The following is a 41,820-nucleotide window of genomic DNA, read 5'->3' as shown; positions in this document are numbered from 1 at the left end:
GAATTTTTTATGTAAGGTGCGCTTATTCTTTATTTGAGCCTCTTCGCCCCGCTCCCCACCCTTCTATGGAAGGGACCTACGGTCCCTTAGACTCTGGTGGAGGGAGGGCTTCGCCATGCTGCTACTTGTATAGATATTGGCAGATCCTCCATCCAAATAATAATCTCAATGCTTCATAAAAAGGTAAATCTAAAAAGAATGTAAAGTTCTTTTGGTACTTAGTTTTAAGATCTATTATCGCTTTGTTTAGGTTGTCATAATAGTTGGGGCCTTTTAAATTGATTTTGATTCCTGTTTTGTGTTGTGTAAATAAATCTCCTATTACTTTTTTAGAAGTGGTTTCTGTTGATGATAAAAATATTAGTGGAACATTGTTGAAAAACTGTTCGATTTTTTTAGCATACGAGTTGAATTGCTGTATATCTTTTTCTTGGAAGTATTTGTATAATAATATTTCATAAAGTTCGGAATCTTCGGCTTTGTAAGGTTTAGGATTACCAGTTTGAAATAGTATTCTTTCATAAAAAGGACAATAACTAGGCGGTTCTACTTTTTCAGAGCTCGATAAAGTTTTGATGCAGTTTATACATGGAGTTTTATCTTCTTTCAATAGAGCAAATGTAGAAAAGGCTTTTTCCGAATCTGAAATAAATAGACTTACATAATAGTTGATCAAATTTACAACCCTTTTTGCTTTCCCTTCAAGGTAAGCTTTTGATAAAAAGGATAAAGATTTTTGAAAGTCTTTTTCGTAAGCACTCAAACCCATGTTTATAAACGAATAATCTAATAGGGAATTAGCCACTTTGATCATTTGGTAGGCGTTAAAAAAATCTTTTCTTTTTAGAAATAATAGACTGAGAGTTAAATATACTAAACCATTTTTTGGGTGTGTATTGATTAATTCAGTAAAATATTTATTTGCGTCCTCGTCATCGCGTATGATTTTCAAAAAACCCATGTTTATCTTAGAGTCTAAGTCACTTTTTCTTTCAAAAAATTTTTCGGCCTTTTGAAAATCATTTCTGAATAGGTGCATCATGCCAAATTGATTTGAATATTCTTGAAGAGATTTGTGACTTAACCTGATTTCAAAAAAATTCGACAATTTCTCGTTCGATAGATCTATATCGTAAATTATCAAATCTAACCAATTATTTATATTGTTTATTGAGACACTTAATTTTTCTATTTCGTAATCAGCCTCATATATGGTTTTAGTTGTTTTCTTTTTTTGCTGTGTGTCAGGTTTTCTTATGCCTTTTTTTTCTAATTCTTTTTCGATTTCTTCTTTTATTTTGTATAAATTTCGCAATTTATCTTCTGCATTATTATTTTCATTAGTCAATTTTTTCACTCCTATCCAAAGTAAAACTGAAATAAGAATCCTTTCCAATAATTATATGATCGTTCATGTTGATACCTAAGATCTCACCAGAATCCATAATTTTTTTGGTAATGTCTCTATCGTGCATGCTCGGTGTGGGATCCCCTGATGGGTGATTATGTACTAAAATAAAAGATACTGCATTGTACATTATAGCTTCTCTAAAAATATCTCGCGGGTGAGCAATTGACATATTTACCGTTCCATTGGAAATATCTTTGATAGTAATGATGTGGAGTTTAGAATCTAAAAAAATAGCTCTTACAGTTTCTGTGCTGAGATATATCATGTCCTCACAAACATGGTATGCTTCTTCTGGAGAGGTTACCTTTTGATACTTTTGACGCAATTTTTGAAGGTGATATCTTTTGCCTATTTCTAACGCAGCTTTTAGATTTATTGCTCCAACTTTTCCTACTCCTTTTTCTTTTGATATTTCTTCAAGTGATATATCGACCAATTCACTCAATGTTTTATACTTTTTTAATATTTGTTCGGAAACATCAAATACGTTATAATTTCTAACTCCATGTCTTAAAATGATGGCTATAAGTTCCTGGTCTGTGAGAGATTGGGGCCCATATTTTTCTAGTTTCTCTCTTGGTTTTAGTTGATCTTCCATTACTCTCTCCTTTTCGGCTTTTGATAGGAATTTTGGAATATTTGAAATGTTTTTATGAGGTTGCTAACATATGTCTCAATTGCCAGTATAATTTTGCAATAGGTAGACCCATTATGTTGTAGTAATCACCTTCAATTTTTTTGACAAAAACAGCGGCAAAATCTTGAATAGCATAGGCTCCCGCTTTGTCATATACGTTGTTATTTTTTATATAAAAATCTATCACTTCTTCATCCAATTTGTAAAAAGTTACTTTCGAAACTTCATAAAAGGAAGAGAATTTTTCCATTGATCTTAAAGTTACTCCTGTGTAAACACAATGAGTTTTATTCGATAATGTTTGAAGCATTTCGAAAGCTTCATCGTAATTGTGAGGCTTTCCAAATATTTTTCCATCCAAAGTTACTATAGTATCAGCCGTTATGAGAAGCTCTCGAGGTGAAATTTCTATATTTTTACTTTTTTTATATGAAATTTCTTGTACAATTTCAGAAGGTGTCGTAGAGTTATAAGTTTCATCAGTATTAGCTGTTCTAATCGTAAAATTTTTTGTTATTAATTTTAAAAGTTCTTGTCTTCGTGGGGATGAGGATCCTAAAACCAATTCAACTTTTGAATCTATCAAGGTTCACACTCCTTAAAATATAACTCACAATTGCTCCGTTTATGAATGCCGTTATTATACCGAAAAAAAGCATGTAAGGGTAATACCAAAAAATATTAGGTGATTTAACAATAAAAAGACTGGCGATTATTAATTGTACAGTGTTGCTGAAAAAGGCTCCAATTTCACTAATTCCTAAAATACCAAATTTGTTGGTAATTTTGAAGGATAAGGACATAAATAAAGCACTGGCGAGTGATCCTCCCAATCCCATCCAAAATACGGGAGATAAAAACCTTCCACTTAGTATTGAACCAAGCAAAGTTTTTAACAAAGCTATGTACAAGGTATTAGTAATGCTAATTCCACTCACTACAGACAACAACAAAGGGAAGTTAGAAAACCCCCATCTCGCACCAGGCACTGAAACAGGCATGGGTAAAAAGGATTCAACATAGTAAATTGCGGAAGCTAATGCGGTTAAAATAGATATATATGATATTGTTTTTGTTCTTTTTACCATGTATAGATGTCAATCCCCGTGTCATCTGCGTTACCTAATGGTTTTACAACTATTTCATTTGGAATACAAATAATGGGTTGATTAGGATTTTCTACCCATCCTGTATTTTCACAGACTTTCAAGGGACATGATGAATCGGTAACTCTAATTCTTTGATCTATGTATTCTACATTCATCAATAACTCACCTTCATCATTTGTTATGCTGTAAGTTCCTTCTTTTGTTATTTGTAAAATTTGCTCCCCTTTTAAGTAAACTTCTGCACCGTTTATGCCCTTTTTAGGAAAAGCGTTCATAAAAATCATTACTAAAACTAACAATATTACAACTAAAAGTAGGTACATATCATTTTTCTTAGTGAATTTCATAAACTCTCACATTTTCTCCCGAAAATAGTCAAAACCACTTGTCTCAGTACTTTCCCCTGTTGGAGATATAATCAAAGCTTGAATGCCAAAATCTGTGAAATAATCTAAGGCAGGGTTATCGTATCCTAAAACGAAAAGAGCCGTAGAAAAGACGTCCGCTATCATCGCTTTTTCTGCTATAACAGTTACACTGGATGCGTTTCCTGCAGGATAACCATCTTCTGGATCTAATATATGATGATATTTTTTACCGTCTTCGATAAAAAATCTTTCGTAATCTCCAGATGTGGCAACAGCACCGCTTGTTAAATAAATTGTATCTATCGATTTTAAGACATCTTGTGAAAAAGGATCCCTTATCCCTATAACCCAGGCAAGTTCTCCAAACTTTGGACCTATTATTCCAATATCTCCCCCCGCATCGACAAAACCTGTAGCTCCAGGATCTATTTCCTTAATTTTTTGTATAACTAAATCAATTGCATATCCTTTAGCTATTCCTCCTAAGTCTACTTCGACACCATCTTTTAGTAAAGAAATTTCTCTCTTTTCTTCATCAATTTTTATGAATCTATAATCAACGTTTTCTAATGTTCTATTGATTTCTTCTTGGATTGGAACTTTTTTTGGAGAATTTATGTCATCAAATCCCCACAATTTAAGTAAAGGTCTCACTGTAGGGTCGAAAGCCCCACCTGTTATTACTGCATAATTGTAGGTAGCTTGAAATAAAAATAATCCCTCTTCGTCGACTTCAACCTTTCTGTCAGTATTTAATTTTTGGATTATACTACCTTCGACGTTGGGACTAAATTTGTTGTGTAATCTGTACAACTCTTGTTCTGCTGTATTCAACAAAACATTTGAAGATACTTTATCCCCTGCTACTTTTACCCTTACAATAGTGCCAAGTACTGGGAACTCTTTTTCTTCGTAAACTGGGGTCGGCTTAGAAAATAACAACAAAGATAACAAAAGTACTCCTACACCAAGTGCAGCTATATAAAGATATACTCTTAAACTATGCATATTTTTCTGCCGCAATTTTTACACTCTCCGTTTTCATTCAGATTTTCAATTTTTATGTCGTATCCTTTTCTTTGAATAAGGAGTGTTCCACAATCTGGACAATAAGTATTTTCGTATGTTGAAGACAAAATGTTTCCAAGATATACAAAATTGAGATATTTTTTTGCAAGCTCATAGGTTCTTTCTAAAAAGTTGATATCTGTGGGTGGTTCGTTATATTTATATGCAGGAAAATATCTAGATAAATGAAGAGGAATATCTTTAGAAATGTTTGCCAACCATGAAAACTCTTCTTCTAGTTCATCTAAATTATCGTTTACTTTGGGAACTACCAATGTAGTTACTTCAATGTGAATTCCTTCTTCGTATGCTACTTTTATCGTGTTTTTAACAGGTTCTAATCCCCCTTTTAATAGTTTCATATAATTCTTATCATTGTATACTTTTAGGTCTATATTCATCGCGTCTATATATTGTAGCATAAGTCTCAAGGGTTTTTCATTTATGAATCCGTTTGTTACTAAAACATTGTAGTTGTCAGGATTAGCGTACTTCACCTGCCTTGATGAATCTAAAACGAATTCATACCAAACTATCGGTTCCGAATATGTATACGCAACACCCCGAACGCCATAATTATCAATCAAAGATGGAATAGCGCTGGGATATATTTTCTTTTGATATTCAGGTTTCATATGTGCAATTTCGTAATTTTGACAAAAAGGGCATTTTAAATTACATCCCCAGGTCCCCAGAGAAAGGATTTTTTCACCCGGATGAAAATGAAAAAGTGGTTTTTTCTCCATCGGATCAAGAGCCATACTGGTAACGTCCCCATAATTCAATGAATACATCTCACCTTTTACATTTTGCCTAACCCTACATATCCCTGTTTTGCCAGGATATAATATACATTGGTGAGGACATAAGGTACATTTCAAAATATCATCTTTAAATTCCTCATAAAACAAGGAATTAATTTTCATTTACTTCACCTCGATAATTTTAAAAGAACCTTTCCACAGTGAATTTGTATATTTCTATTGGCTCATTTTTATAAATACCCGCTTTTAATTTTACTATTCTCAATTGTTCTTCTACGGTATCAACTCCTTCTAGGTCAGGTAGAAGAACACCTCTTTTGTAACCACTTTTAACAACTATTCCGAAGATTTTGGGATCTAGCTCAATAATATCGTTAACTCTTTCTAAATCGGATAGAACATCAACAGAAATAACTAGATCGTCTAATTCTTTTAGTGAAAGAGGAGGGAACCGCGGATCACTTGTGGCAGCAGCGATCGCATTTTCTCTTATCTCCATGATTAAATTATCGTAAACGGGCATAATGGTACCAATACAACCTCTCAATTCTCCAGAGCTTTTGTGAAGGCTCACAAAGCAACCCCTTTTTTTGTTAAATAAATCTTTTGGAAGAGTTTCATCAAAATCTATTTTTCTCTTTTCTTTTACATACGCTTCAATCACTTTTCTTGCCCAAACTACATAAGGATGATGTTCATTCAATATTATCACCTCTTTAAATTTCAAAACATTCAAGGCGAATTTCATTCATAACATTTATTAAATTATAAAGTAAACTTTATTTTTCATTGGTGCATTATAATATATTTTCAAGCGAACACATTAAAAAAAAAAATAATTATAGAGTAGCAAGGAGAAAAATAAATATGACAAAATATGCAAAAACAAGGTTTCTCTCAATTTTAGAGGCTGGTTCATACAACGCGTTCTTTATCGGTACACAAGGGTTTATTTTTACATCTATTGCTCTATACTTTAACGCATCTCCTCTTTTTATATCAATTATGACCTCTTTTCCTATTATAGCACAGATGTTTCAGATTTTCTCTTCACGAATCAACCAATTCATTGGTTCTAAGAAGAAAAGCCTTGTAATAAACGCCTTTATATCGAGGACTTTATTCGTTTTATTGCCCATTTTCATATTTTTTGATGTGAGATCTGAGTATATTATGTTAATTATTATTCTTTTATTTTCTTTTTTTGGAACATTCGTGGGCAACACTTGGACGGTTTTGATTAGAAGCGTAGTTCCTTTTGAACAAAGAGGTAAATATTTCGGACTTCGTAATATATTTGCTTCCATAACTGGTATAATTATGTTGTATCTTTATTCAATGTTTTTAGAATTTCCAAACTTTAAAACAGGGTTGTTGCTGGTTACAAGTTTTATGGCAATTTTCTCTGTTCTTTCAGCTTTTTTGTTAGTGAAACATGAATTTCCTGAAGAAAGCGAAAAAATTTCTTCCGTTAACTTAAACATTTTTACTCCCTTTAAAGATAGAAACTTTAAAAATTTTCTCTTATTTATGTTTGTTTGGAGTTTTGCCATAGAATTTGTAAGGCCTTATTTTGCCTATTATGAAGTCGCGATTTTGAATATAAATTATCAATTCCTTGGGAATATGGGAATAATAACAAGCGTTATTTCTGTTTTTTTGTATTTGTTTTATGGTATAGTGGCAGACAGGTTTGGCAGCAAAAACGTTCTAAGCTTGGGAATTTTGTTGTCAACTTTTAGCCCAATGATGTACTTTTTAATGAATGAAAGTAATTATAGGAGTATTTTATTATTAAATGCAATTTTTGCGGCGTTCGCTTGGTCGGCGATAAATTTAGCCATTTTCAACTTACTCTTAGAAATATCCAAAGAACCATCCGAAAATTATATCGCTGCCAACTCTTTCGTTGCAGGTATTGCCGCTATTTTCGGCTCGTTGAGTGGGGGTTTTTTAGCAAACCATCTCGAAAATATAGAAATCAATTTTATGGGGGACCCCTATCATGGGATTCAATTGATTTTTATTATAGGGTTCGTATTAAGAATCATATCTGTTATTCTATTAACTGAAGTTGAGGCAATGGAAAAGCCCATCAGATATAAAGGAATATTCTCCCCCGAGGCCGCATTGTTTAAAAGAAGAGAAATCAATTTTCCCTTTGATTTTTTCCGAAGGAATGGTAAGAAAGTCAAAAAAAATGAACTTCCCCTTTCAGCTGATTTAGAAAAGGAAGAAAAGAGTCAAGTGATTCCAGAAGTTCCAGAAGAGGGAAAAAGTCAAGTAGTTCCAAATAAAAATAAAGAATAAAATGAACCTTCGGTCTTTTCCTTAAATGGGGAGAGTTACTATTTCATAAAAAATTTAGGAGGTTGCCTTAATGGATATTGGAAAAAGATATATGCCTCACGAACTTGAAAATAAATGGTATAAGCTTTGGGAAGAAAACCATTCCTTTGAACCAAAGCCAGGGAATGGTAAGTTTAGTATAGTCATTCCTCCTCCAAATATTACAGGAAGAATACACATTGGTCATGCTTTGAATATCGTTCTTCAAGATATTTCCGTGAGATATAATAGAATGAAAGGTAAAGAAACAGTTTGGATACCCGGAGAAGATCATGCGGGTATAGCCACACAACATGTTGTTGAAAAATATCTTTTAAAAGAAGAAGGTAAAAGAAGAGAAGATTATACTAGAGAAGAATTTTTAAAAATTACTTGGGATTGGGCAAACAAATATCGTAATCACATACGTGAACAGATAAAAGCATTGGCAGCTTCTGTCGACTGGAGCAGAGAAAGATTCACTTTAGATGAAGGACTCAACCAAGCGGTAAGAAAGGTCTTTGTGTCCTTGTACAACGATGGTTTAATATACAAAGGAAAGTATATAGTAAATTGGTGTCCTTCCTGCGGAACCGTTTTGGCAGACGACGAAGTTGAGCACAGTGAAGAAAAAGGCAAGCTTTGGTATATAAAATATCCTTTGGAAAATACTCAAAACTATGTAACTGTCGCAACTACCAGACCTGAAACTATGTTAGGAGATACAGCACTGGCTGTTAATCCTTCAGATGAAAGGTATAAAAATTTAATCGGTGAAACGGCTATTTTACCAATTGTTGGTAGGAAATTGAAAATTATAGCCGATCCTTACGTAGATACAAACTTTGGTACAGGTGTCGTCAAGGTTACCCCCGCCCATGATCCAAATGATTACCAAATTGGTTTAAGACATGACTTGGAAAGAATACAAATTATAGATGAAAATGCAAAAATAAGCGAAAATGGTGGAAAGTACGCAGGATTAGACAGGTATATAGCCAGAGAAAGAATAGTCGAGGACTTGAAGAAAGAGGGATTATTAGAAAAAGAGGAAGATTATACTCATTCTGTAGGTCATTGTTACAGATGTGATACCGTTATAGAACCTCTCCTTTTAGATCAATGGTTTGTTAAAATGAAACCCTTAGCAGAAAAAGCTATACAAGTGGTTGAAAATGATGAAATAAAATTTTACCCTGAAAGATGGAAGAAAGTGTATCTCAACTGGATGTATGAAATAAGGGATTGGTGTATATCAAGACAACTATGGTGGGGTCATAGAATCCCCGTTTGGTATTGCCAAAATTGTGGACATGTCAACGTATCCGTAGAAGACGTTAAAAAGTGTGAAAAATGCGGATCCACGGATTTAAAACAAGATGAGGATGTACTAGATACCTGGTTTTCTTCTGCTCTTTGGCCCTTTTCTACACTAGGGTGGCCTGAAGAAACGGAAGATCTTAAAAGGTTTTATCCAACCGATTTGTTAGTTACTGGATTTGACATAATCTTTTTTTGGGTTGCAAGAATGATAATGATGGGGGAAAAGTTCATGGGTGAAAAACCCTTTCATGATGTGTACCTGCACCAACTAGTAAGGGACAAATATGGAAGAAAGATGTCTAAATCGTTAGGCAACGGTGTAGATCCCTTAGAAATAATTAACGAATACGGGACGGATCCAGTTAGATTTACTTTAGCGGTTTTAGCTGCTCAAGGAAGAGATATTAAATTGGATGTTGGGTCATTTGATGCCTACAGAAAGTTTGCAAATAAAATATGGAACGCTACTAGATTTGTACTTTTAAACATGGAAGACCACGAGAAAATCGAACTCAAAGAAGAATATTTAAAGATCGAGGACAAATGGATCTTAAGTAGATTGAATTCTACAATACTAGAAATCTCGAAAGATTTAGAAGGTTACAACTACGATCAAGCTGCAAGAAAACTGTACGATTTTTTCTGGAATGAATTATGTGATTGGTATATAGAAGCCTCAAAAAATAGGTTAAATTCGAGTGGTAACGATAAATTGATAGTACAAAACGTTATCTTGCAAGTCTTTGATTCTTCATTACGCTTATTACATCCTTTTATGCCTTATATATCAGAAGAACTATGGCAAAAATTGCCTATTGAAAAAGATTCTGAGTTACTGATAAGCGCCAAATGGCCAGAGTATAACGAGAATAATATTTATCCTGAAGCTGAAAAAGTATTTTCAAAGGTTATGGAGTTAGTAAGTGGTATAAGGAACGTTAAAGCCGAAATGGAAATACCCCAAACACAAGAGGTTGAAGTGAAATACAAAATTGTCGCAAAAAATGACGATTTTATAGAAGAAAACATAAAACTAATTGAACATTTAGCTTTTTTGAAAGGTATAACTCAAACCGAAGTGAAACCGGCAAAATCTGCCACTGCTTATGTAGATGAAAGTGTAGAAGTTTACATACCTTTAGGCGAATATATAGACGTTGATACAGAAAAACAAAGATTAACAAAAAAATTGGAAAAGCTATCAAAAGATATAGAACTGTATAATAAAAAATTATCGAATAAAAATTTTGTTGAAAAGGCCGATCCAGATGTAGTAGAAAAAACTAAAGAAGATTTGAAGGAAAGTGAGAAAAAATATCAAAAATTACAAGCACTCTTAAAGGAGCTTAGTTAGATGGAATTTACTAATTTAGTTGACTATCTTTATCAAAGAGGAGCAGCAAATTTCAAAGTAAAGTTGGGTCTAGAAAGGATAGATGAATTAAGTAAACGCATTGGAAGTCCACAGAATACGTTCAAAAGTATACACATTACAGGTACCAATGGAAAAGGAAGTGTTACCAGTGCGATTTCACGGATTTTAAGGTTAAATGGAATGAAAGTTGGGACCTTTATATCCCCACATTTGGTTTCATTAACAGAGAGAATAAAAGTAAATGGAGAAAACATTTCTGAAAAAGAATTTGTGGAAATATATAATGAAATTGAAGAAGAAGTAAAAACAATGGATCTGAAAGGTGAAGAATATGCCCCGTCATTCTTTGAAATCACAACAGCTATGGCTTTTAAGTATTTTGAAAAGCAAAAAGTTGATGTAGGCGTTTTTGAAGTAGGGTTAGGTGGAAGATTGGATGCTACTAATATTATTAATTCCGACGTTTCAGTCATAACCTCTATATCTAAAGACCATACCAAAACTTTAGGCGATACTCTTGAAGCTATAGCTTACGAAAAAGCCGGTATCATAAAGAAAAACAATTTTTTGGTATTGGGAAATATAGACGAAAGCCCTAAAAAAGTTATCCTAAATAAAGCTAAAGAAGTCAATGCAGAAAAGATTTATGAACATGGGAAAGATTTTTATTCTATCAACCATAGATATTTTATTAACAATAATATGTTAGATTATCATGGACTCAATTATGAAATTAAAGATCTGATTTTTGGTGCAAACGGGTCATTTCAGATGGAAAATGTTACAACATCTTTGGCAGCAACAGAGGCGTTCATGCAAAAATTCGGGAAAACTTTGTCTATCGAAAAAGTCCGAGAAGCCATGGAAAAATTCTTTTGGGAAGGAAGGTTTGAGTACACAGAAATAAACGGTAAAAAAATAGTTTTCGACGGTGCACACAATTTTGCTGCTGCCCAGCAATTAGAAAAAAGTGTCAATCTTTACTTTCCTACTCAGAAAAAAATTGCCCTGATTGGGATATTGGACGATAAAGACTACGAAAAAATGTCACAAATTTTTGCTTCGGTATTTGATAAAATTATTGTAACATCAGTTCCTTCTGAAAGGGGAAGACATCCAGAATTAATATATGAAGAATTTAAAAAGCATACCAAAAATGTTGAGTTTATAAAAGACCCAGCAGACGGATTTAGTAAACTTTTATCAGAAAAAAGCGATATTTATTTTGTCACGGGTTCTTTGTATCTACTTGGAAAAATGAAAGAATTAATGTCCACTAATCTAGTGGCATTGTAGATATCTTTTATTGAGGTATATAATATGATAAGAAAAATTAACGCAACAATTGAAGATTTTGAAGACGAAAAAGTTCTAATCAAAATTGGAGTTTTAACTTTGGAAGCTTATCCTTCGTTGAACGTTATAAGATACTTTAAAAAAGGTGACCAATACGAATTTTTCGCTTCCCTAGAAATAAGCGAATGGAACACATCACTTTATATTTTTAAAGATAAAATAGAAAGAGATGTTTTTGAAAGTTTAAAGAAAGTTTCAAAAATTGGACCAAGAATTGCATCAAAAATCCTTAGAAAAACGGATGCAGAAGAATTTATACAGATGATAAACTCACAGGACACTGCTCTTCTTTCAAGCTTACCTGGCATAGGTAAGAAAACAGCAGAAAGACTAATATCTGAACTTTCCGATTCTTTCAGGGTCTTTTCAGCTGGGGCTGGCACTCAATCGTATGGAAATAATAACGTAAAAGAAGCTATAGAAGCTTTAGAAACTCTTGGATTTCAAAGATATGAAATTATGAAGGTCATAAGCCAACTTGATTTAGAAGAACTGAAAACAGAAGAGATAATTAAAGAATGCCTTACAAGGCTGTAGCTATTTCCTTGTAGGTGAGCTAGAAAGGAGGAGGTAGATATAAAAGTATTAATACTTGCCGCTGGGCAAGGAAAACGAATGAAATCAAAGATCCCAAAAGTTGCACATAAAATTCTCGATAAACCAATGATAAATTGGGTTATCGATGTTGCAAAAGAGATAACCGACGAAATCGGGATAGTTCTAGGAAATGGTAAAGATCTAGTAAAAGAATTGTTGGATGAAAATGTTAAAATTTTTGAGCAAAAAGAAAGATTGGGAACGGGTCATGCTGTTCTCTGTGCTGAACGATTTCTCGACGATAACGATATCTTGATACTTTACGGCGACGTGCCTTTTATTTCTTACCATACCCTGAATACTCTCGTTGAAAAACATCTAAAAGATGATAACAGTTCGACTATTCTATCAGTAAGACTAGAGGATCCAACTGGTTATGGACGCATAATAAAAAACGAAGATAAATTTGTTAAAATAGTAGAAGAGAAGGATGCTAATCCTTCTGAAAAGCAAATAAAAGAAGTTTATACAGGTATTGCTGTTTACAAAGGAGAACAATTAAAAAAAGCCTTACACCATATCACCCCACAAAATGCCCAAGGAGAATATTATTTGACCGATGTTTTTGAGCATATGAAAAAAGTTGGTGTGGTAGAATTAGAAAATGAAATAGAAGTTATGGGCATAAACGATAGGATACAGTTAGCAGAGGCTGAAAAAAAGATAAGAAAAGAAATTTTAAAGAAACACATGTTAAATGGAGTTACAATACAAGATCCAGATTCCACATACATCTCCGCCGATGTAAGTATTGGCCCTGATACAATAATTTATCCTCAAACATTTATATATGGAAAAACGACCATTGGCGAAGATTGTGAAATAGGTCCACTAACGAGGATCAAAGATTGTATCATAGAAGATAAGGTGAAAATAATTCGATCAGAATGCGAATTAAGTAGAATACAAAAAAATGTTTCAATAGGTCCTTTTTCAAGGCTGAGAGAAGGAACAGAATTACAAGAAAACGTTAAAATAGGCAATTTTGTTGAAACTAAGAAAACGAAGATATCCTGCAACAGCAAAGCACAACATTTAACTTATTTGGGCGACACTTATGTTGGAAAAGATGTAAATGTTGGTGCAGGGACTATAACATGTAACTATGATGGTAAGAAAAAGAACAAGACCTTTATAGATGATGGAGCCTTCATTGGAAGTAACACCTCTTTAGTTGCACCTGTTAATGTTGGTAAAAATTCTCTTATTGGAGCGGGTTCTGTAATAACAAAAGATGTGCCAGATAATGCTTTAGCTTTAGCAAGATCACATCAAATAAACAAAGAAAATTGGGTGTTAAAAAGGAATTCAGAAAATGTTGAGAAGGGAGTATAAAGATGCCAACTAACGAGAATCAATTCAAGGTATTTGCAGGAAATTCTAACCCTCCTTTGGCAAAAAAAATCGTAGAATACATGGGTACAAGATTGGGGGACTGTGAGGTATCAACTTTTGCAGATGGTGAAGTAAACGTAAAAATTAACGAAACAGTCAGAGGATTCGACGTATACATAATTCAATCCATAGCTCCTCCCGTCAATAATAATATCATGGAGTTATTGATAATGATAGATGCCTTAAGAAGGGCTTCAGCTGCATCTATATCTGCTATAATTCCATACTTTGGGTATGCTCGTCAAGATAGAAAAGCAAGGGGTAGGGATCCAATCACTGCAAAGCTTGTCGCTAACTTAATTACAACCGCGGGAGCGACAAGGGTAGTGACAATAGATCTTCATGCCGAGCAAATCCAAGGGTTCTTTGATATACCAGTTGATAACCTTTGGAGCTTTCCTATTTTCTCAAGATATTTTTTAGAAGAAATGAAATTGACACAAAACGAAACCGTGGTAGTTTCCCCAGATGTTGGTGGGGTAAAAAGAGCTAGAAAGTTTGCCCAAAAACTAGGTTGTTCTCTAGCCATTCTAGACAAAAGGAGGCCGAAAGATAACGTTGCAGAAGTAATCAACGTAATAGGAGAAGTAGAAGGGTCCAATTGTATAATATTCGATGATATAATAGATACCGGTGGATCCCTTGTAGCTGCTGCTGAAACACTACATAATAAAGGTGCAAAAAAGATTATTGCCGCAGCCACACATGGTATATTCTCACTCAATGCTATTGAAAAATTGCAAAATTCAAGTATTGATAAAATAATTGTTACAGATACAATATATCATAAAGAATTGCCTGACAAATTTGTGGAACTTAAATCCTCTGAACTTTTGGGAGAAGCGATAGTCAGAATAAGAAAGAATTTATCTGTTAGTATACTTTTCAGATAATTAACGGTTGGGAAGCTAGGCAAAAGGATTATTTTCTTTTCCTTATGGGTGGGGAGCGGGGCGAAGGGGCGCTATATATAACGTTTTTGGAGATATTAATAAAGACAAATGGTTAGGAGGTTATTGTATGGCAACAGTTTTCAAAATGAATGTTAATAGAAGAGATTCAAAGATCAAGGCAAAGAAATTCAGAAATGAAAAATTAATTCCAGCAGAAGTATACGGGCCAGCTTTAAAGGAAAACAAACATATAAATATTCCATATAAAGAACTGGAGAGTATGTTAGAAAAAGTTTCTGAGACTACTTTGATTGAACTCAATGTAAAGGGAGAAGATAGCGAAGAAAAATTCACTTGCTTCGTAAAGTCAGTTCAAAGGCATAAAGTATCTGATCAGCCAATTCATGTAGATTTTTATGTTCCAGAAGAAGGAAGAAAAATGAATTTGAGGATACCTTTAGAATTTGAAGGTGAACCCATTGGAGTTACACAAGGGGGTTATTTAAATACCTACGTTCATGAAATACCTGTAGCTATTCTCCCCTCAGATATCGTTGATTCAATAAAAGTGGATATCTCTGCGTTAAAACTAGGTGAATCTTTATCCGTTTCAGATATTAAAAGTCTTCTTCCAAAAAGTGCAGAATCACTTCTTGAAGACGAAGAACTTGTCATTAGTGTAATTGAACCGAAGTCAGCAGAAGTGACTGAAGAGACGCAAGAAGAAGAAATAACCGAACCTGAAGTAATACAAGAAAAATCAACTCAAGACATGAAGGAAGAATAAAAAGTGAGAAATTTGGTAATAGGTTTAGGAAATCCTGGCCCGCGTTATGTTTTTACGAAACATAACGTGGGTTTTTTAGCTTTAGATAAATATGAAGAAACCAAAAAAAATATATCGAATATAAAAAAAATATCCGGTAAGAACTTTGAAGGCTTTTCTATAGAAAACGATATTTTCATTAAACCGTTAACTTATATGAATGCAAGTGGAGAAGTGTTACCATATGTTTTTAAAAAATTTGGTAAAATAGATGAAAGTTTAGTAATAATTTACGATGATATTTGGTTGAACTTGGGGGAAATTCGTATAAGAAAAAACGGTTCTGATGGGGGACACAACGGATTAAAATCAATAATAGCTATTTTAAAAAGTACCGATTTTCTCAGGATAAGAATAGGTATAAACAATGGATACGAACATGGATCTGGAAATTTGGCAAACTACGTTTTAAGTCCTTTTACGCAAGAAGAATGGACTGTATTGAACAAAGTACTCGATTATGTTACTATTACAATAGACTTGATTTTAGAAGGAAGAATAAACGAAGCGATGAATAAATTTAACAAAAAGATAATTTAGAACAAAGTTGGAGGAAGGAAATTAAGCAATGGACGAAGAAAAGACAATGCTAGTTAGTAAAGCTCTAGAAGAGATCAGAATAGCAATATTGGAAGAAGATAAATTAAGTGAAATTTTTTTCGAGGATTTTGAAACCGATAGAAATATTGGGAAAATCTTCTTGGGTGTGATTGAAAATAGGGTTCCGAGTTTGGAGGCTTTTTTTGTTAATATTGGATTAGGAAAGAACGGTTTTCTCAGATACAGAGACGTTCTTGATGATCCCAATCAATATAAAGTTGGAGATAAGATTCTAGTTCAGGTAAGGAAAGACGGTGGAACGAGAAAAGGCCCTCAACTTTCTATGCAAATAAGTTTGCCTGGGAAATATTTAGTATACATTCCAAATTCTAATGAAAGTATTGGGATATCTAGAAAAATTCTTCAAGAAAAAGAAAGAATAAGATTGAGGCAAGTTGCAAAAAAAATTCTAATTGATAACGAATCTATAATATTTAGAACTAATTCTGAAGGAATCGATGAAAAAGAAGTAGAAGTAGAATTAAGCGAAATGCGCAAAATGTATAACAGTATTTTACAAAGATTTCATTCTCAAAAAAATCCTGGAGTTTTATACGAAGAAAGTGATTTTCTTGAGTATATATTAAGGGAAAGATTGGATTCTAAAACAAAAAAAATAATCACAGATGACAGACAAATTTTTAGAAAACTAAAAAAAGTTTGAAAGGTTTCGAACTAAAACCCAAAGTTGAGTTTGTAAGAGGAGATGTTTTTCAGATCCATAATATATACCATCAAATGGAAGAGATCTTTACAAAGAAGATAGAATTATCTGGTGGAGGAACAATTACGGTAGATAGAACGGAAGCTTTAACAGCCATCGATGTAGATTCTGCTGGAAATTTAGAGGGGAAGAATATTGAAGAAACTTCTTTTATTACAAATATGGAAGCAGCCAAAGAAATAGCTAGGCAATTGAAATTAAGGAATATTGGCGGTATGATCGTAGTTGATTTTATTGATATGAAGGACTCTTCGCACAAAAAAACGATTATCAATATTCTAAAAGAAGAATCAAAAAAAGATAAATCAAAGGTTACCATATTGGGATTCACAAACATGGGGTTGTTAGAAATTATTAGGAAAAGAACCACACAACCTCTGGATACCAATGTGTATTCACAATGCCCATTGTGTCATGGAACGGGAAAAATCATAGCCCCTTCTTTGGTACATGGAAGATTGATAAAAGAATTATTGTCCTCCGCAAAGGAAATAAAAAAAGAAAAAATAAAAGTAATTGAAATCAACGCATTTCACAACCTTTCGGGATATTTAACCCCAGCTTTGACTGAAGAACTGGAAAAACAGTTAAACGTAAAATTAGAAGTTTCTTTTAACTGGCTAAATCCCAATTCTTACAATATTAAATACAAAAAATAACTTATTAGCATGAAAGCGGTGAAATATCATTTTAAAGAAAATATTGTTTTTTGCGATAATTACTCTTTCTATCTTTTTTTTCGTTTCTGGAATATATCTCTCTAATTCAAAAACCAATGATACTGTTGATTTTCTGAGTAGCACTTATGATAGCCAAAAGGAGCCTTTAATACAGTATCTTTCAAATACGCAAGAAGTCAACTCAACCAACAGTCAATCTTTTTTCAAAAAGATTGATGAAAATGGGACGTATCTAACTAAAACAATTCAAACAAACAACAATGAATATGTTTCACTGGCTATTAAGGGGAACCAGTATTATTTGTATTTCATAGACGAAGAAGGCAATATAAGAAAAGAAATGTTCATAGAAAGCGGTCAGGTAAGTATAAATGATTTTGTTTTTTTCAATAATACCTTCACTCTAGTGGGACAAAAAAATGGGAAACCTTACATTTTAAATATATCTGATATGGGGGAAATGAACTGGTCTCTTGTCATCAATTTTCAAGGAGCATTAAACTCAATAAAAAACACCTCTGGGAGTTACATCGTTGGAGGATGGGTAATAGCAAATGGTAACAGTCAAGCGTACATCTCTGAAATAAACCTTACCGGAAAGAAAATTTGGGAAAACATGTATGGAAGGGATAGAGAGGAAAAAATCGTTGATTTAGTAATTGATAATAACAGAATCATAGCCTCAGGTACGTCTAATTCTAATCCAGAAAAACAAAACGACTTATTAATATTAGAATATAGTAGAGAGGGAATATTAATATTTTCAGATGAATATGGTTATACAACTTTTCACGAAAATCCAAATAGTATAACCCAAGATAATGAAGGAAACATATATATAGGGGGATACATTACTACACTCAACGAACAAGAGTGGAAAGGCTTTATAATGAAGATATCGAAAGACCTTGAACAAAAAGACACTATTGAAGTTGAATACTTTGAAACTTTATCTATAAAATCACTTTCTCGTGTTGAAGAAGTAAAAGTTTATAACAATCAGATTTATATGTTGGGAGTATGTGTTGACAATTGGCCGGATTATGATCTGTTTTTAAGGATCATAAATCCCAACGGTGTACTAATTGAACAGAAAATCTACGGCACTAACGATCAAGAAATAATCTATTCTTTTGAAATATTACCTGCAGGGGAAATTTTAGGTACGGGGCAGGTAAAAGATTCAAATAATCAAGTTTATCCATTAATTATAAAAACTGATTCATCATACTCAATACCTCAAAAAGAAAAGCCCTAAATCTAAATCATTATCAACGAAAGGAGAATACAACAATTGAAACCATCAACGGTAAAATACCTATCAAAAAAAATAATGGCTTCTGGAGAAATACCTCTCTTATGGGGGCATTTTGGTGTCGGTAAAACGGATATAGCTAAAGAAATAGCTCAAGAGACTGGAAGAGAATTGATCATATTGATCATCTCTCAGATGGAACCCGGAGATCTAATTGGACTCCCTTCTAGGGACGCAGAAAAAACGGTCTTTTTAAAACCTGACTGGTGGCCTAATAAAGATGAAGTAATAATAATGATCGATGAAATAAACAGGGCACATAGATCGATAAGAAATGCTATCATGCAATTATTAATAGACAGAAGAATACATAATCACATATTACCCGCTGGAGCATGGATCATGGGAGCCGCCAATCCTCCCGATGAAGAGTACGATCAAGTAGATTTGATAACCGATCCTGCCTTCATGTCGAGATTTTTTCATTTAGAATTGTCTCCTGATGTTGACGATTGGGTAAACTGGTCTAATCAAGAGCAAGTAAAAGGTGAAGTTATTTCTTTTATCAAAGAATATCCTGAATATCTTTCTTCCGATAATATTGTATCGATGAGACTCAATTTAAGACCCAGTCCCAGAAGTTGGTATAAATTATCCAACGTTTTATCTAATTTATCTGAAGATGATATGAAAAAATATGGTTACGTCATTGCTGCCTCAATAGTTGGATCCGAAGCAGCTAGATCGTTTTTATCTCATTTGGAAAATAAAGTTGAACTACCAAACCCAAAAGATTTACTAATCGAGGGCAAAAATCTTGAAAGAATCGAGAAATTGACCAATGAAGAAAAAGTAAGTCTTATTTTGAGAATAAATAATTATTTTGAATCATTAAATGAAGAAGAAATGGAACAATTATTATCTGATGGCGATCAAAAAACAATCGCAGAAAATGTAAAGATCATAAGTGAGGTCATACCTAAGGATGCTATGTTCTCCGTATTAAGATTTCTAAACGAAATGGTAGAAAAAAATAAAGGATTAAAAAAAGCCTTTTACGACAAACTTTTGGAAGAAATTGCCATTAAACTAGGAGATTCCACTTGGATGGAAGGAATTTAGAATGGATGATATACTTCAAAAGGCTTGGATTGAACTGGAAAAAGAAAGCTTATTTTTTTCTTACTTGAGGATGAATTTTGATTCAATGCCAACCACTTCAGTAAGAACTATAAAGGTTTCAATAACAGCTCAAGGGAAATTTAGATTGTTGTATAATCCAAACCGTTTAAAAAATATTGGTTTAATATTAACCAAAGGAATTTTAAAACACGAAATTTACCATATAATTTTTGGACATATATTCATAAAACCTAAAAACAAAAGGGAAAGAGGTATTTGGGATTTAGCAATGGACGCAGCGGTAAACCAGTATATCAGAGAATTAGATGTATTTGCAGAACCTTTAGATGTAATGGTAGCCGAAGGACATGCCCCAGACAACGAATTCTTTTTTGTTACCGCTCCCATGAACCTCTTAAATAAAACGGCAGAAGAATACTATAGATACGCAATGGATTTGTTGGAAAAAAACAAGATGATCGATATAGAAGAGATATTAGAAAAAAGAGAGAACAATCTTGACTCACACGACTTTTCATCAGATATTCCAGAAGAAATGGCTTTTGATATCGTAAGTGAGTTTGTTACAAAAGCTTACGACAAAAGCAAAGACAATCTTCCCGATGGTATAGAATTAGCAGTTTCTCTTATGGTAACAAAACCTTTCTTTAACTGGGAAACAATGTTAAGAAGATTTTTTGGTAGTTCTATTATCGTTGAAAAATATAGGACCCTAATGAGACCAAATAGAAGATATGAGGATCAACCAGGTTGGAGATCAAAAATGGGACCAAATATTGCAATAATCATCGATACAAGTGGTTCAATTATAGAAGAAGAATACAATGCTTTTTTCAGTGAAATAGAAAATATTGCAAAATCTCTCGGTGGAAAAGTAACCCTAATTCAAGCAGACAGTCATATCCAAAATATTATGACCTATCACAAAGGGAGCTGGAAGGAACTAGTTTTAAAAGGTAAAGGGTCAACTGACATGCAACCCGCAGTTGATTACGTTGAGGAAAATTTAAGACCAGAAGGCATAATCATATTCACAGACGGTTGGGTTGAAGTACCAAATGTACAAAGGAGGATCCTCTTTATCTTGTCAAAAAAACACAACCCCGATTTTATAAATAATGTGATAGAATATTATGGAAAGAACAGTATTGCAATTATCAGCTAACCGTTAGGAGGAATATTTATGGCCAAAAAAATGAAAAGTTTAGGTGGAAGATCTCTTTCTAAAAAAACCGGCAGCAAAACCGATATGAACAAAATGCTTCAAGAAGCGCAAAGGGCACAAGTTGAAATGCAAGAAGAACTAGATAAGCTGGATGAAGAGTTATCCAACGTTGAAGTAGAAGCCACCGCAGGCGGGGGTGTAGTAAAGGTTGTGGCAACATGCGATATGAGAATAAAAGATATAGTTATATCTGAAGAAGTTGAAGATGAAGATATAGACACCTTAAAAGATCTTATAATAGCTGCTTCAAATGAGGCGATAGAAAAGGCTAGCAAACTTAAAGAGGAAAAAACTAACGAGATTTCACAAAAATTCTTAGGAACTCTGCCTAACTTTGGGGCTTAAAAAAATTAACTTTTTCTTTTCAAAAAAGCATAATTTCATGTGTACAATAAAAGTAAGAGAAAAAAATAACAAACAATTTAACAGGAGGTGTTTTATAAGTGGCAGTTAAAATAGGGATAAACGGTTTTGGGAGAATAGGTAGATTAGTTTTTAGGCAGTTAGTTGAAAACCCAAACTTTGAAGTAGTGGCGATAAACGATCTTACAGATTCAAAAACTTTAGGGACACTTTTAAAATACGATTCCGTTCATGGAAAATTCAAAGGAACGGTGGAGGTAATTGATAGCGGTTTAAAGGTCAACGGGAAAGAGATCAAGGTTTTGGCAGAAAAAGATCCCGCCAACCTCCCATGGGGTGAATTAGGTGTTTCAATAGTTATCGAATCTACAGGTGTATTTGTAAGTAAAGAAAAGGCTTCTGCACACCTAAAAGCTGGTGCTAAGAAAGTTATAATCACCGCTCCAGCAAAAGGTGAAGTAGATGCAACGGTAGTTATGGGAGTTAATGACGATGTAATCACTCCTCAGATGGAAGTTATTTCAAACGCATCTTGTACAACCAACTCAATTGCACCAGTTATTAAGGTACTAAACGACAAATTAAAAATTAAAAGAGGTTTGTTAACCACCGTTCATTCATTTACAAACGATCAAAGGGTTTTAGACTTACCTCATAAAGATTTGAGAAGAGCAAGAGCAGCATCTCTAAATATTATCCCAACGACAACCGGGGCTGCTAAAGCTGTTGGATTAGTAATTCCAGAACTAAAGGGTAAGTTAGATGGAATGGCTTTGAGAGTTCCCACTCCAGATGGATCTATTAGTGATTTAACTGTAGAAGTGGAAAAACCAACAACCGTTGAAGAAATAAACAAAATGATGAAAGATGCCGTAGAAAATGAATTAAAAGGTCTCTTTGAATATAGTGAAGAACCAATTGTTTCTTCTGATATTGTTGGTTCAACTGTTGCAGGAATATTCGATGCTACATTAACTAATGTAATTGATGGAACTTTTGTTAAAGTGTGTGCCTGGTACGACAACGAAAATGGATACTCATCAACCGTTGTCAAATTGACTGAAAAATTAGCTAAGATGCTGTAATTGCAATCAAAAAGAGGGGATTTAATCCCCTTTTTCTTTAAAAGAAATGTGAATATAGGGGGTGTCAATATGGAAAAATTAACTATAAAAGACGCAGATCTTAAAGGCAAAAAAGTCATAATGAGAGTTGATTTCAACGTTCCTATAAAAGATGGAAAAATAACCGATGAAACAAGAATCTTAGCCGCTCTTGACACAATTCAATACGCCTTAGACAAAGGAGCAAAAGTAATATTACTATCTCACTTAGGCCGTCCCAAAGGTGAAAAGGACCCTCAATTTTCTCTAAAACCCGTAGCCGATAGATTAGGTGAGCTATTAAATAATAAAGTTTATTTTGTAGATGAAACCAGAGGACCAAAAGTTGAAGAAGCTGTTTCAGAGTTAAAAGAAGGTGAAGTATTAGTTCTTGAAAATACAAGATTTGAAAAAGGTGAAACAAAAAACGATCCTGAACTGGCAAAATATTGGGCTTCTTTAGCTGATCTTCATGTTAATGATGCTTTTGGAACGGCTCATAGAGCACACGCTTCAAATGTTGGAATCGCGGACTATATACCAAGTGTTGCAGGATTTTTGATGGAAAAAGAGATCCAATTTTTACAAAAGGCCGTTGAAAACCCTGAAAAACCGTATGTAGTAATCCTGGGTGGTGCTAAAGTATCCGACAAAATAGGGGTAATAAATAATTTGTTAAATAAAGCTGATAAGATTTTAATCGGCGGAGCAATGATGTTTACTTTTTTAAAAGCTTTAGATAAAAAGGTTGGTTCTTCATTAGTAGAGGAAGATAAACTCGATGTTGCAAAAGAAATTCTAGAAAATGCTAAAGCAAAAGGCGTTGAGATTGTTTTACCTATTGATGCCGTTATCGCTCAAAAAATAGAAGCAGGTGTTGAAAAGAAAACCGTAAAAATAGAGGATGGAATTTCCGAAGGTTGGATGGGCTTAGATATAGGACTTGAAACCGTATCTTTATTTAAAGAGAAAATTTCTGATTCCAAAACGATCGTTTGGAACGGTCCTATGGGAGTTTTTGAAATAGATGATTTTGCTTTTGGTACCGAAGAAGTAGCAAAGGCAATTGCAGAAGTAACTAAAAAAGGTTGCATAAGTATTATAGGTGGAGGAGATTCTGCGGCTGCGGCAGAAAAATTCGGTTTGGCTAGCGAATTTTCACACGTTTCAACTGGTGGAGGAGCCTCTTTAGAGTTTTTAGAAGGTATAGAATTGCCAGGTATCTCTTCAATATCCGAAAAAAAAAAATCTGAATGAAAGAATATTCATTCTTGCTGGAAATTGGAAGATGAACAAGACAAACGCGGAAGCAGCTGAATTTGTCTCAAAACTAATAGGACAGATAAAAACTCAAGATAAGTTTGAAGTTATTGTTTGCCCGCCTTTCACAGCTCTTGAAAAGGTAAGGGATATCACAAGTACTTCTAGTATAAAAGTAGGTGCCCAAAATGTTTATTACGAGGATAAAGGTGCTTACACAGGCGAGATCTCAGTTAATATGTTGAAAGATATAGGAGTGGAATATGTTATTCTTGGTCATTCTGAAAGAAGGCACATCTTTCAAGAAAGCGATGAACTCATAAACAAAAAGCTCAAAAAGGTATTAGCATCAGGTTTAAAACCCATACTGTGTGTAGGTGAACAGCTGGAAGAGCGTGAAAAGGGTTTAACGTTCAACGTTGTAGAAAGACAGATTAAAGAAGCTCTTTATGGTTTAACAGAAGAAGAATCAAAAAAGATCATAATCGCCTACGAACCCGTATGGGCAATCGGAACAGGCAAAGTAGCAACACCCAACCAAGCTCAAGAAGTTCATAAGTTTATCAGAGACCTTTTGAAAGATATCTTCAATGAAGAATTCGCTAAAAAAACTACAATACTTTATGGTGGAAGCATAAAACCAAACAATTATTTGGGCCTTTTTGGTAAACCAGATATAGACGGCGGTTTAGTTGGAGGTGCCTCATTAACACAAGAATTTGTAGAGCTTGCCAATATTATGAAAGAAATCATAGAATAAGCCACCTTACAGGGTGGCTTTTTTTCATATTTTTCTTTTTTTATGTTAGAATTGTACATAGTAGAGATTTCGTAAAATTGGGACAATATGGTTTGATCTGTGAAAAGGAAGGAGGGGGGAACGATGATTACTTACGAATCACTAAAAAATGTTTCAACGAGCGTTGTTATCGAGCTCGTAAATGAAGTATTTAAAGACTATGTTTTCCCAGTCAATTGGAATTTAGAAAGTTTTGAAAAAGATGTGAAAGAAAACTCTATTTCCATAGAAGATTCTTTTATAGCTCTTTCTGACGGCATACCTGTAGGTTTTAGTATTATATCCATACGAAAAGATATTGGAAGAATCGACTCATTTGGAGTAAAAGAAGAATTTAGAGGAAAAGGGTTGGCTTCTGAAATCATCTTTCGAACAATTGAAACATTAAAATGGAAAGAGATAAAGAAAATAATCTTAGAAGTTGCCCAAAGTGATTTAAGGTCTATAAGATTTTATAATAAGCATGGTTTTAGGGCAACAAGGGAGCTGGCTTCTTTTTTTAAAGAAAAAGATAACTCATCAAATGCTCATTTCAAATACGAACAAACTACTTCAGATGTAATCCATGAAATGGCAATAGAAGCAAAATTTAGATTTAAGAGAAAACCAAATTGGCAAAGAGAACCTATAACCATAAAACTTAGTGAAAACAGATACAACTATGAAATCATCTCCGACAACAATAAGAAATGCGGCTATGTTGTGTGGGGATTCAACAAAGATAATTGTTACATAGTCGATGCCTCCCCTGTTGAAGAGGGTTACACCTTCGACGCAATAATTGAAGATATCTCATCTAAACTTTTTGAAATAAAAGATAGAATTGTTTTAGTCTCAGTTCCAGAAGATGATCCGTTGTACAAAGCTTTAATTGACAATAATTATTCTATATTTATAAAACAAATAGAAATGGAAAGAATCATTCATTGATTAATTTAGGCTCTATTTCAACAAATTCATCGATATTCAAATTGTCGTTTATAGATACGAAATAATAAGATTTATAACTTTCTTTTGTCTCTAATTTCACGTTATGTTTTTCTTTTCCAGCCTCAAGTGTAAAAATAAGCTCATTTCCATTTTTTATTAGATCGTGAGATAATAACTTTTCACTAGTAGATTTTAGAGCGTATAAGACAAAAAATAGATGTTTGTTTCCTCTTTTGTAGCTAATTTCAGTTTCTAAATGAGGCAGTTGATCATTAAATTTGTGGTATAAAGTTTTCATTATCAGTTTCTCTTTTAATGGAATCAATACAATCCCTCCCTCCTTTAGGTAGGTTAATTTACTCTTAACTAGAAAGTTATATAATTTTCATTCTATTATACCACATATAAAAGAATCAGCCAAATTTTCTAGCATAATTTTTAAGCTTCTTTTAATTATTAACAGTTATCATGAAAGTATTGCTATTCCTTTCCTTATTGGTGGGGAGCGGCGGAAGGGCAAAAAACTCCTTTTCCTTATGGGCGGGCTGCGGGGCGAAGGGGCGCTAAAACAGGCTTTAGAGTTTTTGAAGTCAGTATATCGTATAAAATTATCAAATCAGAGGAGGTCCAAGATGAAAAAACTTTTAGTAGTATTTGGTATTCTAGTAATTCTCTCTGTATCAATATTCTCAGAATCAGTGGCATATTTAACTTCACAGGATGGGGAACAAATTCACGAATCTTATTTTTTGGAATTGGATCAATTGATGGGGGAGTATCACAATACATTATTGAATATGTTGAGTCAAAACCCCCAATACGATCAGTATTTTAACAAACCATTAGATCTAATAAGTATAACTGATGTTTTAATGGAATACAAAGCCATGGAAAAGTTTTTAAACGATAATGGGATAACGTTGGATGCAACGAAAATTTCCCAAGAAACAGATCAGATGTACAGTCAATACATGGGAAATGAAAGCACAAAGCAAATTTTCTTAATGTTTTTTGAAAAAGAAGAATATTTTCGTGGTTTCGTTAGCAGCCTAGTGTATAGAAATGAGGTAATTAACGAATTAAGAAATTATTTTTCCAATTTCTCAGAAGTAGAACTATCAACCTATGTTTCGGATAACCTAGAAAATTTCAAAAACGAATTTGATACAGTTAAAATCAGTAGAATTGTAACAGTAGATGAAAGTACAGCCAATAACCTTAAATCTGAGATATTGCAAAATAATATCTCTTTCACTGACGCAGCTTCAAAAAACTCTGTAGACGCTCAAACAGCATCAGTTGGTGGATTGGTTGGATGGGTAAAACGTGGAGATATTTCTGAAAATATATTTGAAGCTTCACTCTCTTCAACTCCTGGAGAAATAATCGGTCCATTAAGTTCTCCGTTGGGATATGAAATAGTGAGAGTTGAAGACAAAAAGATATATGAAACAGCGGATGAGTTATTAGTAGACGAAGATATAAAAAGTCAATTGACTGCTAGTTATGTGGATTATCAGATCAACAATTGGTACGGGCCATACATATCTAACTACGATTTTGTAATTTCATACGAACCCTTGGATATAGCATACGATATTTATTATGCGCAATCTTTTGAAGACTTAGCAAATGTTGAAAAGAAGTACCGTGAAGCTATATTAAACGATAATGAGTTACCTGAAGAATGGTATGTCTCTTATATTTTCACTGTGGAAAATCTACTTCCTATGAAAATTTCTCAAAAAAATGATTTTGAAAGCTATTTGAATATAGCTCAATCCTATCCAGAATTTCTAGGATATAGCAACGATGAAATAAATAATCAAATTGAATATTATACCCAAATCAAAGACACCGCCGAGTCGACAGATCTCCGTAACGAAGCCTCCCAAAAAGAATTTGCTTTAAGGGAAATTGCATATTTACAAGGTACCTATGGAGTCTTCACAGAGCCAGAAATTCAGAGCAAATACAATGAATTAACAAACGATGTAGAACAAATGAATGTAGCCTTGGAAAATTCTCTCGTGGCATTAAGAGAAGTGAATCCAGATTCCATAGAGATTATAGGAAGATTATATCAAGTAAAACCTGACGATCCTAATGTAGCTTTTGACTATTATGCAACTGTTTACTCCTACATTTTAGAGTATTATAATTCAACAGGTGACATTGAATCTGTAAGACAAGATTTGGAAACAATAAAAGGTACCTTAGATTCATTAAATACAGAAAGCCTTGATGAAGAAAGATCTAATCAAAGGCAGCAAATACTCGAGAATATAGATCTACTTTTAAATCAATAAAAACTTTAATTTAAAAATAATCTGGTAGAGTTGAAATACTTTACCAGATTTTTCATTTTGGAGGAGATATGAGTTCAATAAGGATCGTTAGAGCCTCTTTAATAGCGGCATTATATGTTGTTCTTTGTATTATATTTCAACCTATCAGTTTCGGCCCTATACAGGTTAGAATTGCTGAGGCTTTTGTGGTTCTGACTTATCTTGATCCTGCATTTATTCCAGGAATCTACGTAGGTGCACTGTTAGCAAATATAATAGGTGGTTTGGGTGCTTGGGATATCTGGTTTGGAAGTTTATTGACCTTGATAGCAGGAATTATAACTTGGAAGATGCCAAATGAGTATTTAGCTCCTCTTCCTCCCGTATTAATTAACGCCTTTGGGGTGTCTGCTTATGTCGCCCCATTGTATGGAGTACCGTATTTCTTTTCTGTACTTTGGATAGGAGTCGGAGAAGCTGTTGCAACGTATATTATAGGGCTTCCAATTTTAAAGATTTTTAAAAGAAATTTTTACAAAAGGAGTTGAATAAGATGAATAAAAAACCATATATAGTTGATACAACTTTAAGAGACGGGCAACAATCTTTAATAGCAACGAGATTAAAAATGGATGATTTTGAAGGTCAATTGACAGACTTCGATCAAGTTGGCTATTATTCTATGGAAGTATGGGGTGGGGCTACTTACGATTCATGCATAAGATACCTCAACGAAGATCCATGGCAAAGGCTAAAAACCATAAGAGCGAAATTAAAAAATACCAAAATCCAAATGCTTCTAAGAGGGCAAAATTTAGTTGGATACAGAAATTATGCCGATGACGTGGTAGAATTATTCGTTAACAAAGTAGCTGACTACAGCATGGATATCATAAGGGTTTTCGATGCTTTAAACGATATTCGTAACTTGGAAAAGTCTATAGAGGTTGCAAAAAAAAGAAATATTCATGTTCAAGGAGCTATATGTTACACCGTTAGTCCCGTTCACAATCTGCAGTACTATTTAAATTATACAAAAGAATTAGTGGAAAGAGGCGTCGATTCAATTGTTATAAAAGATATGGCGGGATTGTTAAAACCAAAAGATGCCTATGATTTGGTAAAAGAAATCAAGAAGAAATTCAACATCCTTGTTGATATTCATTCTCACGCAACCACTGGTCTTGCTTCTATGGCTTATTTCGCTGGAGTAGAAGCTGGAGCAGACATTCTGGATTTAGCGTTGAGCCCTTTTGCTAACGGTACCTCAGAACCAGCGGTCGAACCTTTTGTCTACACCTACGACTTAGATCTAGATACAAAAACAATAATGAAATTGGTTGAATATTTTTGGAAGGTAAGGTCGAAATACAGTGAGTACGATGTCAAGATGGAATCAATAGATGCCAGAATATTAAATGCTCAAATCCCTGGAGGTATGCTTTCTAATTTAGTTTCTCAACTAAAGTCACAAAAGGCTGAAGATAAATTAAGCGATGTTCTACAAGAAGTACCTAAGGTTCGAAAAGATTTAGGATATCCCCCTTTGGTAACCCCCACTAGTCAGATCGTAGGAGTTCAAGCTGTTTTAAACGTATTAACTGGTAAAAGATATTCAATGATAACTAACGAAGTAAAAAATTATTTGAAAGGTCTGTATGGAAAACCACCTGCCCCAGTAGACGAAGAATTATACAAATTAGCATTAGGCAATGAGAAACCCATAGACTATAGACCAGCAGATGATTTAGAACCTGAGCTAGAAAAAGCGAAAAAGGAAATAGGCATATTGGCTCAGAATGATGAAGATTTATTGACCTACGTTTTATTCAAAGAAGTTGGTAAAAAATTCTTGAAAAATAATTACGTTCGTTCACTTAACATTGACCTAAACCTGGCAGAAAGCTTTCAGAATGAAGATACAGCAATTTATCCTATTTAAATTTTTGAGAAAAATATCGAAAAACTGAGATTTTTGCTCTTAATCGGAAATAATTCTTGATAATCACCTTTAACCGGATTTAATCGCCAATAATCCCGATTTGAAATTGTATCCTTTTTTGTTATAATTAGTTTAGTAAAAACGTTTCCATAAGGAAAAAACACTCAAAAGGGGGTATTAAGATGAAAAAAGGCTTAATTTTAACTTTGGTAATGTTAGTAGGAGCACTTTCACTTTTTTCACAAACTTTAACCGTGTGGTCTTCTGAATTGCAAGTTGACTTTATGAGAAGAATCGGCCAGCAGTTTACCAGAGATACTGGTATCAACGTCGAAGTTCAAATGGTTAATTTCGGTGATATCAAGTCAAAATTTCTAACTTCAGCACAGGCGGGGGAAGGTCCTGATATAATAGTAGGAGCTAATGATTGGGTTGGAGAATTAGCATTAAATGGCCTGCTTGAACCTATTCCACAATCTGCTATCGAACTTAACAAGTTTGCTCCATCAGGAATTCAAGCATTCACATATGAAGGTAGGCTCTATGGATTGCCTTACGCCATTGAAGCAGTTGGATTATTATACAACAGGGATTATGTGAGTGATGATGAAGTTCCAACAAATATAAACGAATTAATGGCTTTGGCAAAAGAATTAACAACAGATGAAACGGTTGGATTCGCTGTTGTTCCTAACGATTTTTATCAAACTTATGGTTTCTTTAGCGGATATGGTGCTTATGTCTTTGATTATGATTCTAGGACTGGTTACGATATATCTGATATAGGATTGAACAATGAAGGAGCTATAAAAGCCGGATATCGTTTGAAGAGTTTCTTCGACGAAGGTATAATGCCTCAAGGTATGGGTTACACTATTATGGATTCCATGTTTACAGACGGGTTAATTGCCATGATGATAAATGGTCCATGGTCCGTAAAAAGATATATAGATGCGGGTATAGACTTTGGAGTAGTGCCATTAACAAGCATAGAAGTTGAACCAGGTAAACAAATGAGACCTTTTGTGGGTTCACAAGGATTGATGATCAATTCTAGATCACAAAACAAGGCGTTTGCTATGGAATTTGTGATCAATTACTTAGCAACAGCTGAAGGAATATATCAATTCTATATCGCTGATCCGAGAGGTCCTTCAAGATTGGATGTAGCCCAAATAGTAGACGAACAAGGTGGTCCAGTTCCAGCAGAAATGGTTGCAGCATTCACAGAAAGCGCATCAGGTGGAGAACCAATGCCTAATATACCAGCAATGCAATCTGTATGGCAACCTATGAGTGATGCTCTAAACAACATTATAAACGGAACACAAACACCGGAAGATGCTCTTAACGATGCCGTATCAAAGATAAAAGCAGCTTTGTAATTTATAACCTTTGATTGATCTTCTAAGATTAAAAGATAACAAGATTAACCGACAAGAAGGGGAGGGTAACTCCCTCTCCTTTTTTTTAAAGCTAAAATTTTTGGGAGGGGCAGCTCTTGAATAAGTTCACTACTTTTTTAATATGGATATTCATTGGAGTGATGAATGCACTCCTTGTATGGGCGATACTTCTTTTATTCATATTTGCCAACTATGGATTAGGCATAGTAATAAGTATTTTTCTCGTTTTTATGGATTGGGCGATTTTTTCCAAAAAAGCTTATCCGTATCGATATACGTTGCCTGCTTTGTTTTTTCTCTTCATTTTAACCATATATCCCATTTATTACACGATTGATACCTCATTCACTAATTATGGAACGGGACATTTATTCACTAGAACTAACGCTATAGATACTCTTCTTACAGATCCGGTGTATTACTTTGAGCCAGAAAATCCAAAAACTTATGATTTCAAAGTATTCGTCAGATACGATGAAGAATACAAACCAACTGAAGATTTTTTATTACTTTTATACGACGAAAAAAATATGTATTTATCAGAAAAACCAGTAATTTTAGAGTACGATTCTAGAAGTAATCTAATATATGCAGAATCAGAATTGTTTCCTATTGAAAGAGACCAAATAACTGTAAACAATGCCACTTACAAAATAATGCGCCCCACGGAAAGTTTAGGAACCAATGGTAGCGATTCAATAATAGCCATTGAAAAAGATGGAGAAGTCAGATACACGTATTTTTATTCGCCCGTTGATCCTCTTACCTCTACAAATTCAGCGTTTTACAACTCTGTATTGAGACAGAATTATTTAAAGTCTTTAAATTTGGTGTTTCAAGATCAAAACTTCCGCCTCTCAAGTTCCACGATATTCCGAAAATTCTCTGAAGTCTACAGGGTTTACGATACATCGGTTAAGGTTATAGTCGACGGAGAAAGAGAGATCTACAAAACAGTTGTAATGAACACTCTTACCAACAAAGAATTAGTTGAAAGGGACTCTGCCTTTTGGGATTACAATGAGAATGGAGAATTGTACAGATTAATAGGTTATAAAGACTATATAGGTGGAGAAAACTTTGCAAAAATAATAAGTGATCCTAGAATCTCCGGACCATTCTTTAAAATTCTTAGTTGGAATTTTGCCTATGCAGCTTTAAGTGTTCTTTTTACTTTTGTAGTTGGCCTCATTTTTGCGCTAGTCCTAAACGATGTAAATCTCAAAGGGAAAGTAGTGTACCGAACTTTACTAATAATACCGTGGGCGATACCTGCTTTTATTTCTGTTTTGGTTTGGAGAAATGGATTCTTCAACGAAACATACGGGATAATCAACAAATTCATACTTGGGAACTTAGGGTTAAACCCTATAAAATGGCTGAATGATCCATTTTGGGCAAAAGTGGCAATATTGATAACTAATACTTGGCTCGGATTTCCTTACATGATGACTATAACCCTCGGTTCTTTACAAAGTATTCCAGGCGAACTATACGAAGCAGCCGTCATAGATGGTGCAAACAGATGGAAACAGTTTAGACAGATAACGTTACCACTTTTGATGGTCGCAGTTGCGCCATTACTCGTTATGAGTTTTGCATTCAATTTTAACAATTTTACATTAATATATCTACTTACAAGTGGGGGACCCGCAATGGCAGGTACGAACACACCGGCAGGTTCAACAGACATTTTGATATCATATGTATATAAATTAGCCTTTGAAGGATCACTAGGCCAGGACTTTGGATTTGCTTCCGCTATTTCGATGATCATATTTGCAATAATTGCTGTGTTTACCTACTTTAACTTTAGATTCTCAGGCTCGTTCGAAGAGGTGAGTAGATAATGGCTGTGATCGAAAAGAAAAATTACACTTTAAGGCATATAATATTGATCATCTGTGTTGTTGTAATACTCTTTCCTCTTGTATGGTTAATCTCTACATCGATAAGAAGAGATAATGCCGCATTTTCACCAAAATTGTTTTCGAACAGATTAACTATGAATAATTATAAAGATTTAATCCTTCAAACTCCAAATGTACCTGAAATAATAAACGAACTGAACTCTCTTAGCTCGTACATTGGGGAATACAGCGGGATATCTTTAACAGAAGCACAAAAAGAATCAATGAAATTTATAACCAGTTTGGAAGAATACTTTACCGAAACTCAAAATAACTTCGAAGATTTAGAAAGCTCGTATGATGATATATTTACACTTTACGAAACACAGTATAAAGACCCGTTTTACAAAGATATAAACAAAATAAGAATTGAAGATTATCAAACCTTCGAAGAAGAGTTAACTGCAATACTTAATCTCTCCGAAAGTATGGGTATAAACGTTGATATCATGCCATTGCAAACATTGATAAGTGATTATTTTACTCAAAGAAAAGAAATAATGACCAGCTTTGAAAATAGCTCTTTAAATAAAGATAGTGAATACTATATAGAAACGATGAATACAATACTGCAAATCCCGCTGAAAACATCTACTTGGAGGGTAAGAACTTATAGGAGATGGATAAAAGAAGAACCCGAAGCTGAAATATTCGGAAACAACATTTTATCTTTGGCAGAAAGATGGGAGAAAATTGAAACAGAAATAGAACGGATACAAGAAGATATTCAAAAACAGGCTAATGAATTATACGGTCAGTCTGTAACTCAAATATCTCAATTAGAAGCAGATTTAAACAATATAAATTCACAAATATCACAAATCACTTCACAACAAGTGCTTTTGGAAAGACAAAACAGTGATATATTCAACAGTTTATCCGCACTTTTTGATATATTCATAGTCGAAAAAGAGCGATTGCATGCTTCTTACAACATACTTGAGGGACAAGACTTATCGAATGTAGAAGGAAAGTCACCATTATTTGGTGAAGATAAATCTTTTTACGATAACGTTCAAAAATTTTCTCAGATCATTCCTCCTGCTTACGAGAATTTGAATTCTATAGACATATTCATCGAAAACGGTTTTGTTGAAACACTTGAACTTTTCAATGAAGTCTATCAATTTTTAAACGAAAACTTCACAAAAATATACGCCATAAAAGATTCGAAAACAATTTTGCCAGGTTATCAAGCGGCAAAAAGTTCAACTTTAAAACTTTCTGGAAGCATTAACGAATTACTTCCACTAACATCACAATACAGTTCAAATACTCGTCAATTAGCCCAATACAGTGCTCAACTAAATAATTTAAGAGAACAAAAGAACGAAATTCAAACCGCGCTTAGCCTGATCAAACAAGAAAATGACGAAATTTTAAGTAACTTAGAAAAAACACAAAACATTCCTTTTTTGTTAGTTTATATGGAAAGCTCCAATCAAGAAATAACTAACAACTTTGAGTCAACTAATTATGCATCTTTCATAAGTTCAAAATATTATCCGTATTTTTCCCCTGATCGAAACAGATATATACTAATGAATTGGTATAAAAATTTGTTAGAGTCAAAACAAAGATTCGACCAGGGAAGAGAAAATTTAACTGCTATCCAAAATCAAATGGAAGAAAATATTAATATATTCAAAACAAACCTCAACGAATATCTTACTTTGAATCAAGGCGGTAACGTTACTATTATTGAACCACTTTCTGAGATTCAAACACTTTATAACACACAATACGGAAAAGCTTCGGCTGATATAGCTCGTGCCTCAAGGATAGTTAGTGATCTTGCAAATTACACTGATTACTCCGAATTAAAGTCCAAACTTAGGAATATTGATAAAAATCTTTATTTATTGCAGCAAGATTGGTCAGCAAAAATAAGAAAACCGTTTACTAGATGGCTACTAAATTCCATAATGGTAGCTGGTATAACATCAGTATTAACTGTTTTAATAACCTCCATTGCAGCCTACCCTTTTTCAAGGATGAGGTTTGTGGGAAGAAAGCAGGGGTTATTTTTCTTGATGATTATTCAGATGTTCCCAGCCGTAATGTTTATGATAGCAATTTATGGCATATTGAAATTTATGGGTGATAACTTTGGGGTATTTGGTTTGGATTCTTTAGATGGATTGATCTTTGCCTACATGGGAGGAATTGCTTACAACATGTGGCTGTTCAAAGGTTACTATGACACTATCCCGGACTCTTTGGAAGAATCTGCAATGATTGACGGTGCTACGAGGTTCCAAACCTTTTGGAGGATCGTATTGCCTCTATCTCTACCCATAATTGCTGTTGTTATGATACTTACCTTCATGAACATATTCAACGAGTTTGTTATGGCAAGGATAATATTACAAAGCGAATCAAATTATACCTATGCTGTTGGATTGCAAACTTTCTCCTCGGGACCTTACGAAACAGAGTGGGGATTGTTCACCGCAGCCTCACTATTGGGTGCTATCCCAATGATAATTCTATTTTTGTCTCTCCAAAGATGGATAATCGGAGGATTAACTCAAGGCTCTGTAAAAGGTTAATCATTATCAAAAAAGGAGACATGCAAATCACATGTCTCCTTTTTTTTAACAAATTACTGGGGCTGCCCGCCCACCTTTTTTAAATCAATATCTAAAAGCACTTTTGCCTATGAATTCTCTTATTATTGAAGTTTTGGGTATTTCTTCGAGTTCTGTGATTGGAAGAAAGTAATCCAAAAATCTCAGTAACCTTTTAGCTTCTGTATATTCAGGATGAAAGTTATCAATGCTTAGCAATAAAGGTTCTGCAAATAATTTCAAAACAGACAGCTCGTAAACTAGGTGAGAATTGAACATAATGTCTGCTTCGTCCTGAAAAGGAAATATGTTTTTATGTTCGCCTTTCACAACCGAAGGCCAAATTTTTAATGTATCTTCGGCGGAATAACCTCTAAAGTAATAATCCCTCACTAACCTTCTTATAAGTCTAGTATCCGTTGTAGGAATTCTATCCATACTGTCTAAGTTCATTTGAGTTAAAGAACTCACATAGATTTTGAATTTTTGGTCTTTTGAAATAGAAGCGGTTAAAAGCTCGTTCAAACCATGTATTCCTTCTATAATAATAGGTTGATTTTCTTTTATTTTCAAGGGTTCATCTCGCCAAAATCTTTTACCAGTTTTGAAGTCGAATTTTGGGAGGGTAACTTCTTTCCCGTTTATCAGATCAACCATTGTGTCATTAAACAATTCTAAATCTAACGCATTTATGCTTTCAAAGTCGTAATTACCATTTTCATCCCGCGGGGTCTTCTCTCTTTCCAAGAAAAAGTCATCCAACGATATTGAAATAGGCCTTAATCCATGCACTTTAAGATGTAAAGCAATTCTTTTGGCACTTGTAGTTTTCCCTGAAGAAGAAGGTCCAGCTATCGTTATCAGTCTTACACTTTTTCTATTCACTATTTCATCAGCTATCTGTGCATATTTTTTTTCGTGTAAAACTTCTGCTACTCTAATTATATCTCTTACTTTTTCGGCACCTTGAGAGATTATGGAGTTTAATTCTCCTACAGTTGTTATTTCCATAATGTCCAACCAGTTTTTGTATTCTTCGAAAGTTGCAAATAATTTTGGTGAATAACTATAATCTGGAACAAAGTTGTGAAAACTATTTGTGGGGTGAATTATAACGAAACCCTTTTCTACCTTTTTCAATTTGAACTTATTGACATATCCAGTTGAATAAGGAAGATATCCGTAAAAATAGTTAAAATATTTATCAGCATAATATATATTAACGGTACTTTTCTTTCGGTATTTGAAAAGTAAGGCTTTATCTTCTTCTCCTATATCCGTAAACATTTTTATAGCATCGAATTTATCAATGGTTTTCTTTTCAAATACTATGTCTTTTTCAATGATTTCTCTCATCTTGTTTTCTAGTAGCAATAAATAATCTTCCGAAGGTTCTCCAGATTTAAATTCGCAATACATGGCATCGTTGAGAGTGTTATTTACATAGAACTTATCTTCTGGATTGATTTCTTTTAGGGCAATATACAAAACAAAGAAAAGCCCTCGCCTATAAATACGCACTCCATCGGGTGTTGTAATGTCGCAAAATTGTATACTTCCACTTTTAGGAACTTTGCTGAACAATTCCTTAATGTCGTTGTTGAATTTTACGTATAAAACCATTTTTCCAGAAGATTTCTCGAATTTTTTAGCTATATCAATGAATTTGGTGTTTTCATCTGCGTAGTATACTTGTCCAGATTCAACATCTGTCAGTTGAAAACTCATTTTAACTTTCTCCTTTCAGATAGTAAAACCCGGGTTTAACCCGGGTTTTGGAGCGGATAATGGGATTCGAACCCACGACCCCTTGCTTGGCAAGCAAGTGCTCTACCGCTGAGCTATATCCGCACTGATTTTCTGGAGCAGGTGATGGGGCTCGAACCCATGACCTCCGCCTTACCAAGGCGGCGCTCTACCGACTGAAGCTACACCTGCATTGTCAAGATAAATTATACTATATTTATATTCTTTCGTCAAGTCAATATGCTTTACTATCAAATTAGCTAAAATAAATAGGTAGCTGAAAAAATCTAAAAATTTTAAGACATTACATCTCAAAATTAAAACCTATAGAAACTTAATTTCAACTTATTAATCACTTTTTCATGATATAATTTGATACAAGAAAGATTTAAATTTAGTATTTAGGTGGGCAGCGGGGCGAAGGAGAGTTATAAAACTATAATGGAGGTTTTAACGATGACAGAATTTTTATTGCAAAACACACACGGTAGTCACTTTTACATGAAAACACCTTCTGGTCATGATATTCATGTAGACGCAGATCCAGAGAACCTTGGTTATGACTCGGCTGCAAGGCCCATGGAGTACTTAATCGCTGGTTTAGGCGGATGTACGGGAATAGATGTAGTAACGATTTTGGACAAAATGAAAGTAAAGTACGATGCCTTGAACTTGAGAATATTAGCAGAAAGAAGTGAGGAGCATCCCAAAAAATACACGAAGATTCATATAATTTACGAATTCAAGGGAAAAGATCTACCCATGGATAGATTACAAAGAGCTGCTCAACTTTCACAAGAGAAATATTGTGGAGCAACCGCCACATTTAGAGGTTCCACAGAGATGACCTATGAAGTAAAGATTATTGAGTAAATATAAGAACAATAATCGATAGGAGGAGTAAAATGGCTGACCTAAAGGAAAGGAAAGATAAGGCTTCTAAAAAACTCGAAAATATTGATAACGTTATTATGGTTATGAGCGGTAAAGGAGGAGTTGGAAAAACCACTGTTGCGGTGAATTTAGCGGTTGCTCTGGCTCTAGAGGGTCGAAAAGTAGGGCTTTTGGATATTGATTTACATGGTCCTGATGTAGTAAGAATGTTGGGGGGGAGAGAAGCCAAAGTTTCTGCTGTTGGAGGAGAAATACTACCCCCTGAAGTACACGGAATAAAAGTTATTTCTATTTCCCAATTTTTAGATAGCGACAATGAGGCTATTATCTGGAGAGGTCCTTTAAAAACAGGTGCTATAATGCAATTTATTGGTGATGTTGCTTGGGGTAAATTAGACTATCTAATTATCGATGCACCTCCAGGTACGGGAGATGAACCTTTAACAGTTTTCCAAAACGTGGAAAAGATAAAGGGTTCTTTGATCGTTACTTCACCTTCTGTCGTTTCGCAAGACGACGTAGAAAGAGCTATTAATTTTGTGAAAAAAATGGATAAGCAAATTATCGGTATAGTTGAAAATATGTCTTATTTTATCTGCCCAAATTGTAAAACTAAACACTACATTTTTGGTGAAAACGGCGGAAAATCTTTAGCAGAAAAATACAATTTAGAATTACTTGCACAAATTCCTTTGGATTCAACCGTCAGAGAAAACATGGATGCAGGTAAACCCGTTGCTTATTTCGGAACTCCAGAAGTAACAAATGTCTACGTTAACTTGGCAAAAAGGGTAATAGAAAAAGTAGAAACAATTAGTTAATAAGGTATAGGATTACTATCTGAAGTCAGAAAACTTTTTTCATTGATAGGGGGGTTACTTTCATGAAGAAAGCATTATTCGTTGTCATGATACTTACTTTTGCTGTTGTTTCTTTTTCTGTTAGCACTACGTTTTTATACTCGAAAGAAGCAACTTCTGTTTATTTAGTTGCCAGTTTTAACAACTTTGAGCCTATTGCCATGGAAAAAAGCTTCACCGGACTGTGGCGTTACAATGTTGATTTAGAACCTGGTGAATACCTGTATAAATTCATCGTAGATGGAAAAAGAACGATAGATTTTTCAAACGAGGATATAGAAACCTATAACGGTGAAATCTTCAATGTACGCACCGTTCAGGAATCATTTGTTTTTCCAAAAGTTGGCGATGGCTCAGTTAAAAAGGTTTATTTCGATAACGAAAGAAGATATATAAATCCGGTTCAAAAGGGCGAAATATATCTTTCAATAGAATTCGAAAAAAATGATGTTGAAGACGTTGAACTACAAGCCAACGCATCCTCCATACAAAAATCTGTAATAGAATCAAGCAACACCATCATTTATAGGTTCCACGTATTTACCGAAGCTGAAGTTTTAAAGTATAGATTTTTGATCCACGATAGCGAAGAAATAATATACGGTTTCAACGGAACAGAAGAGTTTTTTGAATTCGACTTTAATCATCCTATAATTTCATATTTTGATATACCAGAATGGTCGAAAGGAAGGATCTATTATCAAATATTTCCTGATAGATTCAGAAATGGTGATACTTCCAATGATCCACAAGGAACCTACAGTTGGAACGGTCCACATAATAGAAATTCTCTTTCTTTTGGTTTTTATGGTGGAGATCTGCAAGGGGTCATTGACTCAATTGATCATTTAGAATACATTGGTGTGGAAGCCATCTACTTCAACCCCATTTTTGAAGCTCAGACTCCCCATAAATACGATACAACAAATTATTTAAAAATTGATGATTCTTTTGGAGACGAAGAAGTCTTTTCTAATATGCTAGAGGCGTTACATGAGTCAGATATCAAAGTAATCTTAGATGGCGTATTTAATCATACAGGAACAGAATTCTTCGCGATGAAAGAAAACTTTCTCAAACAAGAAGAATCTGATTATTTGGACTGGTACTATATTAAATCATTCCCCATCAAAAAATCTACAGAAAGTTACGAAGGTTGGCATGGGTACGCTGATCTCCCGCAATTAAACAATGAAAATCCTGAGGTGAAGGCATACATAAATCAGGTAATTGGTAAATGGATGAGTTTTGGTATAGATGGTTGGAGAATGGATGCGGTTGATCAACTCCCTGAAACTTATTGGTCAGCTCTTTACGAAAACATTAAAAACATAAACCAAGAAGCCCTAGTTGTCGGAGAATTTTGGAGAGATGCCACTTCTTATTTTGAAGATCCAAGTTTCGACTCTGTAATGAATTACATCTTCAGAGATGCGGCTATCGCATATGCCAAAGGTGGAAGGGCTATTAACTTTGTTAATACCACTAACGCATATATAGACAAATATCCACCACAAGTGTTGCATGGGTTATGGAACCTTTTGGGTTCACACGATACTGAAAGAATTCTAACTGCTCTCGGTGAAGATACACAACGAATGAAATTAGCTGTCGTACTTCAAATGACGTTTATAGGGTCACCTCTAATATATTATGGTGATGAGATAGGCATGACGGGGACCACAGATCCATTTTGCAGAGTTCCATTTTACTGGGATGATAGTAAGTGGAATATGGAAATTTTAGACTTGTACTCTCAGTTGGCGGAATTAAGAAAAGAAAGTGATGCCTTGAGAAAAGGTGATTATACAGTACTGTATGCAGATGAAAGTGTTCTAATTTATGAAAGACGCTATCAATCAGAGAATGTCATAATTGCACTAAATTCTAAAGATTCACAAATTGAAATTGAGTACGATTTGAACGGAAGTTACAGAGATATCTTAACTGGAGAAAGCTTTAATACCATAGAAAAAATGCCAGGTAAAAGTTTTCTTGTACTTGTTAGCGAGTGAAATTGGAGGATTTAGATGTATTATTATGAAGTAATCCCCATAGGACAAATGGTTTTTAATGGGTTTACCTATAAAAGCGATAAAAAATTAGATATAGGTCAAAGAGTTATCATTGATTTAAGAGGTAAGTTCCTTCCTGGTTTAGTTTACAAAGAGTCTGAAACTACAGAATTCGACAAAATAAAAGAAATCGCATTTCCATTGGATAATAAGAGTTTTTTAAATGAAAAGCACATCAAACTTATGGAAAAGGTAAGCTCAAAATTTATGGCTCCTATTGGGGAGGTTGCAAGATTGTTTTTTCCTCCTCTTTCTTCGGATATTTATAAACTGAGAATTACACCAAAAAGTTCTTTTTCTCCTATTCAAAAGCCTATTTTTTACAAGCAATTTTTAAAATCTTTTGATAATGCTTCAAAAGCCAACAAGCAGTTAAGAGAATATTTAGATTCAAATTTAATTGAGATAGAACTATACAGAAAAGAAATTACAAAGAAAATAGATAAGTTTGTTAGCCTAAAAATGGACTTAAAAGAGATGTGGAAGTTCAATGTGTCAAAATCTGCCAGAGAGGTAATAAATTATCTATCCATAAACGGTGAAACCTTAGAAAGCGATCTGTACTCACAAGGTATTTTGAAAAAAGGTTCCACCGTT

The 41,820-nt window shown here is 34.0% G+C and carries 38 protein-coding genes and 2 tRNA genes (1 of these 40 running past the window's edge); 28 read left to right on the top strand and 12 right to left on the bottom strand.

The window, feature by feature from the left end; all coding sequences use genetic code 11:
- Window positions 1–121: 121 nt before the first annotated feature.
- From NAAC61_RS05105 to amrA, 8 genes are read right to left on the bottom strand one after another with little or no spacing between them, the layout of a single operon-like run.
- The gene (locus tag NAAC61_RS05105) at window positions 122–1,348 is read right to left on the bottom strand and encodes a tetratricopeptide repeat protein (RefSeq protein ID WP_202695420.1); all 1,227 of its coding nucleotides are present in this window, start codon (window positions 1,346–1,348) and stop codon (window positions 122–124) included.
- A complete protein-coding gene (gene radC / locus NAAC61_RS05100) occupies window positions 1,341–2,009 on the bottom strand; it encodes a RadC family protein (RefSeq protein WP_012209267.1) in 669 nt (222 codons plus the stop codon). The genes NAAC61_RS05105 and radC overlap by 8 nt, the downstream gene beginning before the upstream one ends.
- Before the next feature lie 52 nt (window positions 2,010–2,061).
- Window positions 2,062–2,634 carry a Maf family protein gene (locus NAAC61_RS05095; protein ID WP_012209266.1) on the bottom strand — a complete coding sequence of 191 codons (573 nt, stop codon included), beginning with the start codon at window positions 2,632–2,634 and terminating at the stop codon, window positions 2,062–2,064.
- Window positions 2,615–3,136, bottom strand: a complete 522-nt coding sequence (locus tag NAAC61_RS05090; protein ID WP_012209265.1) for a Gx transporter family protein — start codon at window positions 3,134–3,136, stop codon at window positions 2,615–2,617. The genes NAAC61_RS05095 and NAAC61_RS05090 overlap by 20 nt, the downstream gene beginning before the upstream one ends.
- Window positions 3,130–3,504 carry a NusG domain II-containing protein gene (locus NAAC61_RS05085; RefSeq protein WP_202695419.1) on the bottom strand — a complete coding sequence of 125 codons (375 nt, stop codon included), beginning with the start codon at window positions 3,502–3,504 and terminating at the stop codon, window positions 3,130–3,132. Before NAAC61_RS05085 ends, NAAC61_RS05090 begins: the two co-directional genes overlap by 7 nt.
- 6 nt (window positions 3,505–3,510) lie before the next feature.
- Entirely contained in the window at window positions 3,511–4,548 is a 1,038-nt protein-coding gene (locus NAAC61_RS05080; protein WP_202695418.1) for an FAD:protein FMN transferase, read from the bottom strand.
- Window positions 4,521–5,519 (bottom strand): AmmeMemoRadiSam system radical SAM enzyme, encoded by a 999-nt coding sequence (gene amrS / locus NAAC61_RS05075; protein ID WP_202695417.1) that lies wholly within the window; start codon window positions 5,517–5,519, stop codon window positions 4,521–4,523. Before amrS ends, NAAC61_RS05080 begins: the two co-directional genes overlap by 28 nt.
- Before the next feature lie 19 nt (window positions 5,520–5,538).
- Window positions 5,539–6,105 (bottom strand): AmmeMemoRadiSam system protein A, encoded by a 567-nt coding sequence (gene amrA / locus NAAC61_RS05070; protein ID WP_443146883.1) that lies wholly within the window; start codon window positions 6,103–6,105, stop codon window positions 5,539–5,541.
- Window positions 6,106–6,224: 119 nt separating this feature from the next.
- Here amrA and NAAC61_RS05065 point away from each other — a divergent pair, with 119 nt between their 5' ends.
- The 18 genes from NAAC61_RS05065 (at window position 6,225) to NAAC61_RS04980 (ending at window position 25,532) form a co-directional block, all read left to right on the top strand.
- A complete protein-coding gene (locus NAAC61_RS05065; RefSeq protein WP_202695415.1) occupies window positions 6,225–7,667 on the top strand; it encodes an MFS transporter in 1,443 nt (480 codons plus the stop codon).
- 70 nt (window positions 7,668–7,737) lie between these two features.
- Window positions 7,738–10,362, top strand: a complete 2,625-nt coding sequence (locus tag NAAC61_RS05060; RefSeq protein WP_202695414.1) for a valine--tRNA ligase — start codon at window positions 7,738–7,740, stop codon at window positions 10,360–10,362.
- A complete protein-coding gene (locus tag NAAC61_RS05055; RefSeq protein WP_202695413.1) occupies window positions 10,363–11,679 on the top strand; it encodes a bifunctional folylpolyglutamate synthase/dihydrofolate synthase in 1,317 nt (438 codons plus the stop codon).
- A 24-nt stretch (window positions 11,680–11,703) separates the two neighbouring features.
- Window positions 11,704–12,276 carry a Holliday junction branch migration protein RuvA gene (gene ruvA, locus NAAC61_RS05050; RefSeq protein ID WP_202695412.1) on the top strand — a complete coding sequence of 191 codons (573 nt, stop codon included), beginning with the start codon at window positions 11,704–11,706 and terminating at the stop codon, window positions 12,274–12,276.
- A gap of 39 nt (window positions 12,277–12,315) precedes the next feature.
- On the top strand, window positions 12,316–13,671 hold the full coding sequence (gene glmU / locus NAAC61_RS05045) for a bifunctional UDP-N-acetylglucosamine diphosphorylase/glucosamine-1-phosphate N-acetyltransferase GlmU (protein ID WP_202695426.1): 1,356 nt from the start codon (window positions 12,316–12,318) through the stop codon (window positions 13,669–13,671).
- A gap of 2 nt (window positions 13,672–13,673) precedes the next feature.
- The gene (locus tag NAAC61_RS05040) at window positions 13,674–14,624 is read left to right on the top strand and encodes a ribose-phosphate pyrophosphokinase (RefSeq protein WP_103064472.1); all 951 of its coding nucleotides are present in this window, start codon (window positions 13,674–13,676) and stop codon (window positions 14,622–14,624) included.
- Between the two features lie 127 nt (window positions 14,625–14,751).
- A complete protein-coding gene (locus NAAC61_RS05035) occupies window positions 14,752–15,411 on the top strand; it encodes a 50S ribosomal protein L25 (RefSeq protein WP_103065441.1) in 660 nt (219 codons plus the stop codon).
- Window positions 15,412–15,414: 3 nt separating this feature from the next.
- Window positions 15,415–15,990 (top strand): aminoacyl-tRNA hydrolase, encoded by a 576-nt coding sequence (gene pth / locus NAAC61_RS05030; RefSeq protein ID WP_202695411.1) that lies wholly within the window; start codon window positions 15,415–15,417, stop codon window positions 15,988–15,990.
- Window positions 15,991–16,018: 28 nt separating this feature from the next.
- Window positions 16,019–16,714, top strand: coding sequence for a ribonuclease E/G (locus NAAC61_RS11015; protein ID WP_202695410.1), 696 nt, complete (start codon window positions 16,019–16,021; stop codon window positions 16,712–16,714).
- Complete coding sequence (locus NAAC61_RS05020; protein ID WP_081429282.1) at window positions 16,711–17,433, top strand: ribonuclease E/G; 723 nt, start codon at window positions 16,711–16,713, stop codon at window positions 17,431–17,433. Before NAAC61_RS11015 ends, NAAC61_RS05020 begins: the two co-directional genes overlap by 4 nt.
- A 43-nt stretch (window positions 17,434–17,476) precedes the next feature.
- Window positions 17,477–18,712: an SBBP repeat-containing protein gene (locus NAAC61_RS05015; RefSeq protein WP_202695409.1), complete on the top strand. Its 1,236-nt coding sequence runs from the start codon at window positions 17,477–17,479 to the stop codon at window positions 18,710–18,712.
- A gap of 36 nt (window positions 18,713–18,748) precedes the next feature.
- Complete coding sequence (locus tag NAAC61_RS05010) at window positions 18,749–19,831, top strand: AAA family ATPase (protein WP_012209250.1); 1,083 nt, start codon at window positions 18,749–18,751, stop codon at window positions 19,829–19,831.
- Window position 19,832: 1 nt separating this feature from the next.
- On the top strand, window positions 19,833–21,017 hold the full coding sequence (locus NAAC61_RS05005) for a vWA domain-containing protein (protein WP_012209249.1): 1,185 nt from the start codon (window positions 19,833–19,835) through the stop codon (window positions 21,015–21,017).
- 18 nt (window positions 21,018–21,035) lie between these two features.
- Window positions 21,036–21,422 carry a YbaB/EbfC family nucleoid-associated protein gene (locus tag NAAC61_RS05000; protein WP_012209248.1) on the top strand — a complete coding sequence of 129 codons (387 nt, stop codon included), beginning with the start codon at window positions 21,036–21,038 and terminating at the stop codon, window positions 21,420–21,422.
- A 98-nt stretch (window positions 21,423–21,520) separates the two neighbouring features.
- Window positions 21,521–22,525, top strand: coding sequence for a type I glyceraldehyde-3-phosphate dehydrogenase (gene gap, locus NAAC61_RS04995; protein ID WP_012209247.1), 1,005 nt, complete (start codon window positions 21,521–21,523; stop codon window positions 22,523–22,525).
- Between the two features lie 69 nt (window positions 22,526–22,594).
- The gene (pgk, locus tag NAAC61_RS04990) at window positions 22,595–23,800 is read left to right on the top strand and encodes a phosphoglycerate kinase (RefSeq protein WP_202695408.1); all 1,206 of its coding nucleotides are present in this window, start codon (window positions 22,595–22,597) and stop codon (window positions 23,798–23,800) included.
- 31 nt (window positions 23,801–23,831) lie between these two features.
- Window positions 23,832–24,563: a triose-phosphate isomerase gene (gene tpiA / locus NAAC61_RS04985; RefSeq protein ID WP_202695407.1), complete on the top strand. Its 732-nt coding sequence runs from the start codon at window positions 23,832–23,834 to the stop codon at window positions 24,561–24,563.
- 123 nt (window positions 24,564–24,686) lie between these two features.
- A complete protein-coding gene (locus NAAC61_RS04980) occupies window positions 24,687–25,532 on the top strand; it encodes a GNAT family N-acetyltransferase (RefSeq protein WP_103065435.1) in 846 nt (281 codons plus the stop codon).
- Here NAAC61_RS04980 and NAAC61_RS04975 read toward each other — a convergent pair.
- Window positions 25,522–25,857 carry a hypothetical protein gene (locus NAAC61_RS04975; RefSeq protein WP_103065434.1) on the bottom strand — a complete coding sequence of 112 codons (336 nt, stop codon included), beginning with the start codon at window positions 25,855–25,857 and terminating at the stop codon, window positions 25,522–25,524. The genes NAAC61_RS04980 and NAAC61_RS04975 overlap by 11 nt on opposite strands.
- Window positions 25,858–26,164: 307 nt before the next feature.
- Between NAAC61_RS04975 and NAAC61_RS04970 the strand changes: the two genes are divergently transcribed.
- The 6 genes from NAAC61_RS04970 (at window position 26,165) to NAAC61_RS04945 (ending at window position 35,630) form a co-directional block, all read left to right on the top strand.
- A complete protein-coding gene (locus tag NAAC61_RS04970) occupies window positions 26,165–27,841 on the top strand; it encodes a peptidylprolyl isomerase (RefSeq protein WP_158245207.1) in 1,677 nt (558 codons plus the stop codon).
- Window positions 27,842–27,909: 68 nt separating this feature from the next.
- On the top strand, window positions 27,910–28,368 hold the full coding sequence (locus NAAC61_RS04965; RefSeq protein ID WP_103065432.1) for a QueT transporter family protein: 459 nt from the start codon (window positions 27,910–27,912) through the stop codon (window positions 28,366–28,368).
- Window positions 28,369–28,373: 5 nt separating this feature from the next.
- Entirely contained in the window at window positions 28,374–29,762 is a 1,389-nt protein-coding gene (locus tag NAAC61_RS04960; protein WP_103065431.1) for a pyruvate carboxylase subunit B, read from the top strand.
- A gap of 182 nt (window positions 29,763–29,944) precedes the next feature.
- Window positions 29,945–31,147, top strand: coding sequence for a sugar ABC transporter substrate-binding protein (locus NAAC61_RS04955; RefSeq protein WP_012209240.1), 1,203 nt, complete (start codon window positions 29,945–29,947; stop codon window positions 31,145–31,147).
- 116 nt (window positions 31,148–31,263) lie between these two features.
- Window positions 31,264–33,018 (top strand): ABC transporter permease subunit, encoded by a 1,755-nt coding sequence (locus tag NAAC61_RS04950; protein ID WP_012209239.1) that lies wholly within the window; start codon window positions 31,264–31,266, stop codon window positions 33,016–33,018.
- The gene (locus NAAC61_RS04945; RefSeq protein ID WP_012209238.1) at window positions 33,018–35,630 is read left to right on the top strand and encodes a sugar ABC transporter permease; all 2,613 of its coding nucleotides are present in this window, start codon (window positions 33,018–33,020) and stop codon (window positions 35,628–35,630) included. The genes NAAC61_RS04950 and NAAC61_RS04945 overlap by 1 nt, the downstream gene beginning before the upstream one ends.
- 84 nt (window positions 35,631–35,714) lie before the next feature.
- On the opposite strand, the gene NAAC61_RS04940 is transcribed toward NAAC61_RS04945, so the two are convergent.
- The 3 genes from NAAC61_RS04940 to NAAC61_RS04930 all read right to left on the bottom strand — a co-directional run bounded on the left by NAAC61_RS04940 (window position 35,715) and on the right by NAAC61_RS04930 (window position 37,586).
- Complete coding sequence (locus NAAC61_RS04940; RefSeq protein WP_103065427.1) at window positions 35,715–37,376, bottom strand: nucleoside kinase; 1,662 nt, start codon at window positions 37,374–37,376, stop codon at window positions 35,715–35,717.
- Window positions 37,377–37,424: 48 nt separating this feature from the next.
- Window positions 37,425–37,499, bottom strand: a tRNA-Gly gene (locus NAAC61_RS04935).
- A gap of 10 nt (window positions 37,500–37,509) precedes the next feature.
- Window positions 37,510–37,586 (bottom strand) — tRNA-Thr (locus tag NAAC61_RS04930).
- Between the two features lie 264 nt (window positions 37,587–37,850).
- On the opposite strand from NAAC61_RS04930, the gene NAAC61_RS04925 reads away from it, so the two are divergent.
- The 4 genes from NAAC61_RS04925 to NAAC61_RS04910 form a co-directional block, all read left to right on the top strand.
- Complete coding sequence (locus tag NAAC61_RS04925) at window positions 37,851–38,267, top strand: OsmC family protein (protein ID WP_012209236.1); 417 nt, start codon at window positions 37,851–37,853, stop codon at window positions 38,265–38,267.
- A gap of 32 nt (window positions 38,268–38,299) precedes the next feature.
- Window positions 38,300–39,109 (top strand): Mrp/NBP35 family ATP-binding protein, encoded by an 810-nt coding sequence (locus NAAC61_RS04920; protein ID WP_012209234.1) that lies wholly within the window; start codon window positions 38,300–38,302, stop codon window positions 39,107–39,109.
- Between the two features lie 62 nt (window positions 39,110–39,171).
- Window positions 39,172–41,163 carry an alpha-amylase family glycosyl hydrolase gene (locus tag NAAC61_RS04915; protein ID WP_202695406.1) on the top strand — a complete coding sequence of 664 codons (1,992 nt, stop codon included), beginning with the start codon at window positions 39,172–39,174 and terminating at the stop codon, window positions 41,161–41,163.
- A 15-nt stretch (window positions 41,164–41,178) separates the two neighbouring features.
- Window positions 41,179–41,820, top strand: partial view of a DEAD/DEAH box helicase gene (locus NAAC61_RS04910; protein WP_202695405.1) — the beginning only. 819 nt of this gene lie beyond the right edge of the window; the window shows 642 of its 1,461 coding nt (coding positions 1–642); the start codon lies at window positions 41,179–41,181; the stop codon falls past the right edge of the window.

Origin of the sequence: Petrotoga sp. 8T1HF07.NaAc.6.1 (assembly GCF_016772115.1) — a bacterium.
GTDB classification, from domain to species: domain Bacteria; phylum Thermotogota; class Thermotogae; order Petrotogales; family Petrotogaceae; genus Petrotoga; species Petrotoga mobilis.
Note: the sequence above shows the minus strand (reverse complement) of the source record. Positions and strands in the feature narration are given on the sequence as shown.

Excerpts from the sequence above, each read along its gene's own strand:
- radC (WP_012209267.1), bottom strand. The coding sequence starts at position 2,009 with ATGGAAGATCAACTAAAACCAAGAGAGAAACTAGAAAAATATGGGCCC.
- NAAC61_RS05090 (WP_012209265.1), bottom strand. The coding sequence starts at position 3,136 with ATGGTAAAAAGAACAAAAACAATATCATATATATCTATTTTAACCGCA.
- NAAC61_RS05085 (WP_202695419.1), bottom strand. The coding sequence starts at position 3,504 with ATGAAATTCACTAAGAAAAATGATATGTACCTACTTTTAGTTGTAATA.
- amrS (WP_202695417.1), bottom strand. The coding sequence starts at position 5,519 with ATGAAAATTAATTCCTTGTTTTATGAGGAATTTAAAGATGATATTTTG.
- amrA (WP_443146883.1), bottom strand. The coding sequence starts at position 6,105 with ATGAAATTCGCCTTGAATGTTTTGAAATTTAAAGAGGTGATAATATTG.
- NAAC61_RS05065 (WP_202695415.1), top strand. The coding sequence starts at position 6,225 with ATGACAAAATATGCAAAAACAAGGTTTCTCTCAATTTTAGAGGCTGGT.
- NAAC61_RS05060 (WP_202695414.1), top strand. The coding sequence starts at position 7,738 with ATGGATATTGGAAAAAGATATATGCCTCACGAACTTGAAAATAAATGG.
- NAAC61_RS05055 (WP_202695413.1), top strand. The coding sequence starts at position 10,363 with ATGGAATTTACTAATTTAGTTGACTATCTTTATCAAAGAGGAGCAGCA.
- ruvA (WP_202695412.1), top strand. The coding sequence starts at position 11,704 with ATGATAAGAAAAATTAACGCAACAATTGAAGATTTTGAAGACGAAAAA.
- NAAC61_RS05040 (WP_103064472.1), top strand. The coding sequence starts at position 13,674 with ATGCCAACTAACGAGAATCAATTCAAGGTATTTGCAGGAAATTCTAAC.
- NAAC61_RS05035 (WP_103065441.1), top strand. The coding sequence starts at position 14,752 with ATGGCAACAGTTTTCAAAATGAATGTTAATAGAAGAGATTCAAAGATC.
- NAAC61_RS11015 (WP_202695410.1), top strand. The coding sequence starts at position 16,019 with ATGGACGAAGAAAAGACAATGCTAGTTAGTAAAGCTCTAGAAGAGATC.
- NAAC61_RS05005 (WP_012209249.1), top strand. The coding sequence starts at position 19,833 with ATGGATGATATACTTCAAAAGGCTTGGATTGAACTGGAAAAAGAAAGC.
- NAAC61_RS05000 (WP_012209248.1), top strand. The coding sequence starts at position 21,036 with ATGGCCAAAAAAATGAAAAGTTTAGGTGGAAGATCTCTTTCTAAAAAA.
- pgk (WP_202695408.1), top strand. The coding sequence starts at position 22,595 with ATGGAAAAATTAACTATAAAAGACGCAGATCTTAAAGGCAAAAAAGTC.
- tpiA (WP_202695407.1), top strand. The coding sequence starts at position 23,832 with ATGAACAAGACAAACGCGGAAGCAGCTGAATTTGTCTCAAAACTAATA.
- NAAC61_RS04980 (WP_103065435.1), top strand. The coding sequence starts at position 24,687 with ATGATTACTTACGAATCACTAAAAAATGTTTCAACGAGCGTTGTTATC.
- NAAC61_RS04970 (WP_158245207.1), top strand. The coding sequence starts at position 26,165 with ATGAAAAAACTTTTAGTAGTATTTGGTATTCTAGTAATTCTCTCTGTA.
- NAAC61_RS04965 (WP_103065432.1), top strand. The coding sequence starts at position 27,910 with ATGAGTTCAATAAGGATCGTTAGAGCCTCTTTAATAGCGGCATTATAT.
- NAAC61_RS04960 (WP_103065431.1), top strand. The coding sequence starts at position 28,374 with ATGAATAAAAAACCATATATAGTTGATACAACTTTAAGAGACGGGCAA.
- NAAC61_RS04955 (WP_012209240.1), top strand. The coding sequence starts at position 29,945 with ATGAAAAAAGGCTTAATTTTAACTTTGGTAATGTTAGTAGGAGCACTT.
- NAAC61_RS04945 (WP_012209238.1), top strand. The coding sequence starts at position 33,018 with ATGGCTGTGATCGAAAAGAAAAATTACACTTTAAGGCATATAATATTG.
- NAAC61_RS04940 (WP_103065427.1), bottom strand. The coding sequence starts at position 37,376 with ATGAGTTTTCAACTGACAGATGTTGAATCTGGACAAGTATACTACGCA.
- NAAC61_RS04925 (WP_012209236.1), top strand. The coding sequence starts at position 37,851 with ATGACAGAATTTTTATTGCAAAACACACACGGTAGTCACTTTTACATG.
- NAAC61_RS04920 (WP_012209234.1), top strand. The coding sequence starts at position 38,300 with ATGGCTGACCTAAAGGAAAGGAAAGATAAGGCTTCTAAAAAACTCGAA.
- NAAC61_RS04915 (WP_202695406.1), top strand. The coding sequence starts at position 39,172 with ATGAAGAAAGCATTATTCGTTGTCATGATACTTACTTTTGCTGTTGTT.